Genomic DNA, 41,408 nt, shown 5'->3' with positions numbered 1-41,408 from the left:
CCCCGGCGGATGAGCGCCAGCCCCACCTCCCCCTTGAGGGGAGGTCGGACCGCAGGTCCGGGTGGGGTCGTCTGCGAAGTGCTCGACGTTCTTTTTCGTCGGCGCGCTGCACGCAGGATCCCACCCCCGGCCTTTGGCCGGACCCTCCCCTCGAGGGGGAGGGGGACGTAGAGCCATGACCTCCATCGCAGCAATCACCACACCCGCACGCCGCCGCAAACTGGTCGGCGCCGGCCGCCGGCAGTGGATCGGCCTGCTCTATGTCGCGCCGGCCGTCGCCCTCGTCGTCGTCTTCTTCATCGTCCCGCTCGGCATGACCGCGTGGATGTCGCTGCACAACTGGCCGCTGATGGGCGCGCACTCCTTCATTGGCCTCGACAATTACTGGGCGATCCTGCGCGATACCAGGTTCTGGAACGCGCTCAAATTCACCGGCTACTACACGGTGATCGTCACGATCGCGATCTTCGTCGTCGCCTTTCCGCTGGCGCTCTTCATCGAACGGCCGCGGCCGCTGACCGGCTTCTACCGGACGTCCTTCTTCATGCCGGCCGTCATCGGGTTCGCCTCGGCCAGCCTGCTCTGGTCGTGGCTGCTCAATGTCGATTCCGGCTTGTTCAGCCCGGCCGCCTTCGAGCTCGGCCTGACCGAAAGGAAGGTCAATCTGCTGGCGACGTTCCAGCCGGCGTTCTGGTCGATCATCGCCATGGTCGTCTGGAAGGTGGCGGGCTTCACCATGATCATCCTGATGACCGGCCTGCAATCCATACCGCCGGATCTGCAGGAGGCGGCGATGATCGATGGGGCAGGGCCGCTGGCGCGGTTTCGCGCCATCACCCTGCCGCTGATGCGCCGGACCCTGGCGCTGGCGCTGATTCTGTCGGTTGCCGGCTCGGTGCTCGCCTTCGACCAGTTCTACATCATCCTGCGCGGCGGGCCGCGCAACCAGACGCTGACCGCCGTCTACTGGATTTTCAACCAGTCCTTCGTGTCGTTCAAACTCGGCTACGGCGCCGCCCTGTCGATGATCCTGCTGGTCATCCTGGTCGCGCTCAGCCTCATCCAGCTGCGGCTGCTGCGCCAACCGGAGGGCGTCGACTGATGGCGCAGGCAAAGAGCCGCAAACGCCGTATCGGCATGCAGATCGCCGAGCACGCGACGGGCATCATCGCCTCGGTGCTGTTTCTGGCGCCGATCGTCTGGACCGTGCTTTCGGCGTTCAAGCCGGCGCAGGAATCGCGTCAGCCGCCGCTGCCGCCCTGGCCGACGACGGGTTTTTCGGTCGAGAACTACGCCACGCTCAATACGTTCGGCGACGGCCTCTGGCTGCCGGCGGAAAACAGCATCTATGTCTCTGTCATGACGGTCGTGCTGTCGGTGATCGTCAGCGTGCTGGCCGGCTACGGCTTCTCCCGCTTCCGCTTTCCGCTGAAGAACCTGCTCTTCGTCGTCATCCTGTCGACGATCATGATCCCGTTCCAGTCGATCCTGACGCCGATCTTCCTGGTGCTGACCAAGATCGGCCTGCACAACACGCTGACCGGGCTGGTCTGCGTCTATGTCACGCTGCAGCTGCCGTTCTCGATCTTCATGATGCGCAACGCCTTCGACGCGGTGCCGCGCGAGATCGAGGAGGCCGCCCGCATGGACGGCGCCAACAATGTCACCATGCTCTTGAAAGTGATGCTGCCGCTGGTCTGGCCCGGCATCGTCACTATCGCGCTGTTCGCATTCCTCGGCGCCTGGAACGAGTTCTTGGCAGCGCTGGTGCTGATGACCGACCAGTCCAAATTCACGCTGCCGATCATGATGACGGCGCTTCAGTCAGGCCGCTTCGGCGCCATCGATTGGGGCGCGGTGCAGGCCGGCGTCACCGTGATGATGGTGCCATGCCTGGTGCTCTTCCTGTTGCTGCAGCGCTTCTACATCCGCGGCCTCATGGCAGGGGCCGTGAAGTGATCCCTATTCGAACGGAGTAAATTGATGACCGCATCGCAATCCGCTAAGCCGAAGCTCGCCTTCCGTCCGCTGCCGGTGCCACAGGTCGATATCAGGGGCTTTTGGGGCGACCGCGTCGATGCAGTCGCCACCAGGACCGCCGATATCCTCTATGACCGCTGCGTCGAGGCGCGCATGCTCGAGCAGATCGACCCGGACCGGCCATCGCCCGGCGTCGTCATTCCGTTCCACTCCCCATCGCCGGACGAGGCAGCCGCCGCCGGCAACGAGTTCACCGGCTCGACGGTGACGACGCAGATGTTCTGGGACAGCGATTGGGGCAAGACGATCGAGACCGCCGCCTATTCACTCTACCGCCGCCGCAATGACGATCTGGAGAAGAAGATCGACGCCGTCATCGATATGTACGGCAAGCTGCAGCAGCCCGACGGTTATCTCTCCAGCTGGTACCAGCGCATCCAGCCCGGCCTGCGCTGGACCAATCTGCGCGATTGCCACGAGCTCTATTGCGCCGGCCATCTGATCGAAGGCGCGGTCGCCTACTACCAGGCCACGGGAAAACGCAAGCTGCTCGACGTCATGTGCCGCTATGTCGACCATATCGCCGAGACGTTCGGTCCCGAGGCCGGCAAGAAGAAGGGCTATTGCGGCCACGAGGAGATCGAGCTGGCGCTGGTCAAGCTCGCGCGGGTCACCGGCGAGCAGAAGTATATGGACCTCGCAAAGTACTTCATCGATCAGCGCGGCCTTGAGCCGCATTATTTCGACGAGGAGGCGCTGGCCCGCGGCGCGGACCCAAAAGCCTATCATTTCAAGACCTACGAATACAGCCAGTCGCACGAGCCGGTGCGCGAACAGGACAAGGTTGTGGGCCATGCGGTCAGGGCGATGTATCTCTATTCCGGCATGGCCGATATCGCGACCGAATATGGCGACGACACGCTGCGGGTGGCGCTCGACCGGCTGTGGGACGATCTCATGACCAAGAACCTCTACGTCACCGGCGGCCTCGGCCCATCGTCGCACAATGAGGGCTTTACATCAGACTACGATCTGCCCAACGAAACCGCCTATGCCGAGACCTGCGCTTCGGTCGGGCTGGTGTTCTGGGCGAGCCGCATGCTCGGAATGGGCCCCAATGCGCGCTATGCCGACATGATGGAGATGGCGCTCTATAACGGCTCGATTTCAGGCCTTTCGCTCGACGGCTCGCTTTTTTTCTACGAGAACCCGCTGGAAAGCCGGGGCAAGCACCACCGCTGGAAATGGCATCGATGCCCCTGCTGCCCGCCCAATATCGGGCGCATGGTGGCTTCTATCGGCAGCTATTTCTACAGCCTGTCGGACGACGCGCTGGCTGTCCACCTCTATGGAAATAGCACGGCTCGTTTCGATATAGCTGGCGGGCCGGTGACCTTGATCCAGACCAGCAACTATCCTTGGGACGGGGCAGTCTCGATCGCGATCGAGCCCGAGGCGCCGACCGAGTTCACCTTGCACCTGCGCCTGCCGGCCTGGTGCCGCAAGGCGGCGCTCAAGGTGAACGGGGAGGCAGTCGATCTGGATGATGTAACCAGCGACGGCTATGCCGCGATCCGCCGCGAGTGGCGCAAGGGCGATCAGGTGGAACTCGATCTCGAAATGGCCGTCGACCGCCTCTACGCCAATCCGCAGGTGCGCCAGGATATCGGCCGCGTCGCGCTAGCCCGCGGTCCGCTGATCTATTGCGTCGAGGAGACCGACAATGCCGGCCAGCTGCATCGCATAGCTCTGCCGCGGACGGCAAAGATCGAGGCGCGTGAGGAGCCCAACCTTCTGGGCGGCGTCGTGACACTCTCGGCAGTTGCCGAGAAAGAGGCCTCTGAAAACTGGGAAGACGGGCTCTATCGCACCGAACCGCCGGCAGTGGAGGAGACGAAAGTCAAAGCCGTTCCCTATTTCGCCTGGGACAACCGCGATCCCGGCGAGATGCTGGTTTGGCTGAGGAACTCCTGATCCGCGAATGCGGATCTTGAGCCGACGAAAGGCATTGTCTTGAATTTGCCGCCACTGCGCTAATTTAGAGGGGGAGAGTGGCGCCAGCCACTCGAATGGGTGGAGGCAGAGTTGGCGCTCGAAGATGTCGCGCGTCCGAGCGCTGGCGGTCGCTCTATAGCCGTAGCCGTCGCGGCGGTGCCGCTCCTTTTCGTCGTCAGCGGGCTAGCCATTCGCTATGCGGCATTTGCTTCGGTATCGGAGGAATCGGGTTTCGCGGCTTATGCCCGTGCGCTCTGCCGGTGGGATTGCGCCTGGTACATTGACATCAGCGAACAAGGTTACGAACGCTTTCCCATTCCAAACCACAGCAATGTCGGCCGCTGGGGCTTCTTTCCATTCTATCCGATGCTGGTGGCGGCGATCCGGATTGTTTTCCCTTTCCAGACGATACTGGTCGCCACCATCACCTCCATTGTTTGCAGCTACGCCGCCTGTCTGGTGGCATGGCCGCTGCTGGAGAAGAACATGCGGGCCTATGTGCTGTATTGCGCCTTTCTGCTCAGCGGCCCGTTCTCTTTTCACTTCACGACGTTCCTGACCGAACCTCTTTTCGTGCTCCTGACCTCGTGCGTTTTTCTGGCGCTCAAGCGCTCCAGCTATCTGGCCGCGGGCGTTTTATCCGCGCTCCTGTCGGCGACGAGGCTGGTCGGAGTTCTCGTCGTATTTGCGACCGTCATTCAAATGCTCAGGGAGCACCGCGAGCAGGGCGGATCGACGCTGTCCTTCCCGCGCTGGGTGCTTGGCCGGCCGGATCTGCTCGTCGCTATCCTCATCTCACCTGCCGGTTTGTTCGTTTACATCCTGTTTCTTTATCTTACGATCGGGGACGGCTTTGCGTTCTTGCATGTCCAGCGCGCATTTGGACGGGTAGCGGGCAATCCACTCGTTTTTCTATGGGACGGGCTCTCCGCCGTTCCGAAGACGGGTTGGCTGCCCACCGCGCCGCAATGGAGCGCGCTCGCCGCGATCGCCGGACTGGCGCTGTCGGCCGTTCTGGCGGCTCGCAGGCAATATGGCGCTGCGCTGTTCTGTGCGCTCTGCATCATCCTGCCATTGATCACCAACCTGGCCTCGATGGTCAGGTACGTCATTGGGCTTGCGCCTCTGACAATGTTGTTGGCCGTCCTGCTATCGGTGTCGAGGCTGACCTACCTAGCGGCTTTGGTTATTTTCCTGGGCGCCTGTTACTTCATGACTGCGGCGTGGATCGGGGGCTACCTTGCCCTGGTCTGACACTCTAGTGCCTTACAGACGCGCCGCCTGGCTCAGCGGCTACGCGTTCGCGGCGATTCTGGCCGGGTCCGAGATCGTCATCCTTGCGCTTGCTCTCGATCCGAACGTCAACGCCGACTATCGCGCCTATTACATCGATAAAACGACCACGTGCCTCAACCGCGATGCCGTCGGCAGCTACACACTTGGCGAGACGGTATCGTTCCGCAGCGACGGCGCGAAACGGGCAGCCAGCATGAAGGTCTGCGGCTGGTCGGGGTCGGCAGGCGACGGCACCCATTCGCTGGGCGAGACCTCGCGGCTTCGCCTGGAGATACCGCCGCTCGGTCACGGCTTGGCTGCCACGCTGCAAATGGCCGCCGTCATTCGGCCACCACAGATCACGCAGAGGGTGGTGATCTCGGTGAACGGGGTTCGGGCGCAGGCGGTGACGCTGTCTGGCAAAGAACCACGGATGGTTACGTTCATCATTCCACCGGCGGCTCTCGGCAAGACCGATACACTCGACATCGCCTTCGACTATCTCGACGGCATTCCGCAAACTCCGGCCGCCAGCAACATCTACAAGCGCTCCATCAAGATGGTGTCGTTCCGGCTCGATGCCATTGACACGGATTAGGTGGAGCGGTCGCTTTGCCGGCCGGGTCCTCGCTGCGCGAAAACCCATCGGTCGAGCATGAGAAGATTGACCGCTGGAATAAGCAAACATGTAACCAGAACGGCGATGATGGGCGGCAGGCCGAGTTTCATCGTCAAAAGTGCCGGCACCGCATAAGCCATGCCGAAGCCTGTCGCCGTCAGCAGGAGAAAACGCGCAGCTTCCGATCGATGCGATCCGCTCGACATGAAGGTTACCGATTTGTGCGCGAGATACGAAAACACGGCTGCCGCGGCGTAAGCCGCAAGCGACGCCTGGATGGGCGTGACGCCGATCCATTCCGATTTGATCAAGACGGTAGCCAGGACAGCATAAAGGATCGTCGCAGCGATGCCGACCAGCCCGAAGCGCGCCAGCAGCTTCAGCCCGGCACCGGCGGTCGAACGGCCCTTAGACATGCGCGCTGCACGCATACTGGGCCCCGAGCGGTAGAGGAGCAAGCAGGCGCTCGAGTCTTCTGGCGAAGGGCCTGGCCGAGGGCAGCAGCAGGAAATGCTCGGATCGGATATCCCGAAAACCCGTCTCCTGAAAGAGGGACCTTGCTTTGGCCGCGTTGAGCAGGACCGCGTCCTGGTCGAATGGACACCGCAACACCGCAAGACGCGTCAGCAGATTATAGGGATTGTGCTCGATGATGCAGGCGACGCCGCCCGGCCGCACGACGCGCCGCATTTCCCGGAAGAAATCGAGCCAGGAGACAGGCGGAACGTGATGGACGACGCAACTGGCGAAAGCCAGATCGAACGCGCCGTCCTCATAAGGCAGGCGCAGCGTGATGCACGCGTGATAGATCACACCTGGATTGTCCCGGCTGGCGCGCAGGATCGATTCCTCCGAGACGTCGCAGCCATCCAGGCTTTCGAACGCGCCTTCGAGATAAGGATGGAGCGAACCGACGCCGCAGCCGATATCCAGCGCCCGCACATTAGCCCCGCCCTGCCGAAGCCCTCGTTCGGCAACGAGACGCCGCAGCAGGTCGGCCTTGGCGATCAGAAAGAAGTCGTGCCTGAGGCCGGAAAACCGGATGGATCCTGCGACCGCCTCGCCATAATTTGATTTATAGCTGTCGAAGAGTTCGGCCATCAGCCGAGGCTCCATTCCTGGGTTTTCGAAGCGATCTTCGGCTCTCACCAAGAGGAGCGGCACGCATCGCCTTATCGAATCCGGTGACCCGATCGATCACGTAAAGCGGACGGCGTTTCACCTCGGCGTGGATACCGCCGACGTAAAGTCCGACCACGCCGGTCATGAAAAGATTGATGCCGCAAAGGAGCGACACGATCACCACGGTGGATGTCCAGCCGGCAATGATGCCGGTTTCAAAAATCCAGGCGAAGATGGCGTAAGCGCCGAACACTGCCGCAAGCGCGGAAATGGCCAATCCGCCCCACAGAGCCATGCGCAGCGGCTTCTCGGAGAAGCTGACGATGCCGTGAACGGCAAGGTGCATCATCTTCCAGAATGGGTATTTGGTCTGGCCCAGGGTCCGCGCCGGGCGTTCGAAAGGCACCGCCGTCTGCTTGAACCCCATCCAGGCGAACATGCCCCTGACGAAACGGTCGTGTTCGGGCATTTGCTTGAAGGTTTCCAGCGCCTTGCGGCCGACCAGGCGGAAATCGCCGACGTCGCGCGGGATGTCGACCGACGTCATTTTCTCCAGCAGGCGGTAGAAGAGACTCGCCGTAATGCGCTTGAACCAGGATTCGCCCTCACGCTTGACGCGGCGGGCATAGACGATCTCGAAACCTTCCTTCCACTTCGCCACCAGATCGAGAACCACCTCCGGCGGGTCTTGCAGGTCGGCATCCATGACGATGACTGCATCACCCGCAGCCGCGTCCATGCCGGCCGTGATCGCGACCTGGTGGCCGAAATTGCGGGAAAGCTCGATCAGCCGGAAGCGCGGCTCGACGGCGACCACGTTCCGAAGGTATTCGACGCTCCCATCAAGGCTTCCATCATCGACGAAGATCGCCTCAGCCTCTCCGTCCAACCGGCAGATCAGGGAGCTGATCCGCTCGATCAGTCGAGGCAGGACCTGCTCTTCATTGTATATGGGAAGGACCAACGAGTACCGTGGCGGCGACACGTTCACCGCAGTCCTGATGCTTTGGATCACAGAGTCTCGCATGCGGTTGAAAATGGAACGCAAGCTACAAAGTTCCCAAGGTACACAAGAAAATGCTAATTTAATGGTTCGGGTAGATGCCGATCATGCGTGGGAAAGGAGATAGGCGGCGTTACCGCGATCGACACGTCCGCATGTGATCGAGACACGACGTCAAAGGAGCTGTCGGCCGGTCCGAACCTGGCGCGAAGCAGTCTTTGAGGAACCTCTTCGGTCATGCCGCCTGAAGCCGATGTCCGCTGGCCGATCTATTCTGCTTGCCACTTCTGCCATTGCACAAGCCACATCGGAACAATAGATGGTGCGGAGCGGCCGCCACTTATGTCAGGCGGAAAAACAGGACTATGCGCATGACCGATACGCTGGACTCAGCGAAATTGACCGACCGCGTCGCGGCCCTGGTCGAAGCGGCCAAACGGGCCGGAGCCGACGCCGCAGACGCGGTTGCGGTGCGCGGCCGCTCGACTGGCGTGTCGGTGCGGCTTGGCAAGGTCGAGGGGACCGACGCGTCCGAGAGCGAGGATGTCTCGCTGCGCGTCTTCGTCGGCAAGCGGGTGGCGAGCGTCTCGGCGACCGCTGCCTCAGACCCGAAAGCGCTGGCCGAGCGCGCCGTGGCGATGGCCAAAGTGTCCCCTGAGGATCCCTATCAGGGCCTCGCCGATCCGGCCCTGCTGGTCGATAAGCCGCGCGACCTCGATTTGTTCGACGCGACGGAAATTTCGGCCGACCAGTTGAAGGAAGCAGCGCTGGCCGCGGAAGCGGCCGCCCTTGCCGTCAAGGGCGTTACTAATTCGGCCGGCAGCGGCGCCAGTGCCGGGCTTGGCGGGTTGGTGCTCGCCACCTCGCACGGCTTTGTCGGCCACTATGTCGCGTCGCGCTTTTCGCGCTCGACCAGCGTCATCGCCGGCGAGGGCACCGGCATGGAGCGCGATTATGAATTCTCCTCGCGCCAGCATTATTCCGATCTCGACGCGCCTGAGGACATCGGCCGCAAGGCCGGCGAACGCGCCGCGCGGCGCATCGGCGCGCGCAAGGCGGCGACCGGCCCGGTCAATGTGGTGTTCGACCCGCGTGTCGCTCGCGGCATCGCCGGTCATCTCGCCGGCGCCATCAACGGCGCGTCCGTCGCGCGCAAGACCAGTTTTCTGCGCGACATGATGGGCAAGCAGGTGGCGGCGGCCGCGATCACCGTCACCGATGAGCCGCTGCGGCGCCGTGGCCAGGCGTCGCGTCCGTTTGACGGCGAAGGCATCGAGGGCGAAAGACTGCTCATGGTGGAGAAAGGCATTTTGAACCACTGGTTCCTGTCGACCTCGGTCGCGCGGGAATTGGGGCTGACCACCAACGGGCGCGGCTCACGCAACGGCTCCTCCGTCTCGCCATCGTCGACCAACCTCGCCATCGAGCCGGGCGAGCGGGCGCCCGAAGACCTCATCAAGTCGCTCAAATCAGGTTTTTACGTCACCGAAGTGTTCGGCCAGGGCGTCGATATGGTGACTGGCGAGTACAGCCGCGGCGCTTCCGGCTTCTGGATCGAGAATGGCGAGCTCGCCTATCCGGTTGCGGAAGTGACCATCGCCTCGAATTTGAAGACCATGTTCCTCAACATGGTTCCGGCGAGCGATCTCGATCGCAATTTCGGCACCGCCGCACCAACGCTGCTGATCGAAGGCATGACCCTTGCCGGAGCTTGACCAAGTCACCTCCGCCGATGCCCGCGAGGACTTGGCCCTGCTGCGCGACGCTGCCCGCGAGGCGGGCGTCATCGCCATGCGCTATTTCGGCAACAATCCGCAAGTGTGGATGAAGGGCGGCACCTCGCCGGTGAGCGAGGCCGATCACGCCGCCGACGCCTATCTGCGCGAGACCTTGCTTGCGGCACGTCCTGACTATGGCTGGCTCTCGGAGGAGACGGCCGACGATCCGGCAAGGCTTGCCGCCCGCCGCACCTTCGTCGTCGATCCGATCGACGGCACGCGCGGCTTCCTCGAAGGCCTTCGCACCTGGTGCGTCAGCGTCGCGGTGGTCGAGGACGGCCGCACGCTCGCCGGCGTGCTCGAATGTCCGGCCACGAACGAGACCTATTGGGCGCTGCCCGGTGAGGGGGCGTTCCTGAATGGCCGTCGCATCACCGTGCGCCGCCCGGCAGCGATGGTCGAAATCGGCGGGCCGAAGCCATTGGTCGGCCTGTTGCCGGCGGAATGGCAGGGCCGGCTGAACCGCGTGCCCTATATTCCCTCGCTCGCGTACCGGCTGGCGATGGTCGCCAATGGCATGCTCGACGCAACCTTCGTCAAACCCAACGCACATGACTGGGATATCGCCGCGGCGGACCTCATCTTGCGCGAGGCCGGCGGCGCATTGCTCGACCAGAAGGGCCGCGCACCGCGCTATGCCGGCGAAGTGATCAGCCACGGCGCCCTGGTTGCCGGCAGCGGCGAACTGCTCGCCGTCCTCTCCGGCATCATCGCCGGGCAGGACAGTTGAACATATCATCAATGGTTCCAAAGTCGGCGGCTTTGGTCTAGACCTGTCACAAACTCACGATATGTGAAGGACCGACATGACCGCGGAAGACGGAAAGAAGCAGCTTTTGCACCTGGTGTTCGGCGGCGAACTGAAGACGCTGGGCGGGACCGAATTCCGTGATCTCGACGCGCTCGACATCGTCGGCATCTATCCGGACTATCAATCCGCGCAGACGGCATGGAAGGCCAAGGCCCAGGCCAGCGTGGACAATGCTCATATGCGGTATTTCGTCGTTCACCTGCACCGGTTGCTCGACCCCGACACCAAGGCTGCCGATTGAAATCGATGGATCATGAAGCGGTGAAAGGATCGGCCACGAGGTCTGGAGTCAGAAGGCATCCTGGCGGCACCCCGCGGACATTCTGGCGCAAGATTCGCGAACCGCTGGCGCAATCGCGATTTGTCAAGAACGCCATCGCCAGCCTATTTGCGCAGTTCGTTCGTCTGATCCGCCTGACCAACCGCGTTGTCGACGGATCGGCGCAGATATCGGGTGGCGCTTACTCGCAATTCGAGCCGGGCATCATTGCGCTGTGGCACGGCCAGCATCTTCTGACCCCTGCCTACTACCCCAAGGGACGGCCGCTGGTCGCCATGGTCTCGCGCAGTGCCGATGCTGAGCTCAACGCGCTGATGATCGAGAAATTCGGTATCGAGGCGGTGCGCGGCTCGGGCGGACGCGAAGGCGCGAAGCATCTCGACAAGGGCGGCGCCAAGGCGCTGATTGCCCTGAAAAAGTCGCTCGCCACCGGCAAGAACGTCGCCATGATCGCTGATATTCCTCATGGCACGCCGCGCGACGCGGGGCTTGGCATCGTTCTCCTGGCGCGGCTCTCGGGCCGGCCGATCCTGCCCGCGGCAATCGCCACCAGCCGCCGCAAGGTGCTGGAGCGCAGCTGGGACAAGACCACGATCAATCTGCCGTTCGGCCGCTCCTCGATCGTCGTGGGAACGCCGGTGTTCGTTCCGGCCAATGCGGATGAGGCCGAAATGGAACGCAAGCGCCAGGAGGTCACGGCCGCGCTCAACGCCGCAACCGCCGAGGCCTATCGCCTCGTGGATGGCTCGAAATGAGCGGGCGCTGGGCGCGCACCTTCCTGACGGCGTATCGTTTCGCGGGCGCAGCCGCCTATCCGCTGATTGGTCCTTATGTTGCCTGGCGCACCTCCAGGGGCAAGGAGGACCGAATTCGCCGGCGCGAGCGCTATGGAATCGCCGGGCGCGAGCGTCCCGAAGGGCCGGTGATCTGGATCCATGCGGCGAGCGTCGGCGAGACCATCGCCGTCGTGCCGCTGGTCGAGAGCATCCTCGACTACGGCGTCAACATCGTGCTGACGACGGGCACTGTCACCTCCGCTCAGGTTGCCGACGAACGGCTCGGCGACCGCATCATCCACCAATATGTGCCGCTCGACCTCAAGCCGGCGGTCAGCCGCTTCCTCGACCATTGGCGGCCGGATCTGGCGATCATCGCCGAATCTGAGATTTGGCCGATGACCATCCTGGAGCTCGGCGCGCGCCGTGTGCCGCAAGTGCTGGTCAATGGCAGGCTGTCGGACCGTTCGTTCAAATCCTGGAAGAAGCGCGCCAACATCGCCGAGGCGCTGTTCGAGAATCTCGCCCATGTCGTCGCCCAGTCGGAAATCGACGGCGAGCGCTTCCTCTCGCTTGGCGCCCGGCCGGTTACCGTATCCGGCAATCTCAAGGTCGACACGACGCCGCCGCCGGCCGATGAAAGGGCGCTGTACACGCTGAAACGCCAGATCGGCGTCCGTCCGACCTGGGCGGCAATCTCGACCCATGACGGCGAGGAAGTGGTCGCCGCCGAGGTTCACGCGATGCTGCACAAGCGTCACCACGGTCTTTTGACGATCGTCGTGCCGCGCCACCCCGATCGCGCCGAAGCGCTTGCCGCGCAGATTTCCGGGATGGGCCTGAAAGTCGCTCGGCGCAGCAAGGGCGAAAGAATCACCGCCGATACGGACATTCTGCTTGGCGACACGATCGGCGAGATGGGGCTTTATCTCAGGCTGACGGAGATTGCCTTCGTCGGCCGTTCGCTCACCTCCGAGGGCGGCCAGAATCCGCTGGAGCCGGCCATGCTCGACACCGCGGTGCTGGCCGGCCGCAATGTCCAGAATTTTCGCGAGACCTATCAGCGCCTGCTCGACAGCGGCGGTGCCAAGTTGGTGCGCGACCGCGACATGCTGGCCGGCGCCGTCAATTTCCTTTTGAGCAACGAGGTGGCTCGCCACGAAATGATGGCAGCCGGTGCGGCGACCGTCGACGAGATGCGCGGCGCGCTGGCGCTCACGTTGAAGTCGCTTGAGCCCTATATTCAGCCGTTGGTCGTCAAGTCGCGCCTCAAGGGCGCCAGCGGCCGCTAAGGTGGCCAGCGAAGCGCCACCCTTCTGGTGGGAAGAACCGGACTGGCGCGCGCTGGCGCTGACGCCGCTGTCCGCGATCTATGCCCTCATTGCCGGCCGCCGCATGCGCTCGGCGGCGCGCGAAAAGGTCGAGGCGCCGGTGCTGTGTGTCGGCAACTTTACCGTCGGCGGCACCGGCAAGACGCCGGTGGCGATCGCGCTCGCCGGACAGGCCAGGCGCATGCATCTCAATCCCGGCTTCCTGTCGCGCGGCCATGGCGGCTCCTTCGCGCAGCCGCATGTCGTCGATCCGCATCACGACGCCGCCAAGCATGTCGGCGACGAGCCGCTGCTTTTGGCCGAGCACGCGCCGGTCGCGGTCACGCCGAACCGGGCCGCCGGCGCGCGTCTTCTGCTGGAAAAGCATGGCTGTGATTTCCTGATCATGGATGACGGCTTCCAGAGCGCGCGCATCCATATCGATTACGCGCTGGTCGTCGTCGACGCGCGCTACGGCGTCGGCAACGGCCGCGTCATTCCTGGCGGTCCGCTCAGGGCTGGTATCGTCGACCAGCTGGTTTTCACCAGCGCGCTGCTGAAGATGGGCGAGGGCCTTGCTGCCGATGCGGTCGTCCGCCAGGCGGCGCGCGCCGGCCGGCCGATCTTCGAGGCGCGTACACGGCCAAGCAGGACGGCGGGGCTGGTCGGCAAGCGATTTCTGGCCTTTGCCGGCATCGGTCATCCCGACAAATTCTTCGACACGGTCCGTGAGGCCGGCGGCCAAGTCGTGCTGACCCGGTCGTTTCCAGACCATCATTTCTATGGTGAGGACGAGCTTGCCGAACTGGCAACGACAGCGCGAGGTGCCGGACTTGCCCTCATCACCACCGCCAAGGACGCCGCCCGGCTGCGCCACGATGCTGCGCCTGCCGAGTTCCTCGGGCAGCTCGATGTGCTGGAAATCGACACCGTGTTCGATCCCGACCACGTGCCCGAACGCATCATCGACGAGACGCTGGATGCCTGGCGGCAGCGCAAGCTGAAGGGGTGACTTTGGAGCCGATCCGGAAGCTGGTTTAACGCCGGCTGCGCAATTCCGGATGTGCCTCGATCTCGCGGCGCAGCGAGGCCGCAGCACTGACATAGGGCTCCTGCCTGGCGACGCTCCAGTATTTGAGTTCATCGAGCGGGATGCTTTCGCCGGTGACCGCGCAACGCACGAAGGCGCCGGGGCTGGTCACCTGGAAGTCGCCGTCTAGGTAGCGGATACGGGCTTCCTTGCCGCCGGGGCCTTCGAAACGGTTCATCATGACATGGAGCCAAGGTTCATGACGATGTCATCGCCACAAATTGCCGGCAAGGTCAAGCTTGGAGCGAGACAAGATTGGGTTTAGTCGGCTCCGTTTCGGACGACAATCAGCCGAGCAAGCCGGCAAAGTGGATGCCTGGCATCCTACTGCTCAGCTACGATGAAATCCTCGATCTTTTCCGCCGCCAGCCCGGCCTGGAGCGCGATGCGCCGGGCAAGCTCGGCAGCGGCGGCGCGCGGTCGCCCCATAGGCCGGTCGAGCCAGTAGGATATCGGACTGAGAACCATGCGGTCGTCGACGGCGACGATGCGGCCTGACTTCAGTTGATGCTCGGTCATCGGTGGCCGTGCCAGCGCGATGCCGAGGCCGTGGGTGGCAGCATCGAGCACCAGATTGTAATCCTCGAAGCGCCGGTCCTGTGGGCGCGGGCGATAGTCGATGTCCTGCGCGGCAAGCCAGGCGCGCCAGGCCGAGGCGTCCGAATCGTTGATCAGCGGGAATTTGAGCAGCCGGGCAGGGTCGCCACGACCGATCTCCTTGGCGAGGTCCGGCGAGGCGACGGGGAAAACGTGTTCCTCGAAAAGCTGCACCGAGACGCGGCCGGGGATACGGCCGCGGCCGCAGCGGATCGACAGATCGATGCCCTCGTCGGCAAGGTCCGCCTGGCGGATATCGACGTCGAGCACGATGCGCAGCTTGGACGGATTGTTTTCCAGCGCCGCCATGCGCGGCATCAGCCACAGCCCGCTGACCGAGGGGATCGAGGTCAGCCGCACCACGGCGGTGCCGCGCGGCTCGATCCAGCGGTCCGAATTGCTGGATATCAGCGCGAAGGCCTCAGTGGTGCGCAGATGCAGCCGGTTGCCTTCGATCGTCAGCGAGACACCGCGCGCGCCGCGATCGAACACTTTCAGCCCGAGCCAGTCCTCGAGCTTGGCGATCTGCCGGCTGACGGCGCCATGGGTGAGGTTGAGTTTTTCGGCAGCGGCCGAAAAGCTGCCCGTCCGCGCCGCGGCGTCGAAGGCGCGCAGGGTTTCAAGCGGCAGCATCGCGTCTGAGCTGTGATCCATAGTCACAGCTGACCCTCGATTTGGTCGTTTGTCAACCGGTCAGGAAAGGCGTTTTGTGTGTTTGAGCATATGAAACGCGAGAGAAATGAAATGAGCGCCTGTACCGGAACGTTGAATTCGACACAGCGGATGGACACCACTGCAGCCATTGCGGTGGCGTTGACGGTGGTCGGTTGGGCCTCCGCCTTCCCGGCGATCCGCGCCGGCCTCGCCGCCTTCGGGCCGCTGGAACTCGGCGCGCTGCGCTTTGCCATCGCGGCGGTGCCGGCGGCGATCTTCCTCGCCGTCAAGCGGCCTGCGCTGCCAAAGCTCGACGAGTTATGGCGCTTTGTCTTCGGCGGCGCCGTCTTCGTCGCGCTCTACACGGCAATGCTCAATTTCGGTGAGCTGACGGTTTCGGCCGGCGCGGCCGGTTTCATCATCAATGTCAGCCCGATCTTCACCGCGATCATGGCGATGGCGCTGCTCGGCGAGCGCTTTTCGGGCATGGCCTGGGCAGGCACAGCCATCTCCTTCGCCGGCATCGGCATCATTGCCATGGGCGAGGGGCAGGGCCTGCATTTCAACACCGGCGCGCTGCTCGTGCTGGGTTCAGCGCTGTGCTCGGCCGTCAACACCATCGTCCAGAAGCCACTGTTTGCCCGCCACCACCCGCTGACCATCGCCGCCTCCAACATGGTGCTCGGCGCGCTCTGCCTGGCGCCGTTCCTGCCAAGCGGCCTCGCGCAGGCGGCAGTTGCCGATACCGCCGGGCTTAGCGCCGTCATCTTTCTCGGCATCGTGCCGAGCCTCATCGCCTACGCCGCCTGGGCAACAGCACTTTCCCGGCTGCCGGCGGCGCGTGCCTCGAACTTCCTCTATCTGGTTTCGCCGGTGGCGACGCTGATCGGCTTCTTCTGGCTGGGCGAGGTACCGACGCTGCTTGGCATTCTCGGCGGTGCGCTGGCGCTCGGCGGCGTCATCGTGGTGAATTTGAAGCGCTGATTCAAAAGTTTGGAAGATTCACCTGATTCAAAAGAGCCGCTGAAGAGCGGCTCTTGTCGCATCCGCTGAGCTAGCGCCTCCCGAACAGCCGCTCGATATCAGCAAGCTTGAGCTCGATATAGGTCGGGCGGCCGTGGTTGCAGGTGCCGGAGCCCGGCGTCGCCTCCATCTGGCGCAGCAGCGCGTTCATCTCCTCGGGCTTGAGCAGGCGGCCGGAACGCACCGAGCCGTGGCAGGCCATGGTCGCGGCGATCCTGTCCAGCCGTTCCTTCAGCGTATCGACCGTGTCGTTGTCGGCGATCTCGTCGGCAAGGTCGCGCACCAGCTGCTGGACGTTGGTTTCGCCGAGCATCGACGGCGTCTCGCGCACGGCGACCGCACCCGGGCCGAAGCGCTCGACGGCGAGGCCGAAGCGGGCCAGCGTTTCGGAATGCATGGCGAGCCGCTCGGCATCCTCTTCCGGCAGGTCGACGATCTCCGGCAGCAACAGCATCTGCGACGGCACGGCGCGCGCATGCAGCGCGTTCTTCAGCGCCTCGTAGACCAGCCGCTCATGCGCTGCATGCTGGTCGACGATGACAAGCGAATCCCTGGTCTGCGCGACGATGTAGTTCTCGTGCACCTGGGCGCGTGCGGCACCCAGCACCGTGCCAAGCAGCGTCTCCGCCGTCTCAGTCTGTCCGGCACGCGCGTCGGCGCTGTGAAGCGGGCCGGCGTCGAACGCCGCTTGATCGTTTTCGCCGAAGCCGCCATTTCCTGGTTCGGTATTTTCAAACCCCATGTCCAGCGGCCGTTGCGGCGAGCGGGCCGGGTCGAAACCGGCGGAGCCGGAGGCACGGTAGGCCGCCTCGTAGCTGCGGTGGCCGTTGGCCGGTCCTGAATGGGCGTAGGACGCCGCGCCCGGCCGGAATGCCGCCATCATGCCGGCTGCCCCTGAAGTGGCGGCACGGATGCCGGCATTGGCCAATGCTTCGCGGATGGCGCCGACGATCAGCCCGCGCACCAATCCCGGATCGCGGAAGCGTACGTCGGCCTTGGCCGGATGGACATTGACGTCGACGATGGCCGGATCGAGCGTCAGGAACAGCACAGTCACCGCATGGCGATCGCGCGGCAGCACGTCGGCGAAGGCGCCACGGATGGCGCCGGCAATCAATTTATCGCGCACCGGCCGGCCATTGACATAGGCATATTGCTGCAGCGCGTTGGCACGGCTGAAGGACGGGATCGAGACGTGACCGGCCAGATGCACGCCATCGCGCACGGCGTCGATGGCGATGGCATTCTCCGGAAAGTCGGCGCCCATCACTTGCGCGACGCGGCGCAGCCGGCCTTCCGGGCTGTCGTCGGTCGCCGGCAGCTCCAGTGTCGAGCGGTCGGAACCGGCCAGCGTGAAGCGTACAGCGGGGAAGGCGATGGCGATGCGCTTGATCACGTCGCTGGTCGCCGAGCTTTCGGCGCGCTCGCCCTTCATGAATTTGAGCCGCGCCGGCGTGGCGAAGAACAGGTCGCGCACCTCGACCGTGGTGCCGCGATTGGCGGCCGCCGGCTTGACGGCGGACACGCGGCCACCCTCGATGCCGATCTCGGCGGCGGTGTCGCCGTTGGCCGTGCGCGAGCGGATCGACAGCCGCGCCACCGAGCCGATCGACGGCAGCGCCTCGCCGCGAAAACCGAGCGAGCGGATGTCGTGGATGTTGTCGGCGAGTTTCGATGTGCAATGGCGCGCGATCGCCAGCGCCAGTTCCTTTTCCGGGATGCCCGAGCCGTCGTCGGTGACGCGGATCAGGTTGAGCCCGCCGCCGGCGGTGACGATCTCGACTCTGGCAGCGCCCGCGTCTAGCGCGTTCTCGACCAGTTCCTTGACCACGCTTGCCGGACGCTCGATGACTTCGCCGGCGGCGATCTGGTTGATCATCGTTTCGGAGAGCTGGCGAATGGGCATGAGGGCACTATAGGCGGATTCGCGGCCCATACGGGAGAGGTAGAATTAAGGAATCCGCGGCTTACCGCGAACGGACCGCGCTCTTCACGTCATGAGCCTGGGCAATCCAGCCGCCAGCGCGTCGACGGCAAGACGGACCTTCAGCGGCAAGTGAGGCGTCTGCAGCCATAGCGCATAGGCGTCGTAAAGAAATCCCGGCTGTTCCGGCAGCAGCGGGACAAGTGCGCCGGCCTGAATGCGCTCACGAACCAGCCAGTATGGCAGCCAGGCAAGCCCCATGCCGGCGGCCGCGACATCGGCGATCGCATCGAGGTCGTCGAGCCGCAAGCGGCTGACCGGCATGACCTCCAGCGCAGGCTGGCCATTGCGCGGAAACAGCCATGGTTGAACGACACGGCCCGAACGGCGGTAGATGATGGCCTGGTGGCTGCCGAGATCCCCTATCTGCTGTGGCCACCCGTGCATCTCCAGATAGGATGGCGACGCGCAGACGACCATGCGCTGTCGCGCGATGCGACGCGCCATCACGCCGGCCTGGTCTTCCAGATCGCCGGTCCGGATGGCAAGATCGCAGCCATCCTCTGCAAGATCGGCGAGGGGGTCGCTGAACGACAGGTCGAGTTCGAGCGAGGGATATTGCTGCGCCAGTTCCAGCAGGATCGGAGCAACGCAGCGCCGGCCGAAATGCACCGGCATGATAACGCGCAGCTTTCCGCGTGGTTCGGAAAGTTGATCGGCCGCGAGCGCATCCGCGGCCTCGGCTTCAGCGATTACCATTCGGCAACGCTCATAATAGGCGCGCCCGAAGTCTGTCAGGCTCTGGCGGCGAGTGGTCCGGTTGATGAGGCGCACGCCCAGACGCTCCTCGAGAAACCGAACATGCTTGCCGACCATCGGTCCGGACAGATCCAGAGCGGCAGCGGTCGCCGCGAACGAGCCCAGATCGACGGTTTTGACGAACACGGCCATGCTCGTAAGGCGATCCATATTCAAAACTCTCAGTTTCTACTGTTCTGCCTAGGCAGCAATTTATCTGCCAGGCGGCCGCTGGCATAGCCTATTCGGTTCAAATATTTTTGGAGTGGTGGCCGGATGGCACGCGTTGTTCGTTTTCATGGGCATGGTGGTCCCGAGGTTCTGCGCATCGAGAATCTCGACATTCCCGCGCCAGCTCGGGGCGAGATCCAGATCCGGGTCAAGGCGTTGGGCCTCAACCGGGCCGAGGCGCTGCTGCGTTCGGGCACTTATATCCAGACGCCGCCATTGCCTTCCGGTCTTGGCCTTGAGGCAGCGGGTGTCGTCGAAGCGGTCGGCGAAGGCGTAGACGGTTTTGCGCCAGGTGACGCCGTCAGCGTCGTGCCGCCATTGTCGATGGCCTGCTGGCCCGCCTATGGCGAGATTGCCACATATCCCGCCGAGCTCGTGGTCAAGCATCCGCCGTCGCTCAGCTGGGAAGAGGCGGCAGCCGTCTGGATGCAATATCTCACCGCCTATGGCGCACTGATTGACATTGCCAAGCTCAGCAGGGAGGATTTTGTCGTCATCACCGGAGCATCGAGCAGTGTCGGACTTGCAGCGATCCAGATTGCCAACATCGTTGGTGCGACCCCGATCGCGGTCACACGGACATCTGCCAAGAAGGAGGCATTGCTCAAGTTCGGCGCGGCCCACGTCATCGCTTCAGCGGACGAAGATCTGGAAGCCCGGCTGAAGGAGATCGCCGGCCCGGACAACATCCAAGTGGTGCTCGACGCGGTCGGCGGCCCGATATTCGAGCCGCTGACGGTGGCGATGGCACGCGGCGGCATTCTCATCGAATATGGCGGCTTGAGCCCCGAGCCGACGCCGTTCCCGCTGTTCGCCGTGCTGGCCAAGACGCTGACGCTGCGCGGCTATCTCGTCCACGAACTCACTGGCGATCCAGCGAAGTTGGAGGCTGCCAAGGCGTTCATCCTCGACGGATTGATGTCGGGAGCGCTAAAGCCGGTAATCTCCAGGACCTTTCCGTTCGACCAGATCGTCGAGGCGCATCGCTTTCTCGAATCGAACGAACAATTCGGCAAGATTGTCGTGACGGTTTGACCGGGCACTATCGGGATGGCCTCATGCCTGCGCGGCCAGCCAGTCCCGAACCTTGCGGGCATTGTCGCTGAGTTCGCGGTTCTTCGGCCAGATGATGTAGAAGCGCGTGCCGGTTCTCATCACATGGCTGGTGGCGCTCACCAGCAGGCCCGATGCCAGCAGTCGCTCGGCCAGATGCCGCCAGCCGAGCGCGATGCCTTGCCCCTCCATGACCGCCTGAATCACCAGCGCATAGTCGTTGATGCGCAAGCCTCGCCCGGCGTCGGCCTCCTTCAGGCTGGCCCCGGCGGAGTGGAACCACTCCTCCCAGCTCGCCGCCTCGCGAAACGGCTCCTCGAGATGGATGAGGCGGTGTGACGCCAATTCCTCGACGGTTTGCGGCAGGCCGAACTTCGCCACATAGCTGGCGCCGGCAACGGGAAAGATTTCCTCGTCGGCCAGCGGCAGGCAATGATAGTCCGGCCACTCCCGGGGCTCGCCACCGCGCACAGCGAGCGGAATGCCCTCGGCGATAATGTCGAGGTCGCGGTCAGCGGTCTGGATACGCAGGTCAATGCCCGGCAATTCGTCGCGGAACTGCTGCAGGCGCGGCATCATCCAGAACGAGCCGAAGGCGGTTGACGCGGCAAGCGTCACATGGCCGCCGGTCGCCTGCTGGCGCAGGTCCTCGGCCGACTTGCGGATATGCGAGAGGCCGAGCGAGACGTCGGCGTGGAAACGCTCGCCGGCCTCGGTCAGGCTGACCTGCCGGTGGCGCCGCTGGAAGAGTTTGGCGCCGAGCTTTTCCTCCAGCCCGCGCACCGCATAGGAGACGGCGGCCTGCGTCATGCCGAGCTCGCGCCCCGCGGCGGTGAAGCTCGACAGCCGCCCGGCGGCCTCGAAGACGATCAGGCTGCCGGCCGATGGCAATAGGTGGCGCAGGCTTCGCATAAGCAGAGCTTATACAAGAGATCAGGATTTTCCAGCGTCACAGTCATATTTCGTCTCGCTAAGTTGAGTGCCTGGGGAGGATGGAGTGGTCATGAACGCACCGGCCGTTGAAGTGAGCGAACACACGAACCGCCGCAGCGGCGGCCGCCTGGGGCGCAAGGCGCTGCGGGGAACTCCCATGGCGTCATTTCCAACCTTGATCCGTAAGATTCCGGTATATCAAATGGTCCCGGATGAGGCGGTGGAGCTGATCCACCAGGAGTCGCTCTCCATCCTCGAAGAAGTGGGATGCGAGTTCCGTGACGACGAGGCGATCGCGTTGTGGAAGGCGGCGGGCGCCGATGTCTCCGAGACACGTGTCCGCATCGACCGCGCTCTTCTAATGGAACTCGTCTCGAAGGTCCCGCCGGAATTCACGCTCAATGCGCGCAACCCCGAGCGTTCGGTGCGCGTCGGCGGAAACAACTCCATATTTGTGCCGATGTATGGGGCGCCTTACGTGCGTGACCTCGACAACAACAGGCGCTACGGCACACTCGCCGACCTCAACAATTTCCACAAGCTCGCCTACATGGCGCCGGCGCTGCACTCGTCGAGCTCGGTCATCTGCGAGCCGATGGAAATTGCCGTGCCGAAGCGTCACCTCCACATCATCCATTCAGCGCTGAAGCACTCCGACAAGCCGTTCATGGGCATCGTGACCTCCAGGGAACGAGCCGAAGACACGATGGCGATGGCGGGCATCGTGTTCGGCGAGGACTATGTCCAAGACAATCCGGTGCTGGTGTCGATCACCAACTGCAACTCGCCGTTGGTCTGGGACGCCACCATGCTGGACGCGATGAAGGTCTATGCGCGCCACAACCAGCCGCTGATCCTGGCGCCCTTCGCGCTTTGCGGCGCCTCGACTTCGGCATCGGCCGTGGGAGCGGTCGCGCAGGTCAATGCGGAAGCGCTGGCAGGCGTCGCCTTCACCCAGCTCCTGCGTCCGGGTTCGCCGCAGATCTACGGACAGTTCATGGTCACTGTCGACATGAAGACTGGTGCCCCCATGGGCGGCACGCCGGAGGCCGCCCAGATGATGTATCTGATGGGGGCCCTGGCGCGGAAGTACCGGCTGCCCTGGCGCACGTCCGGATTCCATGTCGGGTCGAAGCTGAACGACGCCCAGGCGGGCTACGAGGCTAACATGCTGATGCATGCCGCCATCCTTGCCGGCGCCAACTACATCTGGCACTCCGCCGGCTGGCTCGAGGCCGGCCTGACCTGCGGCTATTCGAAATTTGCCACGGACTGCGAACAGCTTGTCGGCTGGTACAAATATGCTGGCGGTCTCCCGTTCGACGATTTCAAGGAGGCCATGGCGGCGATTCGCGAGGTCGGGCCGCAGGGCCATTTCCTCGGCACCCAGCACACGCTCGACCATTTCGAGTCTGCCTTCTTCATACCGAGCATCATGGACTTCAATTCGTTCGAACAGTGGAAGGCCGAAGGGGCAAAGGACCACGATACCCGGGGGCGCGAGAAAGCGCGCAACATGCTCGCCGATTATGAGGAGCCGAAGCTCGATGAGGGCATCGCCGACGGCTTGAGAGATTTCATCGCGCAGCGCGAGGAGCGGCTGCCGGACAGCATTAGTTGATGCAACGGGCGAAGACCCAACGGGAACCACAGGGAGAAAAAATGGCACTCTTCAGAAGCAACGGTGATCGCGTGCCGAATGCGATCGAGGCGATGGGTGAGGATGTTCGCGCAGGCCGGATGGACCGGCGCGAATTTCTGGCGCTGGCAAGCGCCTTTGGGGCATCGACGGCCCTTGCCTATGGCATGATCGGCCTTGCCGTGCCTGAGCGGGCCTTGGCCGAAGAGCCGAAGAAGGGCGGGACGCTGCGCGTTTCGATGTCGGTGAAGGCACAGAAGGACCCGCGCACTTACGACTGGGTGGAGCTTGCGAACATTTCGCGCTGCTGGCTGGAGCCGCTTGTCCGCTACACGCGCGAATTCACTTTCGAGCCGGTCTTGCTCGAGAGCTGGGACGTCAACGACGACGCCACCGAATATGTGCTGCATGTGCGCAAGGGCATCACCTGGAACAACGGCGATGCTTTCAACGCCGATGACGTTGTCTACAATCTGACGCGCTGGTGCGAGAAGGAAGCCGCCGGTAATTCAATGGCCGCACGCGTCGGTGCGCTGATCGATGCAAAAACCGGCAAGGCCAGGGAAGGGGCAATCACCAAGGTCGATGACAACACGGTCAAGCTGAAGCTGAACGAACCTGATATCTCGCTGATCCCGAACTTCACCGACTATCCGGCGCTCATGGTCCATCGCAAATTCGATGCCGACGGCGCCGATCCGATCGCCAAGCCGATCGGCACCGGGCCTTTCGAACTCGTGTCTTATTCGGTCGGCCAGAACGCAATCGTCAAGCGTCGTGAGAATGGCAAATGGTGGGGCGGCGAAGCGCCGCTCGACAGTGTCGAATTCATCGACTACGGCACCGACTTCAACGCCTCGGTGAATGCATTCGACTCCGGCGAGATCGACGTCAATTTCGAGACACCCGCCGACTTCATCGACATCCTCGACAAGATGGGGCTGGAGAAATCGGAGGTCGCGACAGCGACGACGCTCGTTGCCCGAACCAACATCACGCACAAGCCCTACGATGACCAGCGAGTGCGCAATGCCCTGCAAATGGCCGTCGACAACAATGCCGTGCTTCAACTTGGCTACGCCGGGCGAGGCACCCCTGGTGAAAACCACCACGTCAGCCCGATCCATCCCGAATACTACCCGCTGCCCAAAAAAACGCGCGACGCGGCGGGCGCCAAGAAGCTGATGGCCGAGGCCGGACAGGCCGACTTCGAGCATGAGCTGATCACCGTCGAGGACGATTGGCAAAAGAATACCGGCGACGCGATTGCCGGTCAGCTGCGCGAAGCCGGGATCAAGGTGAAGCGCACGGTGCTGCCGGGGTCGACCTTCTGGAACGACTGGACGAAATACCCCTATTCCATGACCATCTGGTACATGCGCCCGCTCGGCGTTCAGGTGCTGGCGCTCGGCTATCGCACCGGCGAGGCCTGGAACGAAACGGCGTATTCGAATCCTGATTTCGACGCCAAGCTCAAACAGGCCCTCTCGCTCATCGACGTGGAGAAGCGCCGCGAGGTCATGAAGGATGTCGAGCAGATCCTGCAGGATTCGGGCGTCATCATTCAGCCGTTCTGGCAGAAGCTGTACAGCCACATGAACAAGAAGGTGAAGAATTACGCTGTCCACCAGACTTTCGAGATGGATCTCCAGAACGTCTGGCTGGACGCCTGAGTTAACGCCCAAGGGAATTTCATGGGCCGCAAAAAGCCGGGATGCAGGATTCGTGGTATTGAACGGTTCCCGCCACGAAAGCCTGGAGATTATCGGATGAGACTGACTGCGCTTGCCGCCGCCCTCTCGATCGCAGCGCCTGCGGCCGCTCTGGCCGGACCGGCATCCAACGCGGTGAAGTTCTTCTACATGCCCGAGGTCAAATTCGAGGCCGACGCGCAATACCGCGACCGCTTCACCGAGCCGGTGACCAAGCTGTTCGACCTCAACGACCAGGCAAAGAAGAACAAGCCGGACGAGGTGCCTTGCATCGACTTCGCCCCCGGTCTCGACGCCCAGGATTTCGACGAGAAGACGGTCGCCAAGACGTTGAAGCTGTCTGAAGCAGTGGATGGCGATAGCGCCGAGGTGACGGCGACGTTCAACCTTTTCCCGGAAGGTGATGAATCCAAACGCGAAATGGTCTGGTCGCTCAAGAAGATCGACGGCCAGTGGAAGATCGCCGACATCACCTCGAAGACCAACGGCTGGACGCTGAGTGCGCTCGAATGCCTGGCTGGCCAGACTCCGGAGTGATGCCATGGCCCGCGCCCTGGCTCTGGCGACTGTGTGCCTGCTGGCGGCGGGGTTGAGCAGCGCCGCTGCTCAGGGCCTGTTCGGCGCGCCGCCCGCGAACGCGCCGGCCGACAATGCGGCACCTGCAACTCCGCCGGCCGCGTCTCAGCCGACTGACAGCGCCGCGGCCGCGCCGGTGCAGCCGGGTTCGCCAACGGCGGTGGTGAAGCCGTTTTACGAGCATGTCGGGCTCGAGCTCGATCCGGCCCAGCGCAGCCACTTCGCCGATCCGGCGAAATCGGTGCTCGACAAGAGCGATACGCTGCGGAAGTCGGGGCAGGGCGAATGCCTCGATCCCAATATGGCGCTGGATAATGCGGCGTACGACAAAGCCGAGATCGACAGGAGCCTGAAGACCATCGAAGCTGTCAATGGCGACGAGGCCAAGGTCGTCGTCGCCTTCGTCGTCGAGGGCAATCCCCACCGGCTGGAATGGAAACTCAAGAAGATCGACGGCGACTGGAAGATATCGGACCTTCTGTCGGTGACCGGCGAATGGGCGCTCAGCCAATACCAGTGCGAGTGAGAGGTAAGCGATGAAGATCACCAACGTTCGCGTCACCCATGTCAACGTTCCGCTAGACGCGCCGTTCTGGTGGACGGCCGGGCTTTATGGCGGCGCCTCGAAGTCGATCATCGAGGTCGAGACCGACGAAGGCGTGGTCGGACTGGGCGAGGCGCCTTGGTGGCATTTCGGCGAAGTGATCAAAGCCGAGATCGCGCCGGCACTGATCGGCGCCGATCCGCTCGACATCGCCGACTGCGAGGCGCGCTGCGTGCCGCCCTGGCAGATCACCGCCAACACTGGCGAGAATGCCGCATCCGTGGCGTTCGGAGCCGTCGAGCTGGCGCTGTGGGACATCAGAGGCAAGGTCTTCGGCATGCCGCTCTACAAGCTGCTTGGTGGCGCGGTGCGCAAGGACATTCCGTTTTCGGAGTATTTCGCCTTTCGTCCCGCACAGGACGGGGCGGGCGGCGAGATGACGCCCGAAGCGATCGTCGACTATTGCCTGAAGATGCGCGAGCAGCATGGCTCGACGATCTTCGAAGGCAAGCTGATCATGGGCGATCCCGAACTTGAGATCCGGACGGTGCGGATGCTGCGCGAGGCGCTCGGCGAGAAGGCACAGATCAAGCTCGATTCCAACATGCAGTGGTCGCTGACCACGGCGCGCTGGGTGCTGCGCGAGATCGAGCCGTTTAACATCCGCAATTACGAGGATCCGGTCGCCAGCTTCGAGGAGATGGCGGCGCTGCGCCAGCATTCGCGCATTCCGTTCTCCACGCATATCCCGGATCTCAGACGGGCGGTCGCGCTTGGCGCGCCGGATTACTTCGTCTGCAATTTCGCAGCCCTCGGCGGATTGTCGAAGACCCTGAAATTCATCGCCGCCTGCGAAGCTATGGGCAAGGGGTTCTGGTGCTACTCCAACGATCTCGGCATCATGACGTCAGCCTATCTGCATGTCGTGGCGGCGACGCCGTGGATTACCGAAGCGTCGCAATCGTTGTTTCGCTGGCAGATCGGTGACGTCATCAAGGATGGTCCGTTCCGGCAGACCGGCAACACGGTGCGTGTGCCGGAGGGCAACGGACTGGGCGTTGAGCTTGACCCCACCGCGATGAAGCGCTGGGCGGGGCACTTCGCCGAGCATGGGCCGATGGGCCACTTCAACGACCCGAACAACCTTGGCCGCTACCGGCGGCTGCCGCTCAACTGATGAGGCCCGTCTTTCGCAGCCACTCAGACTCACCCGCGCCCGCGATAGGGCGCAACACCGGTGTCGGGCAGCCACGCGCCTTCCGGCGGCGCGCCGGTCTGCCAGAACACGTCGATCGGAATGCCGCCGCGCGGATACCAATAGCCGCCAATGCGCAACCACAACGGCTTTGTCGCGGCGATGATACGGCGGCCGATCATGACGGTGCACTCTTCATGGAAGGCGCCATGGTTGCGAAACGAGGTCATGAACAGCTTGAGCGACTTCGATTCCACCAGCAGCGTGTCGGGTGCATAGTCGATGACGATATGTGCGAAATCGGGCTGGCCGGTGACCGGACAGAGCGAGGTGAACTCCGGACAGGTGAAGCGAACGACGGCCGGCGGCCCGTCGCCGCGCGAAAACGGCACGGTTTCCAGTACCGCCGCTTCAGGGCTCTGTGGCGCCTCGACGTTGGTGCCGAGCTGGGTAAGGTTTTTCGTATCGGTCATGGGCGGGTTCCTTACTGCATGTCGCCCAAAACTGCGCAGCGGTTTTGGGACAACGACAGGCGTAAAATTTTCCGCTCATTAGCACAATTTGAAACAGGAAGACGATGACCACTAACGATCCGCTTCTCCAGCCTTATCAGCTCAAACATCTGACGCTGAAGAACCGGGTCATGTCGACCAGTCACGAGCCGGCCTATTCCGAGGACGGCATGCCGAAAGAGCGTTACCGACTCTACCATGCCGAAAAGGCCAAAGGCGGCATGGCGCTGACCATGACCGCCGGTTCGGCGATCGTCTCACGCGACAGTCCGGCCGCGTTCGGCAATCTGCACGTCTATGACGACCGCATCGTGCCGTGGCTCACTGAACTCGCCGATGCCTGCCACGAGCATGACTGCAAGGTGATGATCCAGATCACCCATCTCGGCCGCCGTACCGGCTGGAACAAGGCCGACTGGCTGCCGGTGCTTTCAGCTTCCCCGGTGCGCGAGCCGGCGCATCGCGCCTTCCCCAAGACCATCGAGGACTGGGACATGGAGCGCATCATTGCCGACTATGCCGCGGCCGCCCAACGCTGCCAGGTCGCCGGCCTCGATGGCATCGAGTTCGAGGCCTATGGCCATTTGATGGATGGCTTCTGGTCGCCGGCCACCAACCAGCGCGATGACGATTTCGGCGGCTCGCTCGACAACCGCTTGCGCTTCACCGGCATGGTGCTCGACGCCGTGCGGTCGGCGGTCGGCGAAAAGTTCGTCGTCGGCATTCGCATGGTCGCCGACGAGGATTTCGAAAAAGGCTTGTCGAAACAGGAAGGCGTCGAGATCGCCAGGCGGCTGGCCGGCTCCGGCAAGGTTGATTTTCTCAACATCATCCGCGGCTCGATCGAAACCGATGCCGCGCTGACTAGGGTCATCCCGGTGACCGGCATGCGCGCCTCGCCGCATCTCGACTTCGCCGGCGAGGTGAGGGCGGCGACAAAATTCCCGACCTTCCATGCGGCGCGCATTTCCGATGTCGCCACCGCCCGCCATGCCATCGCCACCGGCAAGCTCGACATGGTCGGCATGACGCGCGCCCACATCGCCGATCCGCATATCGTCAGAAAGGTGATGGAGGGCCGCGAGCACGAGATCCGGCCTTGCGTCGGCGCCACCTACTGCCTCGACCGCATCTATGAGGGTGGCGAGGCGCTGTGCATCCACAATGCGGCAACCGGCCGCGAGGCTGATATTCCGCACATCATCCCGAGAACCGAGGGACCAAAGCGGAAGGTGGTCGTCGTCGGCGCCGGTGCAGGCGGCCTGGAGGCGGCGCGCGTCGCGGCCGAGCGCGGGCATGAGGTCACGGTGCTGGAAGCGTCGAGCCAGGCCGGCGGCCAGGTGCGGCTGGCGACACAGAACCCGCGCCGCAAGGAGCTGATCGGCATCATCGACTGGCGGCTGGCCGAGCTCGACCGGCTCGGCGTTGAGATCCGCTACGACACCTGGGCGGAGAAGGACGACGTGCTGGCGCTGTCCCCCGACGTGGTGGTGGTCGCCACCGGCGGCCTGCCGCAGAACCCACCGCTGGTGGCAGGCGATAGCCTCGTCACTTCCAGTTGGGACATCATGGCCGGCAGCATCAAGCCGGCCGAAAACGTGCTGCTCTACGACGACAATGGCGGCCATCAGGGCATGGGCGCGGCAGAGCTGATCGCGACCGCGGGTTCGAAGCTGGAGCTTGTTTCGCCCGAGCGCTTCTTCGCCCCGGAAATGGGCGGCATGAACCACGTGCCGTATATGCGCGCCTTCCAGGAAAAGGGCGTGACCATCACCATCAACACGCGGCTGCGCTCGGTGCGGCGCGAGGGCAATCAACTGGTCGCCGAGCTTGCCTCCGACTTCGCAGACGGCTGGCGCGGCGAGCGGCGGGTCGATCAGGTGGTGGTCGAGCATGGCACGCTGCCGCTCGACGATCTCTATCTCGCACTGAAACCGCTGTCGAAAAACGGCGGCGCGGTCGACTACGAGCGGCTGGTCAGTGGTGGCGACATTTTTCCGGCACGCAATCCGCAAGGCGGTTTCGTGCTTTTCCGCATCGGCGACGCGGTCGCCTCGCGCAACATCCACGCCGCCATTTATGACGGCATCCGGTTCGGCCTGCGGATCTGAGCATCGGCATTGGCTAGACTGGACTTGGCTGGTCATATTTGCAATCTCAGCCGCTGATTTGCGGGGGCACAAACTCCACTGAAGAGGCGCGCAAGGACCTTGAAGCTGATCGCATCTCCTGCGAGAAGCTTGCGGTAAGTCAAAAAAAGTCGGGGGACTTGTTTGATCGGAGAACTGTTCGTTCCGCGCCAGACCAACACGGCGCTTTACATGCAGCTGTACGAGGCTGGGCATCCGGTTGACGATATCGTCCGCGTCAGGAAGGCCTACCGGGTCTGTTGCGCAATGTTCAACGGCCGCTACCGCAAGACGGGGCGGCCTTTCATCTGCCATGCGGTAGGTGCCGCGTCAGCGGTCGCGCATTTCGACAAAAGCGTCGATCTTGTCCTCGCGGCGATGTTTCACGCCGCCTATGACAGCGGCCAGTATCCGGATGGAAAATCCAGCAGGCGCAGCGATGCGCACCGCAGGTGGCTGGAACAAAGAATCGGCCCCAACGTCGAGGGTCTTGTCGCGTGCCTGAACGAGATAAAATTCGAGACGGGAGATCCTGAGCGCCTTGCATCCGAGGGCGTACCGGCCGGTGACGAGGACCTCCTGTTTCTGTTGCTTGCCCACGAGCTAGATGACCTTGCGGACGGAGGGTTGGCGTTTGCTCCCAAATATGGCCAGTCGATACGATTGCGGATTGCCGCCTGCGCCACCCTGGCCAGGGGTCTGGGCCGCGAGGGTCTCGCCGCGACCATCGAAGCGTATCGCGACAGGTATGAGAACATGGCATGGGCTGCCCCGCTCCAGGAAACGAAACTGGAGGGCTTTCGCATCGCGCCGAATTTGCGTGCATACCTGAAATTGCGCCGGGCCAATCTGCGCGGAGGCTCCGTCGAGGTGCTTTGATGCGCAGGCCGATGTCTGCCATCGGGCTAACGGCGCCACGCGCACCGGACCTTCGCAAGGAGAGCCACCTGCCGCGCTGATCCGGTGCGCCGCGCACGCCGCCGGCTTGCGGCCGGACGTCGTACGATCTTGTCGATTGCGGCAGGCGCTCAAAACATCCTGGCGGTGGCCATGCAGAACACGGTGATGACCAGCAGCCCGCCGGCGATGCGTTCGCCTCTTGTCATTTTCGCGCGCAGCTGGGGTTGCGTCGCGGCGTCGGCGCCGGCCAGTTGTCTGCTGGCGGAGCCGACGAGCGCGCCCTGAACGCCGGCGGCAATCAGGGCTGTCACGATGCCCAGTGCCAGAACTTTCTCCATCGAGCCGAAAACGCCTTCATGGAAAAAATACCAGAGCAGTATGCCGGTGAGGAACACCAGGCCGGCCGCGCCCATTTGCGGCCGGAAGAACCGTTCCACCCGGATGTCTGGGTCGCGGCCAACCGCGATGGTGGTGCCGGCCCAGAACACGCCCGCCATGACGTGAAGGCCGAGGACGACGATGTAGACATATTGCATGATCGCTTTTCCTCCTGTGCCCGCCGCCTATACAGTTAGATATCGAATGATTCGATGTCAATGTATTGAGTCAAGTTCCACCAATCCGATTGTTGCTCTAGTGTCGAATCATGACACCCTTCGACCGCCCGCCAGTCGGCATGAATCTCGCGCGCACCGCAAAGCTTGTCGCACAGGCCTTCGACGCCGCCTTGGTCGAGGCGGGCGGCACGCTGCCGGTCTGGGTCACGCTGTTGTCGGTCAAGTCGCGCGAACTGGCCAACCAGCGCGAGCTCGCCGGCATGATCGGAATCCAGGGCGCGACGCTGACCCATCATCTGAACGCGATGGAGACGCAAGGCTTGCTGACCCGGCGCCGCGATCCTGAGAACCGCCGTGTTCACCAGGTCGAGCTGACCGAAGCCGGCGAGGTGCTGTTCCTGAAATTGCGCACCGCCGCGTTCGCCTTCGACAAGCGGCTGCGGAATGGGCTGTCCGACGACAGGCTGGCGGAGTTTGCGGAAGTACTTGCGGCGCTACGAGCGAATGTGGAAGTCTAGATGAGGTCAGATTTCATCGAAAGGCCGCACCACGTGTGGTCTTTACCCTCACGCGCGGCCGACATGCGTCCATGAACAATATCGACACCGACGCCCTCGCCACATTGATCGCGATTGTCGACGCGGGCGGTTTCGGAGCTGCCGCGCACAGGCTGGGTCGAACCCAGCCGGGTGTCAGCAACACCATCGCGCGGCTCGAGAACAAGCTTGGCAAGAAACTCATCGACCGGTCGCGTCGCGGGCCGCATCTCACCGATCATGGCGAATTGCTGATCGGCTACGCGCGTCGGATCGTGGCGATCCAGGACGAGGCGTTGGCCGCGCTGCAACCCGAAGCGCTTGCCGGGCGGGTTCTCGTTGGAATGCCGGACGACTATCTCGGCGTCTTTGGAACGCCGCTGATCGAGCGCTTCGCCGCCCAGAACCCGCGCATCCAGGTCGAGATCCAGTGCAACTTTTCCAGCGAGCTCGAGGGCTCGGTGGACCGCGGCGACATCGATATCGCGATCATCACGCGCGATGTGAACAGTCTTGCCGGAGAATTCCTGCGCCATGAACCGCTGGTCTGGTGCGCCTCGCCGGACGAGACGCCGGAACTGCTGGATCCATTACCTCTGGCGCTTTTCCCCGAAAAGTCCTGTCGTGCCCGCCCGCACATCATCGATGCCCTTGACCGGGCAGGGCGTCCATGGCGCGTGGCCTGGACCTCGTCTCATCTTCCGTCCATCCAGACGGCGATCGGCCTTGGTAAGGCGGTGACGGCGCTTCCCGCATCGGTGATTTCGCCCATGCATAGGCGGCTTGGGCCCGAAGACGGCCTGCCGGAGCTGAAGCCGGTGGAACTGGCGCTGCTTTTGCCGAACGGCGCCCGCGCCGCAGTGCGGCGCATGGCAACCTTCATCCGCACGGAGTTTCAGGCGTCCTGAGTGGACCGCCTTGGTCTTTGTCAAAGCGCCGCGGCAGCCACGCGAAACATGCCGACCATCTCCTCGATAGTTTCCTGATCATGTGCGGTCGACAGGTACATCCGCCCGAAGGGTGACGGCATTGTGAGCAATCCTGCACGGCGAAGCGCCGCATGCAGATCGAAGGAGCGTTGTTCGTCGGCTTTCACCGCGGCATCCCGGTAGCTTTTCGGTGCCGCGTCGCTGAACCACACCGTGAAGACGCTGCCATATCCGCTGGTGGCGACCGCCGTTCCGGCATCGGCAAAGGCCTGGTCGATACCAAACCGAAGACTGTCGCCTCGCGCGACGAATGCGGGATAGTCCTGCTTGGCAAGCAAGCCAAGCGTCGCGGTCACGGCCGCGGTTGCGACTGGATTTCCGCTGTAGGTACCCGCGCGTGCAACCTGACCATTCTCGCTGAGCGCCATGATTTCAGGCTTTCCGACCACGGCGGCCACTGCAATGCCGCTGCCGATCGCCTTGCCGACCGTGGCGATGTCGGCTTCGATCGACATGGCCTGTCCGGCAAGCCCGAAGTGGGTCCGAAAACCCATCAGCACCTCGTCGAGAATGACCATCGCGCCGTTGCGGTGGGCGATCGTCTCGACATGCCTAAGATATCCCGGCTCCGGCAGGATGCAGCCGGCATTGGCGAGCATCGGTTCCATCAGGATGGCGGCGATATCGCCGGACTCCGCGAACAGGCTTTCGACGTCGTCGAAATCGTTGAAGCGCAGCAGCGTGGTGTCTCTTTGCCAAGGGCGTTCGTTTGCACGCATTTCGGCCTCGGGCGAACCAGCATTGCCGAAGGCGACATCGTCATACCAGCCGTCGAATCCGGCCGCCATCTTGGCGATCCGGCTGCGTCCCGTCGCAGCCCGGGCGAGCCGGCAGGCAAGATGGACGGCTTCGCTTCCGGTGTTTGTGAAGATCGCGCGCGAAAGCGAACCGGTGGCGGCCGTCAGAACTGCCGCCGCCTCTTCCTCGCCTGCATGGGCGAATGCCGGCATCGGGCCGTCCAGAAGCGCCCTTGTGACGGCATTGACGACGACCGGATGGGCGTGGCCGAGGACGGTTGCGCCAAAGCCAAGGGCCGTGTCGATATAGCGGCGTCCTGCCTGATCCCAGACATGAGGGCCACGGGACCGCGAAGTCAGAAATTTCGTCCCGTCGATGACAGGCAAGGCGCGGCCGGCACTGGATATGCCTCCAACGAGATGGTTCATGTCAGTACTCGCTTCGATAGCTTAGAAGCCCAGGAGCCGCGGTAGCCACTCCGTGGTTCCGGGCACGAATGCGATGAGCAACAGGCAGATGTTGCTGGTGATGAAGAATGGGATCAGGCGCCAGGTGACCGCGTTCACACCGACCTTGGCGATGTTGCAGACCACGAAGATGTTCGTTCCCACCGGCGGCGTGAACAGGCCGATACCCAACGCGACAGTGAAGATCAGCCCGAGCTGATAGGGTGCAAGACCTGCATCGATGCCGATCGGATGCACGATCGGCGCGAGAATGATCAGCGACGGGCCAAGGTCGGCCCAGGTGCCAACGAAGGTCAGCAGCAGCAGGATCAGCAGGATGGTCACTGTCGGGCCGGCGCCTGACGCGGAGAGCAGGTCAGCGCTCCATTGCGGGATCTGCTCGACCGTCAAGATCCATGAGAACGGCGTCGATACCGCCATGATGATCATGATTGCGCCGGTCATGCGCACGGCTTCGATGCCGACTTTCCAGGCGGCCGCCCAGGTGAGTTCGCGGTAGAGAAGCCCGCCGACCAGCAGCGCCCAGACGACGGCGACAAACGCCGCTTCCGTCGTCGTTGCATAGCCGGTCAGCATCGAGCCGAGCACGACGATAGGCATCAGCATCGCGGGCAGGGCCCGCAGCAGGTGCTTCGAAAAGCTTCTTATGGTTGGCCGCGTATCCGACTTCGGAAACCCCTCCCTGACGCCCACCCACCATGCAGTCAGCATGAAAGTGATGGCCAGCATCAGCCCGGGAATGATGCCGGCGGCAAATAGCCCGCCGATCGAGGTGTTGGTCAGGACGCCATACATGATCATGACGACGCTCGGCGGAATGATGATCCCAAGCGTGCCGGCCGCTGCCGTGACCGCCGCGGCGAATGCGGGCGGGTAGCCGCGCTCCACCATGGCCGGGATCATGATCGAACCCACGGCGCCGGTATCGGCGGTGGCCGAGCCGGTGATCCCGCCATAGACCATGCATGTCGCGACATTGACGACCCCAAGCCCGCCGCGGACCCAACCGAGCAGGTCGTCCGCGAGGTCGATGATACGCCGCGTCAATCCGCCCTCGTTCATGATGCCGCCGGCCACAAGGAACAGGGGGATCGCAGCCAGCGAAATCGAGTCGGCTCCTCCGTAGACCTGTTGCGCGAACCAGGACGGCGGCAGCGGAACCAGGCCGAAGAAGATCACCGCAAGCGTCGAGATCGCGATGGCCCAGGCTACCGGCACGCCGGTGTAGAGCGTGACCGCGAAGATGCCGAACAAGACGAGCAAGGTCATGCGCGGATCACCGGAATATTCGCACGATGCGGGTAATGGCGACGGCGCCGAGGCACAGTCCCATGAACACTATGGTCGAATGAACGGTCCAGGACGGAGCGCGCATCACCGGTGTCGGCACGAAACCGGTGCGTCCGAGCATGGCGGAACCGCTCCAGACCATGGCGGCCGCGACGATCAGCAGGATCAAATTGTGGTAAACGCGGAAGAACGCGCCCCGGCTGCTGGTGATGCTGTTGCCGTCGATGGAGACGTTCTCGCCGGCGATCTCGGCGAGTACCGCGCCGATCGCCGTCGTCCACAGAAACAGCATGCCGACGAGTTCGAACGACCAGGTAACCCCGTTGAGATGCAAATAGCGGCCGATCGCCCCAAGCCCCGTCGCGACGATCAGCAAGCTGATCACGCCTACGCCGACCACCGACAAGGCCAGCGCCAGAAAACGCCCGGTGCGTTCCATCATGTTTGTCCTGTGCGAATGGCTCGTCGACGAAACTTGCGGAGCACCATAGGACGGGCGCTCCGTTAAAAGTGTCTACTGCCCGGCAGCCGCCTTGCGGACATTGGCGACGAAGTCCGCGCCCCACTCGGCGCCGAATTGCTGGTAGACCGGATCGACCAGCGCCCTGAACGGCGCGCCGTCCACTTCGTTGATCTCGACACCGGCCTGCGTGAGCTTGCCGCGCACGTCGGCATAGACTTCGTCGAGCCTGCTGCGATACCAGACTGTCGTTTCGGCTACCGCGGCATCGACAACCGCGCGTTCAGCATCGGTCAGCCCGTCATACCGGTCCTTGTTCATGTACCAGTAATTGGGTGTCCAGATGTAGTTTGAGACGGAGAGGTATTTCGCGCTTTCGTACCATTTCTGGTCGAAGAAATCGCGGATTTCCGGCTCGACGCCATCAACGACCTTGGCCTGGAGCGAGGTATAGACCTCGCCGAACGGGATCGACTGCGGCAATGCACCGAGCTGTTTTATCGTCGCCAGAATAACCGGGTTCGGCGGCGTGCGCAGCTTCAGGCCGGAAATGTCCTCGGGGGCCTTGATCGGACGCGCGCTGTTGGCAAACTGGCGGAAGCCCGAATCCAGCGCGCCAAGCATCCGGTAGCCGCGATCGCCGCCCGTGTCGAACACCGACTTGCCGACCGGGCCGTCAAGAAACGTATGCGCGGCCTTCGCGTCGGCAAACAGGAACGGCAGCGTGACGACGTTCAGCTTGGGGTCGATCTGGTCTACGACTCCGCCTAGCCCAATATCGATCGAGCCGGCGCCGACACCGTCCGCAATTGGACCCTCGTCACCCAATTGCCCGTCTGGAAAGATCTGGACGGTCAGATCGCCCTTGGATTTCTCTTTCACCTCGGCGGCGAATTTTGTCACCGCCTCGTTGATGAGGCTGCTGGAACTGGAGGCATGCGCCAGCCGCAGGACGGTTTCGGCGTGAACGGTCTGAAGGGGGAGTACCGCTGCCAGACACAGCAAGGACACGCGAAGAATGCGACGTTTGTCGGCGATGAAAATGGACATTGGACCCCACCACGTTGATTAGCCGCCGTAGTTAGCGCGCCCTCAAGTCTGGGAGTCAATCAATGCAGCGATCATCCATATTCGAAGAAGTTATACAAACATCACGGATTGTGATGTTATGAAAATCCTCGGGTGGTTGTTCCGACCGAAGCTCAGCCGTCATAATCGGAGATCGCGCCGAAGGTGTAGCGGCGCAGCTTCAGCGCTTTGATCAGGGCCGTCAGGTTCGCCTTGCCGTCGAACACGTTCTGGAACATCTCGTCATGCATCAGCAGGATCAGCTTGCCGGGCTTGACGAAGCGGCCGTAGCCGAACAAATGATCGATCTCGCTGACCAGATGGTCGATGGTCTGCACCGGCTTGCCGCTGTTTTCGTGAACCCATTCATGATCCCAGCCGTAGAGATAGAAGCCAGACGCGGCGACGAACTCATAGTCGGGATCCTCACGGCCCTCTTCGGCCAGTCCGAGTGAAGTGTCGTTCTTCGACATCGAGAGCAGCCTGAACACGTCGCGTCCCGGCAGCCGTGCATGGACCGACGGTTTCAGCCCCAGCGCCGCGTTGGCCTGCAGCATGTCGGCGACGACCCCTTCGGTGTCCCCATAGAAGTGCCGGTAGTGGTTGTATGCGTGGCTGTAGCTGTGGTTGCCGATCGTCACTAGCGGCATCCTCTTGGCGCGCTGCACCAGCGCCATGTTGAGCGCGCTCGCCTGCGCATGCATGCCAACCATAAAGAGCGTCGCCGGAACCTGCTCGGCCTCGAGCACATCGAGAATGTTGTTGGTGCCGGTCAGCGGGCCATCATCGAAGGTGAGATAGATGGTGCGATCGGCGGCGCCTGCGGGAGAGCAAAAAACAGCACGATCAGCACGGCAAAGCGAAGCGGCACCAGCATCCGGAATATCCGTTTCCGATCACGACAAGCGGCCATTTCTGAGGAGGCTTGTCAAGGTTGGCGCCTTACGCCAGGCTTCCCCGTAGCACCGTCAGCCTGGCTTTCTTCGGTGCCCGCGCGACCAGCCATTCGCGTGCCTTGTCCTGCGGCATCGGGAAGGCGATGGAATAGCCCTGCACCTGGTCGCAGCCGATCGCCATCAGCGAGTCGAGCTCGGCTTCGGTTTCGGCGCCCTCGGCGACAATCGAGATGCCGAGGCCACGGGCGAGTTCGGTGATGGCTCTCACGATCTTGGTGTTGTCGCCGTTCTCATTGATGTTCTGGACGAAGCGGCGATCGATCTTCAGTCGGTCGATCTCGTTCGGGTTGACGTGGCTGAGCGACGCGTAGCCGGTGCCGAAATCGTCGAGCTCGAGATGGACGCCCGCGGCGCGAATATGCCGAAGCTTTGCCGCGATGCCGGTCTTCTCGTCGTCGAGGATGACGGATTCGACGATTTCCAGCGACAGTTTTTGTGGCGGCAGACCGGCCTTTTCAAGCGTATCGAAGAGAAACGCGTCGAAATCGGGCTCACGCAGTTCGGAGCCGGACACGTTGACGGCGAGCCGTCCGAAGGCAACACCGGCGCGGTCCCACTCGGCCGCCTCGCTGATTGCCTTGGCGATAACGATGCGGCCGACCGCGGACATGAGGCCGCATTTCTCAGCGACGGGAATGAACTCGCCCGGTGCGATCATACCGCGCTCGGCATGTTTCCAGCGAACCAGCGCTTCGATGCCGCCGATCGTGCCGTTCGACAACGAAACCTGCGGCTGGAAGTAGACCTGGAATGCCTCCTCCGAGATTGCGATCCTGATGTCGCGCTCGAGCTGCTTGCGGTAATCGAGTTCATGCCGCAACTCCTCGGAGAAGAATGAGAGACTGCCGCCGCTTTGCTTCTTGGCGGCGTGGAGCGCGAGGTCGGCATGGACGAGCAGATCCTGCGCATTGTCGGCGTCGACCGGATAGACGGCTACGCCGGCGCTGGCGCCCGGAAGGATGGTAGTGCCCCGAAAAACGATCGGCTCGTTGATCTGCGTCAGCACGCGCCTGGCGACCATGTTGATATCCTCGGTGCCGCCGGCACCATTGAGGATCATCACGAACTCGTCGCCGCCGAGACGCACGCAGAGATCCGACGCCCGGCAGGAATCGCGCATCCGCTGCGCCGTCACCACCAGCACATAGTCGCCGGCAGCGTGGCCGAGAGTATCGTTGATCTGCTTGAATCGGTCGAGGTCGAGCTGGACCGCCGCAAGCCGTTCTCGCCGACGTTGCGCACCCTTGATCAGCGCTTCGAAATGGTCGGTCAGGAAGGTGCGGTTGTGCAGGCCGGTAAGGCCGTCATGCACGGCGATGAAGGCCATCGAATTGCGGGCATCGATCAGTTCGTGCGTCTTGCGCAGAATGGTGTTCGACATCGGCCTGAAGATGAAAAGTGCTACCAGCACGATGACGCCGATGGTGGTGTAGAACAGCGTTCGATGGAGATCGAGAAGTGTTTCCGATCGTGCGTCGGCATGGGCGCTGATGCGCTGGCCGAGTGCCGCATAGCCCGACAGGGTCGCATTGGCGATGGAGGCGTCGAGGTTGACGCGTTCGCCGCCGCCTTTGTAGCCGCCATTGTCGGCCATGCCGAATTGTGATTCAAACGCCGAAACCAGTCGTTCGCCGTTGGCGATGAGCCCGACCGAGAAGTAATCGAGATGAAACGGCTTGGTGAAAAGTACGCTTTCGACTGATTTTGGATCGAACCTTGCCGGTGACGCCGGGTCGGCGACGACCCGCTCGAGCAGAAGGTCGTAGTTCCTCTCGAACTCCGCCGTTGCCTGTTTGAACGCGGTGACCAGAGCCGGTTGTTGGTCACGCGAAGCAGCACCTGCCGCGTTGGCAAGGAAGACAATGCGTTGCGACAGCGTCTTTTGCATGCCGACAATGTCGAGCAGCGTGTCGTTGTGCCGTTGGGCAGCCATCATTTGCTGGAGAAGGATGAAGGAGGCCATCACCATGGCGGCAATGATCAGCAGCGCCAGCCAATAGCCGGCCTTGATCAACAGGACGAGCCTGCCCGAAATGGTTTGCGCCGGTTGCTGCGACATTTTCTGGGGCGGTCCCTCTCGCCGACAGATTTTTGGGTGCGAGAACCATTGGCTTGAAAATGTTAACAGCTTTGGAAGTCGACAGAGCGGCGATAGCGGTAGCGGTGGAAAGCTCGCGAAATGGTTATCGCGTTCTTTCGCGCCGCACACGCATTTGAGCATCCGCCGTTGGCGGCATTCTGGCCACTGGCCGTCGCGTCACCGAAACGGTCGCTTTTGCGGTGGATTTTTCGCCCGCGTGGGGCGACAGTCCATTCAATCTCAACAGGGCCTGGTCATGAGCGCGGCATTCCTCTCCCATATCGATAGCGAGCTTCAAGGGCTGAAATCTGCCGGCCTCTACAAATCCGAGCGGGTGATCACCTCGACGCAGTCGGCCGAGATCGAGGTGGGCGGCGAGAAGGTGCTGAATTTCTGCGCCAACAACTATCTCGGCCTCGCCGATAGTGCCGAATTGCGCGATGCGGCCAAGCAGGCACTCGACCGCTATGGTTATGGCATGGCGTCGGTGCGTTTCATCTGCGGCACGCAGGAAGAGCACAAGCAGCTCGAGGCGACGATTTCTGGCTTCCTCGGCATGGAAGACACGATCCTCTACGGCTCCTGCTTCGATGCCAATGGCGGCTTGTTCGAGACGCTGCTCGGCGAGGAGGATGCGGTCATCTCCGACGCGCTGAACCACGCCTCGATCATCGACGGCGTGCGGCTGTCAAAGGCGAAGCGCTTCCGCTACGCCAACAACGACATGGCCGATCTGGAATCGCGGCTGAAGGAGGCAATGGATTGCCGTTTTCGGCTGATCGCCACCGACGGTGTATTTTCCATGGACGGCATCATCGCCAATCTAAAGGGCGTTTGCGATCTCGCCGAGAAATACGACGCGATGGTGATGGTCGACGACAGCCATGCAGTCGGTTTCGTCGGCAAGAACGGCCGCGGCTCGGCCGAGCATTGCGGCGTCGAGGGCAGGGTGGACATCATCACCGGCACGCTCGGCAAGGCATTGGGCGGCGCATCTGGCGGCTACACATCGGGCAAGAGCCAAGTGGTCGACTGGCTGCGCCAGCGCTCGCGTCCCTATCTGTTTTCCAACACGCTGATGCCGGCGATCGCAGGCGCCTCGATCCGGGTTTTCGAACTGATCGGCAATGGCGACGCGCTGCGTCAGCGCCTCTATGCCAATGCGGCACGCTTCCGGTCTGAAATGGGTAATCTCGGCTTCACGCTGGCCGGCGCCGACCATCCAATCATCCCCGTCATGCTGGGCGATGCGACACTGGCGCAAGAAATGGCGGCGCGCATGCTGAAGCGCGGCATCTATGTCATCGGCTTCTCGTTTCCGGTGGTGCCGAAGGGCCAGGCGCGCATCCGCACGCAAATGTCGGCCGCCCATTCCAGCGCCGACATCGACCGCGCGGTCGAGGCGTTCGGCGCGGTCGGGCGCGAACTCGGTGTGATTTCCTGAACGGCCGGAACTGAAAAGCGATTCCGGATCAAGAGATTCAAGGGACAAAAGAATGTCGAACATGATGAAGGCGCTGGTCAAGGCCAAGGCCGAGCCGGGCATCTGGATGGAAGAGGTGCCGGTGCCGGAAATCGGCCCGAACGACGTTCTGATCAAAATCAAGAAGACTGCGATCTGCGGCACCGACGTCCACATCTACAATTGGGACCAGTGGGCGCAAAAGACCGTGCCGGTGCCGATGGTGACCGGTCACGAATTCGTCGGCACGGTCGCCGACTTCGGCGCGGCGGTGACCGAGTACAAGGTCGGCCAGCGCGTTTCGGGTGAAGGCCACATCGTCTGCGGCCATTGCCGCAACTGCCGG

The 41,408-nt window shown here is 63.1% G+C and carries 40 protein-coding genes (1 of these 40 only partly in view); 24 read left to right on the top strand and 16 right to left on the bottom strand.

Going from position 1 to position 41,408, the window contains the following annotated elements; genetic code table 11:
- The first annotated feature begins 175 nt into the window (after nucleotides 1–175).
- From EN885_RS25705 to EN885_RS25685, 5 genes are all read left to right on the top strand, one after another.
- Complete coding sequence (locus EN885_RS25705; RefSeq protein ID WP_128243474.1) at nucleotides 176–1,102, top strand: sugar ABC transporter permease; 927 nt, start codon at nucleotides 176–178, stop codon at nucleotides 1,100–1,102.
- Nucleotides 1,102–1,959 carry a carbohydrate ABC transporter permease gene (locus tag EN885_RS25700; RefSeq protein ID WP_128243475.1) on the top strand — a complete coding sequence of 286 codons (858 nt, stop codon included), beginning with the start codon at nucleotides 1,102–1,104 and terminating at the stop codon, nucleotides 1,957–1,959. The genes EN885_RS25705 and EN885_RS25700 overlap by 1 nt, the downstream gene beginning before the upstream one ends.
- A gap of 24 nt (nucleotides 1,960–1,983) precedes the next feature.
- Nucleotides 1,984–3,954 carry a glycoside hydrolase family 127 protein gene (locus EN885_RS25695; RefSeq protein ID WP_128243476.1) on the top strand — a complete coding sequence of 657 codons (1,971 nt, stop codon included), beginning with the start codon at nucleotides 1,984–1,986 and terminating at the stop codon, nucleotides 3,952–3,954.
- Nucleotides 3,955–4,065: 111 nt separating this feature from the next.
- A complete protein-coding gene (locus EN885_RS25690) occupies nucleotides 4,066–5,229 on the top strand; it encodes a hypothetical protein (protein WP_128243477.1) in 1,164 nt (387 codons plus the stop codon).
- Nucleotides 5,230–5,236: 7 nt separating this feature from the next.
- Nucleotides 5,237–5,848: a hypothetical protein gene (locus EN885_RS25685; RefSeq protein ID WP_245493144.1), complete on the top strand. Its 612-nt coding sequence runs from the start codon at nucleotides 5,237–5,239 to the stop codon at nucleotides 5,846–5,848.
- Here EN885_RS25685 and EN885_RS25680 read toward each other — a convergent pair.
- The 3 genes from EN885_RS25680 to EN885_RS25670 are packed head-to-tail and all read right to left on the bottom strand — an operon-like array spanning nucleotide 5,845 to nucleotide 8,018.
- Nucleotides 5,845–6,285 (bottom strand): GtrA family protein, encoded by a 441-nt coding sequence (locus EN885_RS25680; RefSeq protein ID WP_245458058.1) that lies wholly within the window; start codon nucleotides 6,283–6,285, stop codon nucleotides 5,845–5,847. The genes EN885_RS25685 and EN885_RS25680 overlap by 4 nt on opposite strands.
- Nucleotides 6,278–6,970, bottom strand: coding sequence for a class I SAM-dependent methyltransferase (locus EN885_RS25675; protein WP_095485658.1), 693 nt, complete (start codon nucleotides 6,968–6,970; stop codon nucleotides 6,278–6,280). Before EN885_RS25675 ends, EN885_RS25680 begins: the two co-directional genes overlap by 8 nt.
- Nucleotides 6,945–8,018: a glycosyltransferase family 2 protein gene (locus EN885_RS25670; RefSeq protein WP_128243497.1), complete on the bottom strand. Its 1,074-nt coding sequence runs from the start codon at nucleotides 8,016–8,018 to the stop codon at nucleotides 6,945–6,947. Before EN885_RS25670 ends, EN885_RS25675 begins: the two co-directional genes overlap by 26 nt.
- Nucleotides 8,019–8,365: 347 nt before the next feature.
- On the opposite strand from EN885_RS25670, the gene EN885_RS25665 reads away from it, so the two are divergent.
- From EN885_RS25665 to lpxK, 6 genes are all read left to right on the top strand, one after another.
- Nucleotides 8,366–9,709 (top strand): TldD/PmbA family protein, encoded by a 1,344-nt coding sequence (locus EN885_RS25665; protein WP_126106993.1) that lies wholly within the window; start codon nucleotides 8,366–8,368, stop codon nucleotides 9,707–9,709.
- A complete protein-coding gene (locus EN885_RS25660) occupies nucleotides 9,696–10,502 on the top strand; it encodes a 3'(2'),5'-bisphosphate nucleotidase CysQ (protein WP_128243479.1) in 807 nt (268 codons plus the stop codon). Before EN885_RS25665 ends, EN885_RS25660 begins: the two co-directional genes overlap by 14 nt.
- Before the next feature lie 76 nt (nucleotides 10,503–10,578).
- On the top strand, nucleotides 10,579–10,824 hold the full coding sequence (locus tag EN885_RS25655; protein WP_095485661.1) for a DUF4170 domain-containing protein: 246 nt from the start codon (nucleotides 10,579–10,581) through the stop codon (nucleotides 10,822–10,824).
- 5 nt (nucleotides 10,825–10,829) lie between these two features.
- Nucleotides 10,830–11,618 (top strand): lysophospholipid acyltransferase family protein, encoded by a 789-nt coding sequence (locus EN885_RS25650; protein ID WP_126106991.1) that lies wholly within the window; start codon nucleotides 10,830–10,832, stop codon nucleotides 11,616–11,618.
- Nucleotides 11,615–12,931, top strand: coding sequence for a lipid IV(A) 3-deoxy-D-manno-octulosonic acid transferase (gene waaA / locus EN885_RS25645; RefSeq protein WP_128243480.1), 1,317 nt, complete (start codon nucleotides 11,615–11,617; stop codon nucleotides 12,929–12,931). Before EN885_RS25650 ends, waaA begins: the two co-directional genes overlap by 4 nt.
- Nucleotide 12,932: 1 nt before the next feature.
- On the top strand, nucleotides 12,933–13,961 hold the full coding sequence (gene lpxK, locus EN885_RS25640) for a tetraacyldisaccharide 4'-kinase (RefSeq protein WP_126106990.1): 1,029 nt from the start codon (nucleotides 12,933–12,935) through the stop codon (nucleotides 13,959–13,961).
- A 25-nt stretch (nucleotides 13,962–13,986) separates the two neighbouring features.
- Here lpxK and EN885_RS25635 read toward each other — a convergent pair whose 3' ends face one another.
- Both EN885_RS25635 and EN885_RS25630 read right to left on the bottom strand, forming a co-directional pair.
- Complete coding sequence (locus tag EN885_RS25635) at nucleotides 13,987–14,220, bottom strand: DUF2093 domain-containing protein (protein WP_027153867.1); 234 nt, start codon at nucleotides 14,218–14,220, stop codon at nucleotides 13,987–13,989.
- Between the two features lie 143 nt (nucleotides 14,221–14,363).
- Nucleotides 14,364–15,290: a LysR substrate-binding domain-containing protein gene (locus tag EN885_RS25630; RefSeq protein ID WP_128243481.1), complete on the bottom strand. Its 927-nt coding sequence runs from the start codon at nucleotides 15,288–15,290 to the stop codon at nucleotides 14,364–14,366.
- A gap of 90 nt (nucleotides 15,291–15,380) precedes the next feature.
- Here EN885_RS25630 and EN885_RS25625 point away from each other — a divergent pair, with 90 nt between their 5' ends.
- Nucleotides 15,381–16,274: a DMT family transporter gene (locus tag EN885_RS25625; protein ID WP_128243482.1), complete on the top strand. Its 894-nt coding sequence runs from the start codon at nucleotides 15,381–15,383 to the stop codon at nucleotides 16,272–16,274.
- 70 nt (nucleotides 16,275–16,344) lie between these two features.
- Here the strand turns inward: EN885_RS25625 and mutL are convergent, their stop codons facing one another.
- On the bottom strand, nucleotides 16,345–18,219 hold the full coding sequence (gene mutL, locus EN885_RS25620) for a DNA mismatch repair endonuclease MutL (protein ID WP_128243483.1): 1,875 nt from the start codon (nucleotides 18,217–18,219) through the stop codon (nucleotides 16,345–16,347).
- Nucleotides 18,220–18,303: 84 nt separating this feature from the next.
- Nucleotides 18,304–19,206 (bottom strand): LysR family transcriptional regulator, encoded by a 903-nt coding sequence (locus tag EN885_RS25615; RefSeq protein ID WP_128243484.1) that lies wholly within the window; start codon nucleotides 19,204–19,206, stop codon nucleotides 18,304–18,306.
- Nucleotides 19,207–19,311: 105 nt separating this feature from the next.
- Here EN885_RS25615 and EN885_RS25610 point away from each other — a divergent pair, with 105 nt between their 5' ends.
- The gene (locus EN885_RS25610) at nucleotides 19,312–20,301 is read left to right on the top strand and encodes a zinc-dependent alcohol dehydrogenase family protein (RefSeq protein WP_128243485.1); all 990 of its coding nucleotides are present in this window, start codon (nucleotides 19,312–19,314) and stop codon (nucleotides 20,299–20,301) included.
- Between the two features lie 21 nt (nucleotides 20,302–20,322).
- Here the strand turns inward: EN885_RS25610 and EN885_RS25605 are convergent, their stop codons facing one another.
- Nucleotides 20,323–21,231 carry a LysR substrate-binding domain-containing protein gene (locus EN885_RS25605; RefSeq protein WP_126106983.1) on the bottom strand — a complete coding sequence of 303 codons (909 nt, stop codon included), beginning with the start codon at nucleotides 21,229–21,231 and terminating at the stop codon, nucleotides 20,323–20,325.
- A gap of 91 nt (nucleotides 21,232–21,322) precedes the next feature.
- Between EN885_RS25605 and EN885_RS25600 the strand changes: the two genes are divergently transcribed.
- From EN885_RS25600 to EN885_RS25580, 5 genes are all read left to right on the top strand, one after another.
- On the top strand, nucleotides 21,323–22,873 hold the full coding sequence (locus EN885_RS25600) for a trimethylamine methyltransferase family protein (RefSeq protein WP_128243486.1): 1,551 nt from the start codon (nucleotides 21,323–21,325) through the stop codon (nucleotides 22,871–22,873).
- A 41-nt stretch (nucleotides 22,874–22,914) separates the two neighbouring features.
- Nucleotides 22,915–24,564, top strand: coding sequence for an ABC transporter substrate-binding protein (locus EN885_RS25595; protein ID WP_126106981.1), 1,650 nt, complete (start codon nucleotides 22,915–22,917; stop codon nucleotides 24,562–24,564).
- Between the two features lie 96 nt (nucleotides 24,565–24,660).
- Entirely contained in the window at nucleotides 24,661–25,140 is a 480-nt protein-coding gene (locus EN885_RS25590) for a DUF3828 domain-containing protein (protein WP_095485671.1), read from the top strand.
- Nucleotides 25,141–25,144: 4 nt separating this feature from the next.
- Complete coding sequence (locus EN885_RS25585) at nucleotides 25,145–25,705, top strand: hypothetical protein (RefSeq protein WP_128243487.1); 561 nt, start codon at nucleotides 25,145–25,147, stop codon at nucleotides 25,703–25,705.
- Nucleotides 25,706–25,715: 10 nt separating this feature from the next.
- A complete protein-coding gene (locus EN885_RS25580) occupies nucleotides 25,716–26,900 on the top strand; it encodes a mandelate racemase/muconate lactonizing enzyme family protein (protein ID WP_128243488.1) in 1,185 nt (394 codons plus the stop codon).
- Between the two features lie 29 nt (nucleotides 26,901–26,929).
- Here EN885_RS25580 and queF read toward each other — a convergent pair whose 3' ends face one another.
- Entirely contained in the window at nucleotides 26,930–27,391 is a 462-nt protein-coding gene (queF, locus tag EN885_RS25575; protein ID WP_128243489.1) for a preQ(1) synthase, read from the bottom strand.
- Between the two features lie 104 nt (nucleotides 27,392–27,495).
- Between queF and EN885_RS25570 the strand changes: the two genes are divergently transcribed.
- Together EN885_RS25570 and EN885_RS25565 are read left to right on the top strand one after the other, a co-directional pair.
- Nucleotides 27,496–29,541: an NADH:flavin oxidoreductase gene (locus EN885_RS25570; RefSeq protein ID WP_128243490.1), complete on the top strand. Its 2,046-nt coding sequence runs from the start codon at nucleotides 27,496–27,498 to the stop codon at nucleotides 29,539–29,541.
- A gap of 285 nt (nucleotides 29,542–29,826) precedes the next feature.
- On the top strand, nucleotides 29,827–30,438 hold the full coding sequence (locus EN885_RS25565) for a DUF6817 domain-containing protein (protein WP_245493143.1): 612 nt from the start codon (nucleotides 29,827–29,829) through the stop codon (nucleotides 30,436–30,438).
- A 149-nt stretch (nucleotides 30,439–30,587) separates the two neighbouring features.
- Here the strand turns inward: EN885_RS25565 and EN885_RS25560 are convergent, their stop codons facing one another.
- Nucleotides 30,588–30,995 (bottom strand): hypothetical protein, encoded by a 408-nt coding sequence (locus EN885_RS25560; RefSeq protein WP_128243491.1) that lies wholly within the window; start codon nucleotides 30,993–30,995, stop codon nucleotides 30,588–30,590.
- Nucleotides 30,996–31,105: 110 nt separating this feature from the next.
- Between EN885_RS25560 and EN885_RS25555 the strand changes: the two genes are divergently transcribed.
- Nucleotides 31,106–31,534, top strand: a complete 429-nt coding sequence (locus tag EN885_RS25555; protein ID WP_128243492.1) for a MarR family transcriptional regulator — start codon at nucleotides 31,106–31,108, stop codon at nucleotides 31,532–31,534.
- Nucleotides 31,535–31,605: 71 nt separating this feature from the next.
- Nucleotides 31,606–32,460, top strand: coding sequence for a LysR substrate-binding domain-containing protein (locus EN885_RS25550; RefSeq protein WP_128243493.1), 855 nt, complete (start codon nucleotides 31,606–31,608; stop codon nucleotides 32,458–32,460).
- Between the two features lie 20 nt (nucleotides 32,461–32,480).
- Here the strand turns inward: EN885_RS25550 and EN885_RS25545 are convergent, their stop codons facing one another.
- From EN885_RS25545 to EN885_RS25520, 6 genes are all read right to left on the bottom strand, one after another.
- Nucleotides 32,481–33,707 carry an aminotransferase class III-fold pyridoxal phosphate-dependent enzyme gene (locus EN885_RS25545; RefSeq protein WP_128243494.1) on the bottom strand — a complete coding sequence of 409 codons (1,227 nt, stop codon included), beginning with the start codon at nucleotides 33,705–33,707 and terminating at the stop codon, nucleotides 32,481–32,483.
- Nucleotides 33,708–33,728: 21 nt separating this feature from the next.
- The gene (locus tag EN885_RS25540; protein ID WP_128335232.1) at nucleotides 33,729–35,015 is read right to left on the bottom strand and encodes a TRAP transporter large permease; all 1,287 of its coding nucleotides are present in this window, start codon (nucleotides 35,013–35,015) and stop codon (nucleotides 33,729–33,731) included.
- Nucleotides 35,016–35,022: 7 nt separating this feature from the next.
- On the bottom strand, nucleotides 35,023–35,478 hold the full coding sequence (locus EN885_RS25535) for a TRAP transporter small permease subunit (protein ID WP_245493142.1): 456 nt from the start codon (nucleotides 35,476–35,478) through the stop codon (nucleotides 35,023–35,025).
- A 72-nt stretch (nucleotides 35,479–35,550) separates the two neighbouring features.
- Nucleotides 35,551–36,546, bottom strand: a complete 996-nt coding sequence (locus EN885_RS25530; RefSeq protein ID WP_128244369.1) for a TRAP transporter substrate-binding protein — start codon at nucleotides 36,544–36,546, stop codon at nucleotides 35,551–35,553.
- 152 nt (nucleotides 36,547–36,698) lie between these two features.
- Nucleotides 36,699–37,322 carry a polysaccharide deacetylase family protein gene (locus EN885_RS25525; RefSeq protein WP_245493145.1) on the bottom strand — a complete coding sequence of 208 codons (624 nt, stop codon included), beginning with the start codon at nucleotides 37,320–37,322 and terminating at the stop codon, nucleotides 36,699–36,701.
- A 184-nt stretch (nucleotides 37,323–37,506) separates the two neighbouring features.
- Entirely contained in the window at nucleotides 37,507–39,579 is a 2,073-nt protein-coding gene (locus EN885_RS25520) for an EAL domain-containing protein (RefSeq protein ID WP_095485678.1), read from the bottom strand.
- Between the two features lie 277 nt (nucleotides 39,580–39,856).
- Between EN885_RS25520 and EN885_RS25515 the strand changes: the two genes are divergently transcribed.
- A complete protein-coding gene (locus EN885_RS25515) occupies nucleotides 39,857–41,044 on the top strand; it encodes a glycine C-acetyltransferase (RefSeq protein WP_128244371.1) in 1,188 nt (395 codons plus the stop codon).
- 52 nt (nucleotides 41,045–41,096) lie between these two features.
- Nucleotides 41,097–41,408, top strand: the beginning of a protein-coding gene (gene tdh / locus EN885_RS25510) for an L-threonine 3-dehydrogenase (protein ID WP_128335231.1). 723 nt of this gene lie beyond the right edge of the window; 312 of the gene's 1,035 nt are visible here — the first part of the coding sequence; its start codon is at nucleotides 41,097–41,099; its stop codon lies beyond the right edge, outside the window.

The sequence above is a fragment of the Mesorhizobium sp. M6A.T.Cr.TU.014.01.1.1 genome (genome assembly GCF_004022765.1).
Classification (GTDB): domain Bacteria; phylum Pseudomonadota; class Alphaproteobacteria; order Rhizobiales; family Rhizobiaceae; genus Mesorhizobium; species Mesorhizobium mediterraneum.
This window is presented reverse-complemented; position numbering and strand designations above follow the sequence as displayed.

Coding starts and splice junctions, on each gene's coding strand:
- EN885_RS25705 (WP_128243474.1), top strand. CDS start 176: ATGACCTCCATCGCAGCAATCACCACACCCGCACGCCGCCGCAAACTG.
- EN885_RS25700 (WP_128243475.1), top strand. CDS start 1,102: ATGGCGCAGGCAAAGAGCCGCAAACGCCGTATCGGCATGCAGATCGCC.
- EN885_RS25695 (WP_128243476.1), top strand. CDS start 1,984: ATGACCGCATCGCAATCCGCTAAGCCGAAGCTCGCCTTCCGTCCGCTG.
- EN885_RS25680 (WP_245458058.1), bottom strand. CDS start 6,285: ATGTCTAAGGGCCGTTCGACCGCCGGTGCCGGGCTGAAGCTGCTGGCG.
- EN885_RS25675 (WP_095485658.1), bottom strand. CDS start 6,970: ATGGCCGAACTCTTCGACAGCTATAAATCAAATTATGGCGAGGCGGTC.
- EN885_RS25670 (WP_128243497.1), bottom strand. CDS start 8,018: ATGCGAGACTCTGTGATCCAAAGCATCAGGACTGCGGTGAACGTGTCG.
- EN885_RS25665 (WP_126106993.1), top strand. CDS start 8,366: ATGACCGATACGCTGGACTCAGCGAAATTGACCGACCGCGTCGCGGCC.
- EN885_RS25655 (WP_095485661.1), top strand. CDS start 10,579: ATGACCGCGGAAGACGGAAAGAAGCAGCTTTTGCACCTGGTGTTCGGC.
- EN885_RS25650 (WP_126106991.1), top strand. CDS start 10,830: ATGGATCATGAAGCGGTGAAAGGATCGGCCACGAGGTCTGGAGTCAGA.
- waaA (WP_128243480.1), top strand. CDS start 11,615: ATGAGCGGGCGCTGGGCGCGCACCTTCCTGACGGCGTATCGTTTCGCG.
- EN885_RS25635 (WP_027153867.1), bottom strand. CDS start 14,220: ATGATGAACCGTTTCGAAGGCCCCGGCGGCAAGGAAGCCCGTATCCGC.
- EN885_RS25630 (WP_128243481.1), bottom strand. CDS start 15,290: ATGGATCACAGCTCAGACGCGATGCTGCCGCTTGAAACCCTGCGCGCC.
- EN885_RS25625 (WP_128243482.1), top strand. CDS start 15,381: ATGAGCGCCTGTACCGGAACGTTGAATTCGACACAGCGGATGGACACC.
- mutL (WP_128243483.1), bottom strand. CDS start 18,219: ATGCCCATTCGCCAGCTCTCCGAAACGATGATCAACCAGATCGCCGCC.
- EN885_RS25615 (WP_128243484.1), bottom strand. CDS start 19,206: ATGGATCGCCTTACGAGCATGGCCGTGTTCGTCAAAACCGTCGATCTG.
- EN885_RS25610 (WP_128243485.1), top strand. CDS start 19,312: ATGGCACGCGTTGTTCGTTTTCATGGGCATGGTGGTCCCGAGGTTCTG.
- EN885_RS25605 (WP_126106983.1), bottom strand. CDS start 21,231: ATGCGAAGCCTGCGCCACCTATTGCCATCGGCCGGCAGCCTGATCGTC.
- EN885_RS25600 (WP_128243486.1), top strand. CDS start 21,323: ATGAACGCACCGGCCGTTGAAGTGAGCGAACACACGAACCGCCGCAGC.
- EN885_RS25595 (WP_126106981.1), top strand. CDS start 22,915: ATGGCACTCTTCAGAAGCAACGGTGATCGCGTGCCGAATGCGATCGAG.
- EN885_RS25590 (WP_095485671.1), top strand. CDS start 24,661: ATGAGACTGACTGCGCTTGCCGCCGCCCTCTCGATCGCAGCGCCTGCG.
- EN885_RS25585 (WP_128243487.1), top strand. CDS start 25,145: ATGGCCCGCGCCCTGGCTCTGGCGACTGTGTGCCTGCTGGCGGCGGGG.
- EN885_RS25580 (WP_128243488.1), top strand. CDS start 25,716: ATGAAGATCACCAACGTTCGCGTCACCCATGTCAACGTTCCGCTAGAC.
- queF (WP_128243489.1), bottom strand. CDS start 27,391: ATGACCGATACGAAAAACCTTACCCAGCTCGGCACCAACGTCGAGGCG.
- EN885_RS25570 (WP_128243490.1), top strand. CDS start 27,496: ATGACCACTAACGATCCGCTTCTCCAGCCTTATCAGCTCAAACATCTG.
- EN885_RS25565 (WP_245493143.1), top strand. CDS start 29,827: ATGTTCAACGGCCGCTACCGCAAGACGGGGCGGCCTTTCATCTGCCAT.
- EN885_RS25560 (WP_128243491.1), bottom strand. CDS start 30,995: ATGCAATATGTCTACATCGTCGTCCTCGGCCTTCACGTCATGGCGGGC.
- EN885_RS25555 (WP_128243492.1), top strand. CDS start 31,106: ATGACACCCTTCGACCGCCCGCCAGTCGGCATGAATCTCGCGCGCACC.
- EN885_RS25550 (WP_128243493.1), top strand. CDS start 31,606: ATGAACAATATCGACACCGACGCCCTCGCCACATTGATCGCGATTGTC.
- EN885_RS25545 (WP_128243494.1), bottom strand. CDS start 33,707: ATGAACCATCTCGTTGGAGGCATATCCAGTGCCGGCCGCGCCTTGCCT.
- EN885_RS25540 (WP_128335232.1), bottom strand. CDS start 35,015: ATGACCTTGCTCGTCTTGTTCGGCATCTTCGCGGTCACGCTCTACACC.
- EN885_RS25535 (WP_245493142.1), bottom strand. CDS start 35,478: ATGATGGAACGCACCGGGCGTTTTCTGGCGCTGGCCTTGTCGGTGGTC.
- EN885_RS25530 (WP_128244369.1), bottom strand. CDS start 36,546: ATGTCCATTTTCATCGCCGACAAACGTCGCATTCTTCGCGTGTCCTTG.
- EN885_RS25520 (WP_095485678.1), bottom strand. CDS start 39,579: ATGTCGCAGCAACCGGCGCAAACCATTTCGGGCAGGCTCGTCCTGTTG.
- EN885_RS25515 (WP_128244371.1), top strand. CDS start 39,857: ATGAGCGCGGCATTCCTCTCCCATATCGATAGCGAGCTTCAAGGGCTG.